The organism is Candidatus Methylomicrobium oryzae, assembly GCF_016745425.1.
GTDB lineage: Bacteria > Pseudomonadota > Gammaproteobacteria > Methylococcales > Methylomonadaceae > Methylomicrobium > Methylomicrobium oryzae.
Genome location: NZ_JAERVK010000001.1, coordinates 225,394 through 280,139, shown reverse-complemented (window position 1 = coordinate 280,139; position 54,746 = coordinate 225,394). Strand labels below are relative to the sequence as shown.

At 57.6% G+C, this 54,746-nt stretch carries 60 protein-coding genes (2 of these 60 only partly in view); 36 read left to right on the top strand and 24 right to left on the bottom strand.

Annotation, left to right across the window (positions count from 1 at the left end):
• Positions 1-554, top strand: partial view of a DUF2238 domain-containing protein gene (locus JJL52_RS01405; protein WP_236993968.1) — the 3' portion only. Its footprint begins 94 nt before the window's first position; 554 of the gene's 648 nt are visible here — the last part of the coding sequence; the start codon falls outside the window, past its left edge; it ends in the stop codon at positions 552-554.
• A 67-nt stretch (positions 555-621) separates the two neighbouring features.
• A complete protein-coding gene (locus tag JJL52_RS01400; protein ID WP_202050590.1) occupies positions 622-1,212 on the top strand; it encodes an LOG family protein in 591 nt (196 codons plus the stop codon).
• Positions 1,213-1,269: 57 nt separating this feature from the next.
• Here JJL52_RS01400 and JJL52_RS01395 read toward each other — a convergent pair whose 3' ends face one another.
• The 3 genes from JJL52_RS01395 to dksA form a co-directional block, all read right to left on the bottom strand.
• A complete protein-coding gene (locus JJL52_RS01395) occupies positions 1,270-2,049 on the bottom strand; it encodes a hypothetical protein (protein WP_202050589.1) in 780 nt (259 codons plus the stop codon).
• Positions 2,050-2,194: 145 nt separating this feature from the next.
• A complete protein-coding gene (gene gluQRS, locus JJL52_RS01390) occupies positions 2,195-3,115 on the bottom strand; it encodes a tRNA glutamyl-Q(34) synthetase GluQRS (protein WP_202050588.1) in 921 nt (306 codons plus the stop codon).
• Between the two features lie 14 nt (positions 3,116-3,129).
• Positions 3,130-3,564, bottom strand: coding sequence for an RNA polymerase-binding protein DksA (dksA, locus tag JJL52_RS01385; RefSeq protein WP_202050587.1), 435 nt, complete (start codon positions 3,562-3,564; stop codon positions 3,130-3,132).
• A 111-nt stretch (positions 3,565-3,675) separates the two neighbouring features.
• On the opposite strand from dksA, the gene JJL52_RS01380 reads away from it, so the two are divergent.
• Together JJL52_RS01380 and JJL52_RS01375 are read left to right on the top strand one after the other, a co-directional pair.
• Positions 3,676-4,842 carry a pyridoxal phosphate-dependent aminotransferase gene (locus JJL52_RS01380; protein ID WP_202050586.1) on the top strand — a complete coding sequence of 389 codons (1,167 nt, stop codon included), beginning with the start codon at positions 3,676-3,678 and terminating at the stop codon, positions 4,840-4,842.
• A 3-nt stretch (positions 4,843-4,845) separates the two neighbouring features.
• The gene (locus JJL52_RS01375; protein WP_202050585.1) at positions 4,846-5,169 is read left to right on the top strand and encodes a rhodanese-like domain-containing protein; all 324 of its coding nucleotides are present in this window, start codon (positions 4,846-4,848) and stop codon (positions 5,167-5,169) included.
• A gap of 56 nt (positions 5,170-5,225) precedes the next feature.
• On the opposite strand, the gene JJL52_RS01370 is transcribed toward JJL52_RS01375, so the two are convergent.
• Positions 5,226-7,175 carry a hypothetical protein gene (locus JJL52_RS01370; RefSeq protein ID WP_202050584.1) on the bottom strand — a complete coding sequence of 650 codons (1,950 nt, stop codon included), beginning with the start codon at positions 7,173-7,175 and terminating at the stop codon, positions 5,226-5,228.
• A 309-nt stretch (positions 7,176-7,484) separates the two neighbouring features.
• Here JJL52_RS01370 and rpsF point away from each other — a divergent pair, with 309 nt between their 5' ends.
• The 4 genes from rpsF to rplI are packed head-to-tail and all read left to right on the top strand — an operon-like array spanning position 7,485 to position 9,590.
• Positions 7,485-7,928 (top strand): 30S ribosomal protein S6, encoded by a 444-nt coding sequence (gene rpsF, locus JJL52_RS01365; RefSeq protein ID WP_202050583.1) that lies wholly within the window; start codon positions 7,485-7,487, stop codon positions 7,926-7,928.
• Between the two features lie 31 nt (positions 7,929-7,959).
• Positions 7,960-8,184 carry a 30S ribosomal protein S18 gene (rpsR, locus tag JJL52_RS01360; RefSeq protein ID WP_005370319.1) on the top strand — a complete coding sequence of 75 codons (225 nt, stop codon included), beginning with the start codon at positions 7,960-7,962 and terminating at the stop codon, positions 8,182-8,184.
• An 18-nt stretch (positions 8,185-8,202) separates the two neighbouring features.
• Positions 8,203-9,099 (top strand): DUF2232 domain-containing protein, encoded by an 897-nt coding sequence (locus JJL52_RS01355; protein ID WP_336885025.1) that lies wholly within the window; start codon positions 8,203-8,205, stop codon positions 9,097-9,099.
• 44 nt (positions 9,100-9,143) lie between these two features.
• On the top strand, positions 9,144-9,590 hold the full coding sequence (rplI, locus tag JJL52_RS01350) for a 50S ribosomal protein L9 (RefSeq protein ID WP_202050582.1): 447 nt from the start codon (positions 9,144-9,146) through the stop codon (positions 9,588-9,590).
• A 154-nt stretch (positions 9,591-9,744) separates the two neighbouring features.
• On the opposite strand, the gene JJL52_RS01345 is transcribed toward rplI, so the two are convergent.
• Complete coding sequence (locus JJL52_RS01345) at positions 9,745-10,653, bottom strand: NAD(P)-dependent methylenetetrahydromethanopterin dehydrogenase (protein WP_202050581.1); 909 nt, start codon at positions 10,651-10,653, stop codon at positions 9,745-9,747.
• A gap of 207 nt (positions 10,654-10,860) precedes the next feature.
• Positions 10,861-11,769, bottom strand: a complete 909-nt coding sequence (locus JJL52_RS01340) for an NADP-dependent methylenetetrahydromethanopterin/methylenetetrahydrofolate dehydrogenase (protein ID WP_202050580.1) — start codon at positions 11,767-11,769, stop codon at positions 10,861-10,863.
• Between the two features lie 133 nt (positions 11,770-11,902).
• Here JJL52_RS01340 and JJL52_RS01335 point away from each other — a divergent pair, with 133 nt between their 5' ends.
• The 8 genes from JJL52_RS01335 (at position 11,903) to JJL52_RS01300 (ending at position 18,627) form a co-directional block, all read left to right on the top strand.
• Entirely contained in the window at positions 11,903-12,511 is a 609-nt protein-coding gene (locus tag JJL52_RS01335) for a 5-formyltetrahydrofolate cyclo-ligase (protein ID WP_202050579.1), read from the top strand.
• A complete protein-coding gene (locus tag JJL52_RS01330; RefSeq protein WP_202050578.1) occupies positions 12,508-13,695 on the top strand; it encodes a type III PLP-dependent enzyme domain-containing protein in 1,188 nt (395 codons plus the stop codon). Before JJL52_RS01335 ends, JJL52_RS01330 begins: the two co-directional genes overlap by 4 nt.
• Positions 13,696-13,723: 28 nt before the next feature.
• On the top strand, positions 13,724-14,719 hold the full coding sequence (locus tag JJL52_RS01325; RefSeq protein ID WP_202050577.1) for a zinc-dependent alcohol dehydrogenase family protein: 996 nt from the start codon (positions 13,724-13,726) through the stop codon (positions 14,717-14,719).
• A gap of 331 nt (positions 14,720-15,050) precedes the next feature.
• Positions 15,051-15,320 carry a hypothetical protein gene (locus tag JJL52_RS01320; RefSeq protein ID WP_202050576.1) on the top strand — a complete coding sequence of 90 codons (270 nt, stop codon included), beginning with the start codon at positions 15,051-15,053 and terminating at the stop codon, positions 15,318-15,320.
• Between the two features lie 213 nt (positions 15,321-15,533).
• On the top strand, positions 15,534-16,637 hold the full coding sequence (locus tag JJL52_RS01315) for a Do family serine endopeptidase (RefSeq protein WP_202050575.1): 1,104 nt from the start codon (positions 15,534-15,536) through the stop codon (positions 16,635-16,637).
• An 89-nt stretch (positions 16,638-16,726) separates the two neighbouring features.
• Positions 16,727-17,002 (top strand): Rho-binding antiterminator, encoded by a 276-nt coding sequence (locus tag JJL52_RS01310; protein ID WP_202050574.1) that lies wholly within the window; start codon positions 16,727-16,729, stop codon positions 17,000-17,002.
• Positions 17,003-17,171: 169 nt separating this feature from the next.
• On the top strand, positions 17,172-17,771 hold the full coding sequence (locus tag JJL52_RS01305; RefSeq protein ID WP_202050573.1) for a GNAT family N-acetyltransferase: 600 nt from the start codon (positions 17,172-17,174) through the stop codon (positions 17,769-17,771).
• Positions 17,761-18,627 carry a carbon-nitrogen hydrolase family protein gene (locus JJL52_RS01300; protein WP_202050572.1) on the top strand — a complete coding sequence of 289 codons (867 nt, stop codon included), beginning with the start codon at positions 17,761-17,763 and terminating at the stop codon, positions 18,625-18,627. The genes JJL52_RS01305 and JJL52_RS01300 overlap by 11 nt, the downstream gene beginning before the upstream one ends.
• A gap of 104 nt (positions 18,628-18,731) precedes the next feature.
• Here the strand turns inward: JJL52_RS01300 and JJL52_RS01295 are convergent, their stop codons facing one another.
• Genes JJL52_RS01295 through JJL52_RS01280 form a run of 4 tightly spaced genes read right to left on the bottom strand, consistent with a single transcriptional unit; the run spans position 18,732 to position 23,226 of the window.
• Positions 18,732-19,268 (bottom strand): M23 family metallopeptidase, encoded by a 537-nt coding sequence (locus tag JJL52_RS01295; protein WP_202050571.1) that lies wholly within the window; start codon positions 19,266-19,268, stop codon positions 18,732-18,734.
• Positions 19,269-19,309: 41 nt separating this feature from the next.
• Complete coding sequence (locus JJL52_RS01290; RefSeq protein WP_336885024.1) at positions 19,310-21,769, bottom strand: spermine/spermidine synthase domain-containing protein; 2,460 nt, start codon at positions 21,767-21,769, stop codon at positions 19,310-19,312.
• The gene (locus tag JJL52_RS01285; protein WP_202050570.1) at positions 21,766-22,503 is read right to left on the bottom strand and encodes a protein-L-isoaspartate(D-aspartate) O-methyltransferase; all 738 of its coding nucleotides are present in this window, start codon (positions 22,501-22,503) and stop codon (positions 21,766-21,768) included. Before JJL52_RS01285 ends, JJL52_RS01290 begins: the two co-directional genes overlap by 4 nt.
• 51 nt (positions 22,504-22,554) lie before the next feature.
• Entirely contained in the window at positions 22,555-23,226 is a 672-nt protein-coding gene (locus JJL52_RS01280; RefSeq protein WP_202050569.1) for a protein-L-isoaspartate(D-aspartate) O-methyltransferase, read from the bottom strand.
• 270 nt (positions 23,227-23,496) lie between these two features.
• Between JJL52_RS01280 and gcvH the strand changes: the two genes are divergently transcribed.
• From gcvH to JJL52_RS01245, 7 genes are all read left to right on the top strand, one after another.
• Positions 23,497-23,883, top strand: a complete 387-nt coding sequence (gene gcvH, locus JJL52_RS01275) for a glycine cleavage system protein GcvH (protein ID WP_202050568.1) — start codon at positions 23,497-23,499, stop codon at positions 23,881-23,883.
• A 50-nt stretch (positions 23,884-23,933) separates the two neighbouring features.
• Entirely contained in the window at positions 23,934-24,305 is a 372-nt protein-coding gene (locus JJL52_RS01270) for a diacylglycerol kinase (protein WP_202050567.1), read from the top strand.
• Positions 24,302-25,237, top strand: a complete 936-nt coding sequence (locus JJL52_RS01265) for a carbohydrate kinase family protein (RefSeq protein ID WP_202050566.1) — start codon at positions 24,302-24,304, stop codon at positions 25,235-25,237. The genes JJL52_RS01270 and JJL52_RS01265 overlap by 4 nt, the downstream gene beginning before the upstream one ends.
• A 5-nt stretch (positions 25,238-25,242) precedes the next feature.
• Positions 25,243-26,049 (top strand): nucleoside triphosphate pyrophosphohydrolase, encoded by an 807-nt coding sequence (gene mazG / locus JJL52_RS01260; protein WP_202050565.1) that lies wholly within the window; start codon positions 25,243-25,245, stop codon positions 26,047-26,049.
• A gap of 145 nt (positions 26,050-26,194) precedes the next feature.
• Complete coding sequence (locus JJL52_RS01255) at positions 26,195-27,217, top strand: glycoside hydrolase family 17 protein (protein ID WP_202050564.1); 1,023 nt, start codon at positions 26,195-26,197, stop codon at positions 27,215-27,217.
• A gap of 298 nt (positions 27,218-27,515) precedes the next feature.
• Complete coding sequence (locus JJL52_RS01250) at positions 27,516-28,697, top strand: D-alanyl-D-alanine carboxypeptidase family protein (protein WP_202050563.1); 1,182 nt, start codon at positions 27,516-27,518, stop codon at positions 28,695-28,697.
• A 298-nt stretch (positions 28,698-28,995) separates the two neighbouring features.
• Positions 28,996-30,345, top strand: a complete 1,350-nt coding sequence (locus JJL52_RS01245; RefSeq protein ID WP_202050562.1) for a glycoside hydrolase family 30 protein — start codon at positions 28,996-28,998, stop codon at positions 30,343-30,345.
• An 18-nt stretch (positions 30,346-30,363) separates the two neighbouring features.
• Here the strand turns inward: JJL52_RS01245 and JJL52_RS01240 are convergent, their stop codons facing one another.
• The 3 genes from JJL52_RS01240 to JJL52_RS01230 form a co-directional block, all read right to left on the bottom strand.
• Complete coding sequence (locus JJL52_RS01240) at positions 30,364-33,534, bottom strand: hypothetical protein (protein WP_202050561.1); 3,171 nt, start codon at positions 33,532-33,534, stop codon at positions 30,364-30,366.
• A gap of 82 nt (positions 33,535-33,616) precedes the next feature.
• Positions 33,617-34,975: a glycoside hydrolase family 30 protein gene (locus JJL52_RS01235; protein WP_202050560.1), complete on the bottom strand. Its 1,359-nt coding sequence runs from the start codon at positions 34,973-34,975 to the stop codon at positions 33,617-33,619.
• 42 nt (positions 34,976-35,017) lie between these two features.
• Entirely contained in the window at positions 35,018-35,194 is a 177-nt protein-coding gene (locus JJL52_RS01230; protein ID WP_202050559.1) for a hypothetical protein, read from the bottom strand.
• Between the two features lie 155 nt (positions 35,195-35,349).
• On the opposite strand from JJL52_RS01230, the gene JJL52_RS01225 reads away from it, so the two are divergent.
• The 4 genes from JJL52_RS01225 (at position 35,350) to JJL52_RS01210 (ending at position 37,745) form a co-directional block, all read left to right on the top strand.
• A complete protein-coding gene (locus JJL52_RS01225; protein ID WP_202050558.1) occupies positions 35,350-35,748 on the top strand; it encodes a group II truncated hemoglobin in 399 nt (132 codons plus the stop codon).
• Positions 35,749-35,811: 63 nt separating this feature from the next.
• The gene (locus JJL52_RS01220; protein ID WP_202050557.1) at positions 35,812-36,123 is read left to right on the top strand and encodes an Mpo1-like protein; all 312 of its coding nucleotides are present in this window, start codon (positions 35,812-35,814) and stop codon (positions 36,121-36,123) included.
• A 184-nt stretch (positions 36,124-36,307) separates the two neighbouring features.
• Complete coding sequence (locus tag JJL52_RS01215) at positions 36,308-37,042, top strand: TSUP family transporter (RefSeq protein ID WP_202050556.1); 735 nt, start codon at positions 36,308-36,310, stop codon at positions 37,040-37,042.
• Positions 37,043-37,205: 163 nt separating this feature from the next.
• The gene (locus tag JJL52_RS01210; RefSeq protein WP_202050555.1) at positions 37,206-37,745 is read left to right on the top strand and encodes a hypothetical protein; all 540 of its coding nucleotides are present in this window, start codon (positions 37,206-37,208) and stop codon (positions 37,743-37,745) included.
• A 21-nt stretch (positions 37,746-37,766) separates the two neighbouring features.
• Here JJL52_RS01210 and JJL52_RS01205 read toward each other — a convergent pair whose 3' ends face one another.
• The 4 genes from JJL52_RS01205 to JJL52_RS01190 form a co-directional block, all read right to left on the bottom strand.
• Positions 37,767-38,198 (bottom strand): YqaA family protein, encoded by a 432-nt coding sequence (locus tag JJL52_RS01205; protein WP_202050554.1) that lies wholly within the window; start codon positions 38,196-38,198, stop codon positions 37,767-37,769.
• Positions 38,195-38,860: a gamma-glutamyl-gamma-aminobutyrate hydrolase family protein gene (locus JJL52_RS01200; RefSeq protein WP_236993967.1), complete on the bottom strand. Its 666-nt coding sequence runs from the start codon at positions 38,858-38,860 to the stop codon at positions 38,195-38,197. Before JJL52_RS01200 ends, JJL52_RS01205 begins: the two co-directional genes overlap by 4 nt.
• Positions 38,833-39,846, bottom strand: a complete 1,014-nt coding sequence (locus JJL52_RS01195) for an amidoligase family protein (RefSeq protein WP_202050553.1) — start codon at positions 39,844-39,846, stop codon at positions 38,833-38,835. Before JJL52_RS01195 ends, JJL52_RS01200 begins: the two co-directional genes overlap by 28 nt.
• Before the next feature lie 180 nt (positions 39,847-40,026).
• The gene (locus JJL52_RS01190; protein ID WP_202050552.1) at positions 40,027-40,431 is read right to left on the bottom strand and encodes a hypothetical protein; all 405 of its coding nucleotides are present in this window, start codon (positions 40,429-40,431) and stop codon (positions 40,027-40,029) included.
• A 258-nt stretch (positions 40,432-40,689) separates the two neighbouring features.
• Here JJL52_RS01190 and JJL52_RS01185 point away from each other — a divergent pair, with 258 nt between their 5' ends.
• A complete protein-coding gene (locus tag JJL52_RS01185) occupies positions 40,690-41,211 on the top strand; it encodes a copper resistance protein NlpE (protein ID WP_202050551.1) in 522 nt (173 codons plus the stop codon).
• 117 nt (positions 41,212-41,328) lie between these two features.
• Here JJL52_RS01185 and JJL52_RS01180 read toward each other — a convergent pair whose 3' ends face one another.
• The 3 genes from JJL52_RS01180 to mobB all read right to left on the bottom strand — a co-directional run bounded on the left by JJL52_RS01180 (position 41,329) and on the right by mobB (position 43,922).
• The gene (locus JJL52_RS01180) at positions 41,329-41,850 is read right to left on the bottom strand and encodes a hypothetical protein (protein ID WP_202050550.1); all 522 of its coding nucleotides are present in this window, start codon (positions 41,848-41,850) and stop codon (positions 41,329-41,331) included.
• 309 nt (positions 41,851-42,159) lie between these two features.
• Positions 42,160-43,401 carry a molybdopterin molybdotransferase MoeA gene (gene moeA / locus JJL52_RS01175; protein WP_336885023.1) on the bottom strand — a complete coding sequence of 414 codons (1,242 nt, stop codon included), beginning with the start codon at positions 43,399-43,401 and terminating at the stop codon, positions 42,160-42,162.
• Complete coding sequence (gene mobB / locus JJL52_RS01170; RefSeq protein WP_202050549.1) at positions 43,398-43,922, bottom strand: molybdopterin-guanine dinucleotide biosynthesis protein B; 525 nt, start codon at positions 43,920-43,922, stop codon at positions 43,398-43,400. The genes moeA and mobB overlap by 4 nt, the downstream gene beginning before the upstream one ends.
• 155 nt (positions 43,923-44,077) lie before the next feature.
• On the opposite strand from mobB, the gene JJL52_RS01165 reads away from it, so the two are divergent.
• The 6 genes from JJL52_RS01165 to JJL52_RS01140 all read left to right on the top strand — a co-directional run bounded on the left by JJL52_RS01165 (position 44,078) and on the right by JJL52_RS01140 (position 49,416).
• A complete protein-coding gene (locus JJL52_RS01165) occupies positions 44,078-44,581 on the top strand; it encodes a DnaJ domain-containing protein (RefSeq protein WP_202050548.1) in 504 nt (167 codons plus the stop codon).
• Between the two features lie 36 nt (positions 44,582-44,617).
• Positions 44,618-45,418, top strand: coding sequence for a peptidoglycan DD-metalloendopeptidase family protein (locus JJL52_RS01160; RefSeq protein WP_236993966.1), 801 nt, complete (start codon positions 44,618-44,620; stop codon positions 45,416-45,418).
• 46 nt (positions 45,419-45,464) lie between these two features.
• The gene (rpoS, locus tag JJL52_RS01155; RefSeq protein ID WP_202050547.1) at positions 45,465-46,457 is read left to right on the top strand and encodes an RNA polymerase sigma factor RpoS; all 993 of its coding nucleotides are present in this window, start codon (positions 45,465-45,467) and stop codon (positions 46,455-46,457) included.
• A 382-nt stretch (positions 46,458-46,839) separates the two neighbouring features.
• Positions 46,840-48,057, top strand: a complete 1,218-nt coding sequence (gene hxlAB, locus JJL52_RS01150) for a bifunctional 3-hexulose-6-phosphate synthase/6-phospho-3-hexuloisomerase (protein ID WP_202050546.1) — start codon at positions 46,840-46,842, stop codon at positions 48,055-48,057.
• A gap of 134 nt (positions 48,058-48,191) precedes the next feature.
• The gene (locus tag JJL52_RS01145) at positions 48,192-49,205 is read left to right on the top strand and encodes a Gfo/Idh/MocA family protein (RefSeq protein WP_202050545.1); all 1,014 of its coding nucleotides are present in this window, start codon (positions 48,192-48,194) and stop codon (positions 49,203-49,205) included.
• 40 nt (positions 49,206-49,245) lie between these two features.
• Positions 49,246-49,416, top strand: coding sequence for a rubredoxin (locus JJL52_RS01140; RefSeq protein ID WP_005373704.1), 171 nt, complete (start codon positions 49,246-49,248; stop codon positions 49,414-49,416).
• On the opposite strand, the gene JJL52_RS01135 is transcribed toward JJL52_RS01140, so the two are convergent.
• Positions 49,400-50,170 (bottom strand): ceramidase domain-containing protein, encoded by a 771-nt coding sequence (locus tag JJL52_RS01135; RefSeq protein ID WP_202050544.1) that lies wholly within the window; start codon positions 50,168-50,170, stop codon positions 49,400-49,402. The two genes, JJL52_RS01140 and JJL52_RS01135, sit on opposite strands and share 17 nt — an antisense overlap.
• A gap of 73 nt (positions 50,171-50,243) precedes the next feature.
• Positions 50,244-50,897 (bottom strand): SOS response-associated peptidase, encoded by a 654-nt coding sequence (locus tag JJL52_RS01130; RefSeq protein WP_202050543.1) that lies wholly within the window; start codon positions 50,895-50,897, stop codon positions 50,244-50,246.
• 119 nt (positions 50,898-51,016) lie between these two features.
• Here JJL52_RS01130 and JJL52_RS01125 point away from each other — a divergent pair, with 119 nt between their 5' ends.
• Positions 51,017-51,427: a ketosteroid isomerase-related protein gene (locus JJL52_RS01125; RefSeq protein WP_202050542.1), complete on the top strand. Its 411-nt coding sequence runs from the start codon at positions 51,017-51,019 to the stop codon at positions 51,425-51,427.
• A 98-nt stretch (positions 51,428-51,525) separates the two neighbouring features.
• Here JJL52_RS01125 and JJL52_RS01120 read toward each other — a convergent pair whose 3' ends face one another.
• Entirely contained in the window at positions 51,526-52,314 is a 789-nt protein-coding gene (locus JJL52_RS01120) for a GlcG/HbpS family heme-binding protein (protein ID WP_236993965.1), read from the bottom strand.
• A gap of 288 nt (positions 52,315-52,602) precedes the next feature.
• Here JJL52_RS01120 and JJL52_RS01115 point away from each other — a divergent pair, with 288 nt between their 5' ends.
• Positions 52,603-53,157, top strand: a complete 555-nt coding sequence (locus JJL52_RS01115) for a HEAT repeat domain-containing protein (protein ID WP_202050541.1) — start codon at positions 52,603-52,605, stop codon at positions 53,155-53,157.
• A 41-nt stretch (positions 53,158-53,198) separates the two neighbouring features.
• Here JJL52_RS01115 and JJL52_RS01110 read toward each other — a convergent pair whose 3' ends face one another.
• Positions 53,199-54,746 carry the 3' portion of a DmsC/YnfH family molybdoenzyme membrane anchor subunit gene (locus tag JJL52_RS01110; RefSeq protein WP_202050540.1) on the bottom strand. 351 nt of this gene lie beyond the right edge of the window, so 1,548 of the gene's 1,899 nt are visible here — the last part of the coding sequence; its start codon lies beyond the right edge, outside the window — the gene reads right to left on this strand; it ends in the stop codon at positions 53,199-53,201.

Below are 54,746 nucleotides of genomic sequence, written 5' to 3'. Positions count from 1 at the left end.
CATGGATTCTCGAAACCCTGCCCGCCTTCATCGGGATCGTCATCGTTATCACGACTCGCCGGCGCTTTCCGCTGACCTCGCTGGCTTACTGGCTGATCATCGCGCACAGCGTGATCCTGATGATCGGCGGCCATTACACTTACGCGGAAGTCCCGCTGTTCGACACGCTTAAAGACATTTTCGGCTTCGAGCGCAACAATTACGACAAACTCGGCCATTTCATGCAAGGCTTCAACCCGGCGATCGTCGCGCGGGAAATCCTGATCCGCAACCGGGTTTTCCGTAAGCCATCGTGGATGAACTTCATGATCGTCTGCTTCTGCCTGGCGCTTGCCGCCTTTTACGAAATGATCGAGTGGTGGACGGCGCTGCTCAGCGAAGACGCCGCCGAAGCCTTTCTCGGCACGCAAGGCTATGTTTGGGATACACAATCGGATATGGCATGGGCATTGCTGGGCGCCATGCTGGCATTGATCGGTCTGCACCGGCTGCACGACCGGCAATTGGCCGCACTTGCGGGCGGGCGCCCGGATTCGGAAGCAAATAAAATCTGATGAAGACCGGCCACCGCTGCAACAGCGCCGCAACACATCCTTCTCCCGATCGGACGGCTTCGGACATATGAAACAGCTCAAAAATATCTGCGTCTATTGTGGCTCAAGCCCCGGAAGCCGGGAGGCGTATGCCGAGAAGGCCCGTGCGCTTGCCGAAACGCTGGTTAACCGCGATATCGGCCTCGTCTACGGCGGCGCGAGTATCGGCCTGATGGGCGCAGTGGCGGACCATGTGCTGCGGCTCGGCGGCAGGGCGGTCGGCGTGATTCCGGAAGCCTTGATGCGCAAGGAAGTCGCGCATTATCAATTAACGGAACTGCATGTCACCCACTCGATGCACGAACGCAAGATGCGCATGGCGGAACTGGCCGACGGCTTTATCGCCCTGCCCGGCGGTCTCGGCACTCTGGAGGAACTTTTCGAGATCTGGACCTGGGCCCAGCTCGGCTTTCACGGCAAACCGTGCGGTTTGCTCAATACGGAAGGCTACTACGATCCGCTGATCGAATTTCTGGACCATGCCGTAACGGAACAATTCGTCCGTCCGTCGCACCGTTCGATGCTGATCGTGGAAGGCGAACCCGAAAAGCTGCTGGACCGCTTTGCGGATTACCGGGCCCCAGCCGTAAAAATCTGGGTAGAGAAGGATGAAACGTGAGGTAGCCGGAATACGTCCCGGCGCTCTGAACAAACTCAGGGAATAAACACCAAACGGTTACCGCAGCAAATAGCTCGCCACCTCGTCCCACGCGGAGGTCGTTGCCAATTGGATAATCCCGACATTGGCGGCGACAAGCCCGGCATAACCCAGCGCAAACGGCCTGCTGAACGAACGGGTCAGCCCCCATTTGATCATAAACAAAAGCGCCCCGATCGCCAGCGTGGAGAAAAAGGGCCCGAACAGGGGCTCCCACACCGTTCCGCGGTAAAGGTCGCTGATCGCATCGATCCGGCTGACCGCTGCCGACATGGCGGCCAGCGAAGCCAGCAGCATCATCGGCCGATGCACTTCCGGTCGCCGCCGCTGCCATACGCCAATGCCCACGAAACCGGCGAAGATCAGAATGCTGACGATAGGGACGACCATGAATTGTTTGGGAGACAATCCCCATATTCTCACTTCGGGCGGACTGATCAGCGTCGCCTCGATCCCGAGCCGAAAGCCGAGTATCACAATACACGCCGCCAGCCCTGCCCCGATGCGCCCCAGCATCCGGTGAATACGGCGGTTGCCGGTCACGATCAACAGCGACTGGAACAGGAACAACAGCATCCACGCCGACATGCCGATGCCGTGCAGAATGAGCAAGTTACGTATCGGCGGCGCGAGCTCGCGGCCCGGATAAGCCTTGCCGTGCAGATAAAAGTGCTGGAAGCCGAGGATCATCAGCATTAGCAGTAAGGCCGCCGCGGCCGTGTAGAAAAGACGGGCGGGACTGCGCGAAACGGAATTTTTAGACCGGTCAGCGGATAACGAAATTTGACGGGAGTTCATACCGGATGGATCCTTATTTAAACTTCGATAGGAGACAATTGTGAAACTTATGGTCCTTAACGTAAAGCTTATTCACCAGTCGTAGCTCCGATTAGCGTCAGCGTAATCGGAGGAAATAGGGAGCGCGTACGACGATTACGCTACGCTAATCGTACCTACGAGCTTCCGCCATTTCCTGCTGAATCGCCTGGGTTTTTATTAACGGTTCAGGGTTCCAGTTTTGCACGACCCACTCCAGCATTTCCGAACAAGCAGCCTCCTTAAGCCCAACTGGCGGCTCTTGCTTCAATAACTCCAGCAACCGAAACATCACGGCAGACCTATTTTGCATCGTGACAGCCTCGGCCAGCGTCTGCTTGCTCAGCTTGTAGCCGTGGCTGTCGATGATGAGCGGCACGTGCAGGTAGGAAGGGGTCGGCAGGCCGAGCAGTTGCTGCAGGTAAATCTGTTTGGGGGTCGAATCGACGAGGTCGAAGCCTCTGACCACATGGGTGACGCCTTGCAGGTGGTCGTCGATCACGCAAGCGAGCTGGTAGGATACGATCCCTTCCTTGCGCTTCAGGATGAAGTCGCCATGCTCCTCGGCAAGGCTTTGGCGAATGCTTCCCTGCAGGCGGTCATCGAAGCCAATGTCGCGGCCGTCGCTTTTGACGCGCAAGGCGTAAGGGCGATCGGTTGGAAAAGCGGTGCGGCTTCGGCAAATGCCGGGGTAGATGTCGTGCCTGCCGGCCCGTTCGGCGAGCGTTTTGCGGCTGCAGGTACAGGGATAGAGAAGGCCCGCCCGTTGCAGTGCGGAAAGCGCCTGTTCGTAGTCGGCCGAATGTTGGCTTTCGTAGTAAACAAGCCCGTCCCAATGCAGGCCGTAGGCATCCAGGGTGGCCAATATGCTGTCGGCCGCGCCGGGCACATTGCGCGGGGTATCGATGTCGTCGATGCGCAGCAGCCAGAGGCCCCGGCGGGTGCGCGCATCGAGATAGCTCGCAAGCGCGGTATAGAGGGATCCAAGGTGCAACGGACCGGTCGGCGACGGCGCAAACCGGCCGACGTAGGGCTTAGCGCCCGCCACGGCGGGGCAAAGGCTCAGCCCATTTGTTTTTCGCGGATCTCATCCAGAGTCTTGCAATCGATGCACAAGGTTGCGGTAGGACGCGCTTCCAAGCGACGGATGCCGATTTCGATGCCGCAGGATTCGCAATAGCCGTAACCGCCGGATTCGATTTCCTTCAGCGCTTCGTCGATTTTCTTGATCAATCGGCGTTCGCGGTCGCGAGTCCTGAGTTCGAGGCTGAATTCGGATTCCTGTGTCGCCCGGTCGTTCGGATCGGGAAAATTGGCCGCGTCGTCCTGCATGTGGTGCACGGTGCGGTCCACTTCCCTCATCAATTCGGCTTTCCAGTTTCTCAGAATGCTCTCAAAATGCTTTAATTGAGCGTCACTCATGTATTCTTCGCCTTCTTTCTCGACATAGGGCGTAAAACTGAACGGTGATGCGCCAACTTTAGAACTTTCGATCATCCACTAACTCCCAAGGGATAGGCTAAGTAAATCCTACATTTTTAGCAGAATAGTTACGGATTGGCAAGATTTATTGGTATCATTCCAAATTTTGGAACGAGCGGCGACAGCATGAGCTTACGTGTAGCGGAGCGGATTTCGGGCATACAACCTTTTTATGTGATGGAACTTTTACGGCGGGCCAAGGAACTGGAAGCCGACGGCAGGGATGTCATCCATATGGAGATCGGCGAGCCGGACTTCACCACACCGAAAACGATTCTGAAGGCGGCGCTTGCGCACACCGCAACCGGCGATGTGAAATATACGCCGGCGGCCGGTTTGACCCAGCTCCGGCAAAAGATCGCCGCGTTTTACCGGCGCAGTTACGGCGTGGACATTCCCGAACAGCGCGTCTTCGTGACGCCGGGCGCGACCGGCGCCTTCCTTTTAGCCTTGGGCGCCAGTTTGAATCCGGGCGAGGAAGTCCTGATGGCCGACCCGTGCTATCCCTGCAACAGCAATTTCGTGCAGCTTTACGACGGCAAAACGCGTACCGTCCCGGTCGATGCGGACAGCCATTACCAGTTGACCGCCGAACTGATCGAACGCCACTGGTCGGCCGCAACGAAAGGAGCCCTAATCGCCTCGCCTTCCAATCCGACCGGGACGCTGATCCCGCGCGCCGAATTGCAAAAAGCGATCGAGGCAACTCAGAGCCTCGGCGGCTGTTTTTATTCGGACGAGATTTACCACGGTCTGATCTATGGCGAGAAAGCCGCAACCGCGCTCGAATTCAGCGGCGACGTTTTCGTGATCAACAGTTTTTCGAAATATTTCGGAATGACCGGCTGGCGGATCGGCTGGTTGATCGTACCGGAAATGTTTATCGAAGCGGCCGAGAAATTGTCCCAGAACATCTTCATTTCGACGTCGAGCGACGCGCAGCATGCCGCATTGGCCGCCTTCGACGAATCCACGCTCGCCGAGCTTGAAGGCCGGCGCCGGGAATTCGAAAAACGGCGCGACTTCCTGTACGATGCCCTGGTACGGCTGGGCTTCGAAATCCCTATCAAGCCGGAAGGCGCTTTTTATATCTACGCGCGCTGTGCGAAGTTTACCGACGACAGCTTCCAATTCGCGCTGGACCTGCTCGAAAACGAAGGCGTCGCGGTCACGCCGGGCAAGGATTTCGGGCTGCACGAAGCCCATCACGCCCTGCGCTTCGCCTATACGACATCGCTGGACAGACTGGCGGAAGCTGTGCGGCGCCTCGAACGGTTTCTCAACACAAGGTAATTTATGGCAATCACGACACTATCGGCTACCGAACTAAAAGAGCGTCTGGCGCAAGGCGACGACCTCTTTCTGCTCGACGTCAGGGAACCCCAGGAATACCGCTATGCGAACATCGCCGGCAGCACACTGATTCCGCTGCAGCAGATTCCCGCCCGAATCGGCGAACTCGATCCGGAGCGGCATATCGTGGTGATCTGCCATCACGGCATGCGCAGTATGCAGGCCGCGAATTATTTGGCCCACCAAGGCTTTCAGAATATTGCGAATCTGTCCGGCGGGATCGATGCCTGGTCGCTCCAATGCGACACTTCGGTCCCGCGTTATTGAATTGCTTCAGCCAATAAAAGACCGGGGCGGCGGACACCGCCCCGAGCCCTCGAACGTCAGGATTTCAATCCGTAGACCTTCAACTGGCTGCCGATGACCCGGTCCGTACCGGGCTCCAGGCGGTAGATCATCACATACACCCGCCCGTTCGCCACGACCGGCGGAATCATTTTGCCCATCAGCCCGAGCCCGCCCCGATGGTCATCACCCGTTCTGAACAGCCGGCGCAATTTGCCGCCGGGCAGGATCGTGGCGGCGTCATATGCGATCAACTGGCTATCGGCAAAGCTCTTGTTGCCGTCTCCGTATTTGGCATAAACGCCCCAAACGATCGCACTGTCGAAATCGAGCGCGTCCGGCTGCCCCGGCACGCTTCCGGGCCGGCCGGAAACCGCGAGCAGGCCGCCGGGCATTCCGCCGGGAGAGCGCAAATTGTCCGAAGCGATCTCCGTTCCCTGCGCGCGAAAAGTCGGCAATTTATCCGGCTGCGTGAAAAAATTGTAACTTTTCAACTGCGCATTCTCGCCCCACACGTAGACGATGCCGCGCCCTGCATCACGCTTCGCGAATGCCAGCGCATGAATGTGGTGCATCCGGTTGTTTTCCGGGCGTAGATCGCTGCACGGCAGGAACCAATTGCGGGTACCGTCATCGACATCGCCGGAGCCCGGGCACGGGATGCTGGCATTCAATTTGTTCGCCCGAGCCCAGTTTTCGTTCACGTCACCGCCGAAATAGGAGGCGACCAGCGGCGGCCTGAACATCAGTTTGTTGAAACGATCGTTCTGGCCAAGATCGTTTTTATTCAATGCATAGATGATGCCGTCTTTGGTGCCTTGCAGCAGCATACTCGAGCCCGGAACCAGCATCGGGCTGGTCGAGCCGAAGTCCCAGTCCGATCCGGCCTTGTCCACCCCTGCCCGGCCGCAGGAAACCTCGGCAGCGTTATCCTGCCAGAGGCAGCCCGGGCCGGAAGTCCGCTCGTCGAGAAATGCCTTGTACCAGTCGATCTTCTGCAGCAACGGCCGGCTGCCGCCGGAGCTCGGCACGAAACTCAGCTTGACCATGCTTTCGGCCAGATCGACGCCACCGTTGTTCGAAGTGCCGTTCGAGGTGGCGACATAGATCATGTCGCCTTCGGTGACCGGCGCGCCGCCCGCCTGCCAGATGCCCGCACCCCAACCGCCGAAAGAAGTCGCACAAAATATTCCCGGCTCGCGCGAAAAACCGGCCTGCCCCAGCAGGCCGCGCGTATCGTAGGCCACTACGAAGCCGTGCGGATTTTTGCGTCCGCCCTGAAACATTTCCCCGTTGGCCGCGAACGCCAGCACTAGCCCGTTATTGCCGGTCAACGCCAGCCCTGCGCGCAATTTGGGATAGACGTATTGCTCGGTGCGGCCGTTTTCGGTGAACACCGCGTCCGCATCGTTGAACCAGCAGCCGTTGCCTTCCTGAGACTGGCCGAAGATCCGCACGGGCGGCGCCTTTTGCATGCCGTTCATCGGATTCAGCGCGAAGACTTTATAGTCGCGAAACCGGTTATCGTTCGCGTTTTTGCGTACCAGGGCCGCTACATATAAAGTATTGGTGGCCGGATCGACGACCGGCGTAGCGGCAATTCCCCAAGTCGGCGTATGCCCCCAGACATCCATGTCGGCCGAATCGGCCTCGCGTCCCAGATCGACCTCATAGAGCCGCTGGTTGGTGCGTGCGCTGATCCCGATCACCTGATTCTTCATCGTGGCCACGATAATCAGGTCGTCCGCACCCGCTCCGCCCTGGATCACCAAAGGCTGAGCCTCGACCTTCGCGTCGAAATCGTGCGTACGCAGCAGGCCGAATTGATCGGCGTTCACATTCTGTTTGTTCAGAACGAACTCCTGATTATTGGCGGCCGTGCGAAAAGAATTGCCCGCGCGTTCCAGAATGCTGACTGCGGATGCGCTTCCCGCCCAGACTCCCGCCAACGCGGCAAATAAAACAAATACCGTCGACCTTAACTGCATGACGCCTCCTTATCAATGGGAAAGAATGGACCGGCTTCACGATGAAGTATGCGCCGCCGTTTGTCAATAGCCTGACAGTAAATGCTAATAATTAATTTTATTATATTTTTATAATGGCAAATTGAGATCGTCAGAACCGCTTTTTTTTCCGTTCTCTATGTTTGAGCATTTCACAAACGATTGAAATTAAAGCTTTTCCTAAAGCCAAAAACCTTATATAATGGCAAGTTTTACCGGGGCTTTGGCCTCATCCTTGCTTTACTGTCCCGCTCAGGTGGGGTGGAAGGCTTCAACCGTAAGGAAAAAACCATGCGACATTATGAAATCGTCTTTTTAGTCCATCCTGACCAAAGCGCTCAGGTACCGGCGATGATCGACCGTTACAAAGCGATCATCGAAGGCGCTTCCGGCGCGATCCACCGCCTGGAAGACTGGGGCCGCAGACATCTGGCCTACCCGATCAACAAAATCCACAAAGCGCATTACGTGCTGATGAACATCGAGTGCGACCAGCCGACGCTGGCGGAACTGGAAAGCAGCTTCCGCTTCAACGACGCGATCCTGCGCAGCATGACTCTGGTGCAAAAACAGGCGGTCACCGCGGCTTCCCCGATCGCAACCCAGGCGGCTGAAGAGAGCAAGAACGCCGAAGCCAAAGCCAAAGAAGCCGCCGCACGCGCCGCTGCAGCTGAAGAAGCCGATGCCGAGGAGATCGAATCAGACTTCGAAGGCGACGAACTGGCTTCCGAATAACCCATCAACTTGACAGGATACGAGAATACTCATGGCACGTAACGCAAGACGTAAAGCAAAAGGCTTGGGCGCCGGCAATGGCGTTGAAATCGATTACAAAGACCTGAACCTGCTGGGCGACTATGTCACCGAAACCGGCAAAATCGTCCCCAGCCGCATCACCGGCGTCAGCGCCAAATACCAAAGACAGTTGTGCACCGCGATCAAACGCGCACGCTACATTGCACTGCTGCCGTATTGCGACGCTCATAAATAATCGAGCCAGGGTAAGACGGTGAAAATTTTGGCGGATTACATCATGCGCGGGCGGACGCAGGCCATTATCGTGGCCTCGACGCTGGCGCTGCTGTCGCTGAAATTTCCACCGGTCAGCGTTCTCAGCTCGGCCTCTGTCGCCCTGGTCACATTGCGGCACGGCACGCTCGAAGGGATGTACATTCTGTTCGGCGCCGGCATCGCTGCCGCGCTGCTCGGCTTTTTCGCGATCGACAATTACCAGTTTGCCTTGTTCTATGCATTGCTGCTGTGGCTGCCGGTCTGGATGATCTCGATCATCCTCAGAGAAGGCCGCCAGTTGTCCCTCGCAGTCGAAATTGCGGTGTTCATCGGCATTTTGGGCGTTGCGGGTTTTTATCTGTACGAACCCGATCCCGCCGCCATGTGGGCAGGTCTACTCGAACAGATGATTCAGCAAACCCAGGCGCCGATCAAGGACACCAGAATCTGGATCGACAATTTTGCCCATTACATGACCGGCCTGTTTGCCGCCGGCACCGTGTTCAGCCTGCTGTTCGGGTTGTTCCTGGGCCGCTGGTGGCAATCGCTGCTGTTCAATCCGGGCGGATTCAAACAAGAATACCTGGCGCTCGGCGCCGGCCCGAAACTGGCAATCAGCAGCCTAGCCGTCCTGGCAGCCGCCTTCTTTACCACGGGAACGCTGTCGGAAATCGCCTGGAATATGGCCATTTTGCTGTTTACGCTCTATACCGTGATCGGTACTTCGGTGCTGCATGTGGTATTTTCGAAAACCAAAATGAGCCGTTTTGCGGTGCCGCTGTTCTATGTGACGCTGATCCTGGTTCCCCAGGTCTTACCGCCGGTCGCGATCGTCGGACTGATCGACGCGTGGCTTAACATACGTAAAAAAAATTCGAATCAATCAGGCGCCTGAAGGCGCCATTTATCGGCTAAACGTCCGAATAAGAGGATTAAAAGATGGAAGTTATTTTGCTTGAAAAAATAGCGAACTTGGGCAGCCTGGGTGACAAAGTCACGATCAAGGCCGGCTACGGCAGAAATTACCTGATACCGTCAGGCAAGGCGGTCGCGGCGACCCCGCAAAAAATTGCCGAGTTTGAAGCGCGCCGCGCGGAACTCGAAAAAACCGCCGCCGAAAAACTGGCTGCCGCACGAGCGCGCGCCGAAGCACTCGGCAAACTGCAAATCGTGATCACCCATAAAGCGGGCGATGAAGGCAGATTGTTCGGTTCGGTCGGCACTCACAACATTGCAGAAGCGATTACCGCTGCAGGCGTTGCGGTCGAAAAGTCCGAAGTTCGCCTGCCGCACGGCGCGATCCGCCATGTCGGCGAATTTTCGATCGACATCAACCTGCATTCCGATGTCGTGGTAACGCTGCCGATCACCATCGCTGCGGAATAAAAAAACGGTTTTACCGCTTCTTTCCGGGCGCCGTTCAGCGCCCGGTTCCTACCCAAACCTCCGTGGCAGGTTCTATCGCAAAACCCTTGCCCTTTCTTCGAGCGCAGATTCCGTCCGCGCCCGCTTTCCCTCGCCAGCCTTACGGGATTGATGCTTAAACGAATTCCCGCGCCTTGGCAAACGCGTCCCTGAAGTCCAGATACCACGGCTGCTGCTCGGTATCCAGCAATAACTTCAATAGTTTGTTTTGCAGTTTGTATTTGACATCGCCCACCGCCAACGCGCCGATGCCGACCGCGCCCTGAGCCTGCTCCGCCTCCACCAGCGGCTCCCCCATATAATTGCGCTTGACCCCCTCGATACCGAGCGGCGGCACCGCATTGATATCGGCGGCGACTTTCAGGTTTCTCGCCGCTTTCAATACGCCGGCATTCAACACCTGCACACCGGCTTTCGCAGTGCAGAAAATTACATCGACATCGGCGATCAATTCGGCTTTTTCCGCATCGGAACTCGCAAACGCGCCTTTGATATGGCAGCCGAAGCGGCGGCTATAAGCCGCAGCGATTTCGTTCGCGGTATCGATCGACAAATGATCGACAATCGCAACATCGAGCCCCGCCTGGGAGGCGATCACTCCGGTCGTGATGCCGATCGCGCCGGTGCCGCCGAAAACCAGCGCCTTGCACTCCTTGAACGACTTGCCGTGCTTAACGGCCAATTCTTTCTCGACGCAGGCAACCAGCGCGGCCGCGGTCGTAAAAGCGCCGCTCGGATCGGCCAGCACCGAAATTTCGAACGGCGGCACCATCGCACGCCTACAGGCGGCCAGCATGTCGATCGCCAACCCGATGTCGCGTCCACCGATAAATATCGCGGTGCGCTTGACGCCGGCCGGCCCCCGCGAAAAAATCGCATCCTGAGTCAACCCATTGACATTGTCCAGTTTCACGTTGCTGTACGGTATCAACACATCAAAGCCGGCATCCACAGCCATGTTGATATCGAACGGACTGTTATTGGGCATCGGGTCGAGCATGTGAAGTATGCTGCGTTTTTCCATCGGGAGATCCTTGTCTTGTTGCGGATAAGCTTAATATAGAAGGGAACGGTTAAAATATAAAGAGAACATCTTGATCGGCAGGAAAAGCCGATGCAACAAATTGCCTAGGCATAGCCGGCAATGCTGCCCCGGATCGCGCAGATCAATCCGGCCCGAACATTCTGGAAACCGGATATTCTCCGGAACGGCCGGCTTCCAGCAAGAAAATTAAGGATTAGCCTTGATATATTCCCGCGCCACTTCGAAAGCATGTTCGAAATGCAGATAGACCGGCTTTTCGGAGTTAAGCATTTTTTTCAGCAGCAAGTTCTGTGCCTGATATTTGACATTCCCGATCGCCAGTGCGCCGATACCGACCGCACCGCTGATCGAACCGGCGATCGGCGTGCCGTTATGGAATGCGTCGACGCCGGCAATACCGGCCGGAGGCACCGCATTCACGTCCGCCGCAACTTTCAGTTGCGGCGCCGAGGCGATCAATTGCGCGCTCAGCAGTTCGATGCCGGCCGCCCCGGTCGCGAACACTACATCGGCGGTTTTGATGTATTCGGCCTTATCCGCATCGGCGCCCGCGGAGATGGTGATTTTACCTTCGCCGAATTCATTGCTGCACAAATCGGCCACGCTTTGCGCTCTCTCGAGCTGGCGTCCGATAATTCTGACATTGGCGCCTGCGCGGGCGGCAATCACCGCTGCAGCCTGTCCGACCGGCCCCGTCCCGCCGAGCGCCAGAATGCTTTTACCTTCCAGCGTGGTATTGAATTTGGCGATCAGTTCGCGCTCGACCGCCGCCACCATGCCCGCGGCAGTCGTGAAAGCGCCGCTCGGGTCCGCAAACACGGAGACTTCGAAAGGCGGAACCATCGACCGTTTGGCGATCTTGAGCATGTCCATCGCCTGCTTGGTGTCCCGTCCGCCGATAAAAATTCCGGTGCGCTTCAGATTTTTGGCGCTTCGCGAGAAAATCGCGTCCTGAACCAGTCCCTGCACTTCGCTCGGCTCGACGTTGATATAAGGGACAGCCGAAACCCAGCCCGCATCCATCGCCATATTGACGTCGAACGGGCTCAAATTTTTGGCGGTCGTTAACATGTGTAGAATAAACGGTTTTTCCATGATATCCCCTTGGCTAAAATAACCGGAGAGTATAAAAGAATTTCGCCGGTAAAAATAGCCGAGGCCGCGATACGGTTCAAAATAACCCCGAATTTGTGTATGATCGCTCGTTTTCGCAACGAAATTGTGGCTCATGCCTACCCGTAAAGCTCAACAGCGCCGCGCCGCTCATCAGGCCCGCGACCGGCAGACCGACAAGGACACGCTCAGCATCGAAATCTGCGCCCGCCTGATCGCTCGGCCCGAGTATCGGACGGCTTCCACTGCGATGTGGTACATCGGCTGCAAATCCGAGGTCGGAACGCTGGCGGCCCTGCGCAGCGAACTGGCCGGCCGCAAACGCATCGCGATTCCCTACTGCACCGTGGACGAACACGGACGGCGCAAGCTCGGCCTATGGCATCTTGAGGACCTCTCCGAACTGACGCCCGGCACCTGGAACATTCCGGAGCCCCCTCAGTCGCGCCGGGGTGAAGCGGAAAAAGAAGTGCCGCCTGCCGAACTCGATGTCATCGTCGTTCCGGGCGTTGCGTTCGACCGTAACGGCGGACGCCTCGGCAACGGAGCCGGTTATTACGACCGCCTGCTGGCAGAGGTCCGGGAAGATGCGGTGTTATTCGGCGTCTGCTTCGAGTCGCAGCTTCTGGATCGGATCGAAACGGAACCGCATGATGTCCCGATGGATTTCGTGGCCACCGAGAAAGGCCTTTACGCCGGCAAAGGCCGGAGAGCGGCGCGATGAACTTGCGCGCGATCAAGGCCGCGCTGCCCTCCTCGCCCGCGTTCGTGATCGACAGGGATGCGCTGCTCGCAAACCTGCTCGCGCTGGCGGAGCTGAAAAAACACAGCGGCGTCCGGGTTCTTTATTCGATCAAATCGCTACCCCTGTCGCGGGTATTGCAGGAGGCAAAACCCTACGTCGACGGTTTTTCGGTCAGCTCGCTGTTCGAAGCCCGGCTCGCGCGGGAAGTGCTGCCGAAACCGGGCGGCATCCATTTGACGACGCCGGGCCTGCGGCCCGACGAGATAGAGGCCCTGGGCGCCCATTGCACCCATATCGGTTTCAATTCGCTGAGCCAGTTTCGGCGCTTCGCGCCGGTGCTGGACGGAAAGGTTTCAACCGGCTTGCGGGTCAACCCGAAATTATCCAGGCTGAACGATGTCCGCTTCGACCCCTGCCGGCGGCATTCGAAACTCGGCGTTCCGATCGAAGATCTCGCCAGCCTCGAATCCTGGCAGGGCATTGCCGGCCTGCATCTGCATAACAGCTTTTCGGCGACCGGCTACACGACATTGACCGAAACCCTGCAGAAAATCGAAGACTGCCTGGGCGATAGACTGGAGCAGCTGGAGTGGATCAACCTCGGAGGCGGCTATTTATACGGCGGAATCGCCGACCAGCGGCCGTTCATCGATGCGGTCCGAAGACTCCGAAGCCGCTATGGCGTATCTGCTTATATCGAGCCGGGCAAAGCGGTGGTCGGAAATGCGGGCCACCTGATCGCGACGGTGCTGGATGTTTTCGAAAGCGACGGTAAGACCGTCGCGGTTCTGGACACCAGCGTCAACCATCATCCGGAAGTATTCGAATACCAGCGCCGGCCCGATCTGGCCGAAGCAGCGCCGAACGGCGGCTACCCGGCAATTTTGGCCGGCTGCACCTGTCTGGCCGGCGATCTTTTCGGCGAATACCGATTCGCTGCACCGCTCGCGATCGGCGACAAAGTCGTATTCAAGCATGTCGGCGCCTACAGCTTGATCAAGGCGAACCGCTTCAACGGCTGCAATCTGCCCGATATCTATATCGCCGGCAACGATGGACTGGAATGCGTGAAGCAGTTCAGCTATGAAGAATTCCGCAATCAATGGCGCTGCGGCCGGGATTTACCCGAAGACGCGAAAAAAGACGCCGCCGTGACGGTCTAACATCACTCACTTATCCGGAGGAACAGCCATGAAAGCCATCCTGATGACCGCCGTCGGCGGCCCCGAAGTCTTGTCCCTGCAAGAAATCGCCGAACCGCAGATCACCTCGCCGACCGAAATCAAGGTCAAACTGCATGCGGCCGGCGTCAATCCGATCGACACGAAAGTTCGCCGCCGGGGCGTGTTCTTTCCGAACCCGCTGCCGGCGGTGTTGGGCTGCGACGGTGCCGGCGAAGTGGTCGCGGTCGGTTCGGCGGTGGACCGTTTCAAACCCGGCGACAAGGTCTGGTTCTGCCACGGCGGGCTCGGCCGCGAGCAAGGCAACTATGCCGAATATACGGTGCTGGACCAGCGCTGGGCCGCCCCGATGCCGGTGGCCTTGTCGTATGCCGAAGCGGCTGCCGCCCCGCTGGTGCTGATCACTGCCTGGGGCGCGCTCTTTGACCGCGGCGGCCTCGAAGCGGGCCAGACCGTGCTGGTCCATGCCGGCGCGGGCGGCGTAGGCCATGTCGCGATTCAATTGGCGAAACTGAAAGGCGCGCGCGTGATCACTACGATCAGTTCGGCGCAAAAGGCCGAGTTCGCTAAAGCGCTGGGCGCGGACCATACGGTCGATTACAAAACCGAGGGCGGTTTTGCCGAGGCGGTCAATCGCCTGACCGACGGCAAAGGCTGCGACCTGGTCTTCGATACGGTAGGCCCGTCCGTTTTCGAAGAGAGCATCCCGGCCACCGCGCATTTCGGGCGCCTCGTCACGATTCTCGAGCCCGGCGCACTCAATTGGGGCGAAGCCAGAATCCGAAATCTGCTGATCGGTTTCGAACTGATGCTGACGCCGATGCTGCGGGATTTGCATACGGCCCGGGACAAACAGATCGCGATGCTGAATCAGTGCGCTGAATGGGTCGATCAAGGGCGGCTAAAGATCCATCTCAGCCATCGGATGGCGCTCGAAGATGCCGCTCAGGCGCATGAACTCATCGAAGCCGGCCACACGCAAGGGAAAATCGTATTGACCATGTGACAGGGAAAATCGTATTGACCATGTGACGTAAACCGGCAGCCGGTGCCGATAAAAAAAGGCGCTTAACCTGGTCGATTAAGCGCCCATATCCATAACAACATTGGAGTGAGGAGGAGAAAATAATCACTCTGTCCATAGAGTACGTAATCTATTAAGCATCTTTAATGCCAATATCCCTCATTTCCCCTTCACCACCCACAAAGTCAGTGCCCGGAAGATGAAGCCCTCACCTGCCCTGCCGGCACAGGATCGGGCAACGTTAACCCGATCAAGGCCGCGGCTTAAACCCATGACATTAGGTTAAGCCGTCATCCGGGCAGGGTCCGCCGGAATGACGCATCCCTTCCCCTCACTTGATGGCATCGAGCTTGAATCCATAAGCTGCATCGCTGACGCAAAGCGCCCCGAGCCCATCGGTTTCCTCGATTTACTTGTCGATTTTGCCCAATTGTGGTGCATTTATCACATTTTTGAGGCGGATTTAATATACAGCTTTGCATCGAATCCCTTCAAACAAGGATGCCCGATTAGTCCGCCCCCTCTTCGTCTGCCGGCTGCCGCAGAATTTTTGAACTGTTATAAAACTGGGTTGTTTATTTAAGATGAAAGCGACTTCGCGAAATTGTAATCGGTTGAATCCGAAAGGCAAGTCGGCGGCTGAGCTAGAACCGGCTATCGATAATCCGTTTCGGTAAATCCCGGGGATTCAAGGTTAAGTCGGTTTTCCGAGTTTTCTTTAAAAAACTCAGGATAGGCGGAGACGGTTCGAGTGGATCCCCCCGGCATCGGTAAGAACCTTAATCAGGAGCGAAATATGAAAACGAAAATGATCCGTTTTTTCCAGGCCATGGCGCTATTACCGATGTTCGCAATAGGCTTGCCCCGGGCCGAAGCGGCGGCCGTTCTCCCTTTGGCGAATAATCCCTTGCCTGAGATGCTCAAAAAAGTCGTTCCCGGCGTGGTAAATATTTCGACCCGGACGCGCATCCGTTTCGAAGAAAATCCACTGTTCAGGGACCCGTTTTTCCGCCAGTTTTTCGATATCCCGAACATGCCCCTGGAACGGGAGCAGCAAAGCCTGGGCTCGGGAGTGATTATCGACGCCGGCAAAGGTTATATCCTTACCAACAACCACGTGATCGACAAAGCGGACAAGATCACCGTCACCCTCCAGGACGGCCAGAACGTGGACGCGAAGCTGGTCGGCAGCGACCCGACGACCGACATTGCCTTGATCCAGATCAAAACCGGCAATCTGGTCGAATTGCCCAAAGGCAATTCCGAGCAGTTGCGGGTAGGCGATTTCGTGGTCGCAATCGGCAGCCCTTTCGGCCTGGGCCAGACCGTCACGTCCGGCATCGTCAGCGCCCTGGGCCGTACCAGCCTGGGTATCGAAGGTTACGAAGACTTCATTCAGACCGACGCATCGATCAATCCCGGCAACTCAGGGGGAGCCTTGGTCAACCTGAACGGCGAACTGGTCGGGATCAATACCGCGATCGTAGGCCCCAGCGGCGGCAACGTCGGCATCGGCTTCGCGATTCCGATCAATCTGGCCAATCAGGTGGCCAATCAGATCATCCATTTCGGCAAGATTCAACGTGGGCAACTGGGCGTCCAGATCCAGGACCTGACGCCGGCCCTGGCCAACGCATTCGGGATCCGCCAGCAGCACGGCGCAGTGATCGCCGGCATCGTTTCCGGTTCGGCGGCCGAGAAAGCGGGACTGGAGCGCGGCGATGTAGTAACTGCCGTCAACGGCCAGCCGGTGGAATCGGCCACCAAGCTGCACAATCAAATCGCCTTGATGCAGGTCGGCGACCAGGTCAGCCTGGACATCCTGCGTAACGGAGAAGAACTGAACATCAAGGCGCGAATCGGCAAGACGGTCGCGGCAAAGCGGTTACAACCTTATTGATTCCAGCCGGAGCCCGCAGCCGGCAGATTCAGTTCTGGCTTGTTACAGCGGGCTCCACTTACCCATTAGATAATCGACGGAGTACAGCCATGACCGAACACATTATTTCCTGCGACCTTCACGACTATATCGAAGTGGCCTGCATGCATAACTACCGGGTCGAACTCGTCTTAAAAGGAGGCGAAGTGATCGAAGGCAAGGCGCTTGACGTACTGACCTCTCCCGAAAAACGGGAGTTCTTAGTGATCGACAACGGCGGGCAAAAGCAGCAGGTTGAGCTGACCGAGCTGCACAAAATGATTGCATTGACGCCGAATGCGTCGTTCAACGAAGTTGAGTTCAAAGCCCGATCTCAGGGCGGTTGATACAGTTGAAAAGAAAATGCCCGGTATCGCGTGGCCGAATGCCCTGTTGAGCGATTTGCGACTGGGAGCAAATCCCGTGTTTCGATAGGGCTAAATCGGACGGGGCTGCGCATTCGCGCCTAGGCTTTGGTAAAATATTGCCGTTTTTTCACATCGTTTTAAACCATTCATGTCTAACGCCATTCGCATCGAAAGATTTAGCGGCAAAGCCATCGAACCTTACATCAAGGAATTGGCCCGCCTCAGAATCCAAGTATTCCGTGAGTTCCCGTATCTGTACGACGGCACGTACGAATACGAAGAAAAATACCTGCAAACCTATCTGAACTGTCCGCAAAGCGTGATCGTGATCGCGTTCGACGGCGACAAAATCGTCGGCGCGTCGACCGCGATCCCGATGCAGTACGAAACCGAAGAAATGCAGCGGCCGTTTATCGAAAACGGCTATAACCTAAGCGAAATCTTTTACTGCAGCGAGTCGGTGCTGGACAAGAATTACCGCGGCCTCGGCATCGGCGTGCGCTTTTTCGAAGAACGCGAGGCGCATGCGCAGGAACTGGGCGGCTTCAAACACATCACCTTCTGCTGCGTCGAACGTCCGCTCGACCATCCGCGCCGGCCGGCCGATTACGTGCCGCTCGACAAGTTCTGGAACAAGCGCGGTTATGTGAAACATCCCGAACTGAAGACGACCTATCTCTGGAAAGACCTGGACGACGCCGTCGAAACCTTGAAACCGATGACCTTCTGGCTGAAACATGAAAGTTAAGATCGCCGCCGCCCAATACGACATCGGCTTCCTGGAAAACTGGGATGCCTACCGGCAGAAGATCGAGCGCTGGGTCGATGAGGCCGCCGCAGAGGGCGCGAAGATCCTGCTGTTTCCCGAATACGGCAGCATGGAGCTCGCCTCGCTGTTCGGCCGGGAAGTCTACTCCTCGCTGAGCAAGCAGCTGGCGGCGATGCAGTCTCAGCTGGACGGCTACATCGAACTGTACCGCGGGCTCGCTCAGCAATATGGCTGCTATATCCAATCCGGCACATTTCCGGTCCGGATCGAAGGCGAGGTTTACCGCAACCGCGCCTACCTGTTCATGCCGAACGGCGAGTTCGATTATCAGGACAAGGTAATGATGACCCGCTTCGAAAACGAGCAGTGGCTGATCAACAGAGGCCTCGAGCTGAAGTGCTTCGACACCGATTACGGCCGGATCGCGATCAACATCTGCTACGACAGCGAGTTCCCAATGCTGGCCCGGAAACAGGTCGAAGCGGGCGCGAATCTGATCCTGGTACCGAGCTGCACGGACACGCTGGCCGGCTATCACCGGGTCCGGATCGGCTGCCAGGCGCGCGCGCTCGAAAACCAGTGCTATGTGGTGCAGTCGCCGACGGTGGGCCTCGCGCCCTGGTCCGAAGCGGTGGACGTGAACATCGGCGCGGCGGCAGTCTATACGCCGGTCGACCGGGGTTTCCCGGACAACGGCACCCTCGCGATCGGCGAACTGAATGCGGCGCAGTGGGTGTTCGCGGAAATCGACATGGATCAGATCGCGGAAGTGCGCAAGAACGGCCAGGTGTTCAATTACCGGGATTGGCCGCTGCAGCATGCGGCAAGCCTTTAGCTGCGGCGTATCCGCAACCGGGAAATTCGCGGCCTATAAAGACCTGCCAGGTTTTAAAAACCCGGCAGGTCTCTCAGAACCGCTACCTTCACCTTTCTCATACCCTAACTCAGATAATCCGCAGGGTTGAGGAAAAACATCAGTTTCCATCCCTCCTCTCGGTCGGAGTAGCGGCCGAAGCGGGGAATTAAGCTGATAATCGAGTAATGCAGATGCGGCGGCCTGCCGCGGGCATTGCCGGTGTTCCCGACCTTGCCGACGACGTTTCCCTGGGATACCCATTTTCCGGCGCTGACTGCGGCCGAATCCAGATGCGCATAATAGTGCAGCCGCCATTTCGGATCGAGTATCGCCAGCGCCTTACCCCCCAGGTTCAATTCGCCCTGGAATACCACCAGCCCGGAAACCGCCGCCAGCACGTCCGTTCCGCGCGAAGCGAAAATATCGATCCCTTTATGGACGCCGGACGCTCCCCAATCGGGGTGCCAGAAAGACCTCGGGTTCCAGTCCCTGGAAGTTGCCCCTTTGACCGGAATAACGATGTCTTGCTCAAAAAAAAGGCCGATGCCGAGCGGAATGAAAATCAAGACCAGGAAGGCGAGTCCAATCCCGAGTTTGCCTCTTTTGAATCGAACAGCCATAAACGCGTACTCTCGGCCGGATAAACGAAAATCGGTTCGGGTTAATCCTTCCGGGTTAATTCTCCTCCGGAATCAATCACCGGTAAACAAACCACCGCAGTCAGGTAAAGACCAACCGCAACCAGAACCACCGCATTGAACCCGAAGTGTATCGCAATCAGCGTGGCAAAATTCGCGCTGATCACCGAGGCGAAGCCGTTGACGCCCCATGCCCAGGGAATCAGTCCGGGAGACAGCTGTGCAACGCGCTGCAGGCCGAGCGGAAACGGCATGCCCATCGCGAAGCCCAACGGCAGGATCAGCAGCACCGAAACCAAGATTTTGAGCGAGTCGGCCTGATGCAGAAATACGCCGGTCAGGTGGTTGAAAAACAGAATATAGCAGAGCGCCAGCAGCGCAATCCCTGCGATCGGGACGAACTGGCCATGGCGCTTGTCCGTCAACCGGCGCGATGCCGCACTTCCGAAGCTGGCCGCCACCAGAAAGGAGCACAGTACCACCGTGACCGAATAAACCGGATGGTGCAGAAACAGGATGAATTTCTGGATAAAGGCGATTTCGATGAACAAAAAAGCGTTGCCGAGCAGAAAAAAGTAGCCGATGCTGCGCCACAGACGGGTCGAATAGTCGGGCAGCCCAAGCCTGCGCCTGCACAGCCACATCGGCAGCCCGATGAAGAGAGCTGCCGCCAGCACCGCCTGCAGCGCGCCGGCAGCCAGAATGATATAGCCGGATTCGAGCAGCGAGAGGCCGCCCTGCCCGTACAGCGATAGGATTTCGGGCAAGGTGGTCCATTTGAAAAACTGGAAAAAATAAGGACGGTCGTCGGTGGCGGGCTCGATCGCAAACTTGTAACGCTCCAGGTAGGATTCGCGTTCCGGGCCGAGAATCCGGAGCGCACCCTGATAATAATAGGATTCCGGCAGCTGATTGAAACGGTTGGTTTCCGCTTCGGTGACGCCGGGGTAATAATCGATGTCGAAACTCCGGTCCTCGCAGAAAGTTTTGAGCGCTCCGATGTCCTGCATTGTGACCCTGCCGTTCTTGACCAGCAGGGTGCTGGTCTGCCAGCCGCGGATCAGGATCATTTGCCGGCCGGGCTCGGGGATGCCCGACAGCTCCAGCGCGATAGCAGCAGTCGCGAACAGCTTCAATGCGTCGCGGGGCGGCATTTTGGCCCAGCGGGTCAACGCCAGATAGCCGCCCGGCTGCAGATGGCGGATATATTCCTGAAGCGCCTCGACCGTATAAAGATAGTTTTCGCTCAACGCATACAGACCGGCCGAGGAAGCCCCGAAGGCATCCATCAAGGCGATCTGGATCAGGTCGAAGCGCTGCCGGGTGCCGGCGACGAATCCGCGCGCTTCGCCGATGTGCAGCCTGAGGCGCGCATTCGTGAAGGTGCCGCCGCTGAAGGCATCGAACCGGGTCTTGATGTAATCGATCAGTTGGCCGTTCAGTTCCACCGCGTCGACCGACGAAACGCCGAACCGTTCGGCCTGCAACAGATCGCCGCCGGTGCCGACGCCCAGGATCAGCAGGTGTCCGGGTTTGTTCAGGTGATAAGGCAGCGCGGACGTGGTCTGGTCCAGGTAAGAGATCGTAGCCGGATCACCGTTATAGCGGGTCAGCGCGGACATATTGCCGGCATCCGAAAAGACGGCATATTGCTGGGGCGGCTCGCGGTCCGCACCCAGGCTGAGGCCGGGTGCATAACGCAGCGGCGTGACGGTACTTTCGGCCACATCGGTAAAGGCGATCGGGTTCGAGAAACTGTCGATAATCCGCGTACCGGGAATGCGCAAGAATTGCCGCAGTTCCTTGTAAGGCGAAACGTGCAGTGTTTTCCAGTCCGAAGGCGCAAGCCACAGGAAGGCCAGCACGGCGGCAGAGGCGCCCCAAACCCATTCGGCCTTTTTCCAGACGATCGATACCAGAAAAAGCCCGGCAACGTTGATTACGGACAACGCGATCAGCGCCTGTCCGGGCGACAACCGAAGCAGCAGGCCGATAACGGCCAGACAGCCCAGCCCCGCGCCGGCCAGATCGGCCGCATAAATGGCGGGCACCCGTCCACGGAACCGGAATAACGTCAGACCGATCGCCGAGGCGGCAAAAAAGAACGGCAAAGACAGCAAGAGATACAGCGTCAACAAGTACAACGGCTGCAGGGGCGACCAGAAAAGCTCGGCCGGATTGAACGGCAGCCGCTGGCCGATCCAGAAACAGCCCGGCGCCGCGAGACTGAACAGCAAAATGCATCCCGGAAAAATCCGTTCGAAACGGGCGTTCAGCCAGCCTTTGCAAAATCCCAGAAAAACCCCGCTGACGCCGTAACCCAGCAAGGCCAGGCTGATGATCATGTAAGCGAAATGATGCCACTGAATGATCGAAAACAGCCGCATCAGCAAAATTTCATAACCGACCGATGCACCCGAGACCAGTGCGATCAACAGCGGCAGACCGCGGAAACCGTTTATCGCGCCGGCAGCCCGACTCACTGATGGGTCCCGGTCAGCGGCACGAAAGACACCGGCAGCAATTGTCGGGTCTTGACCTTCTGATCCGGGTCTTTTTCGACCAACACCAGCTGCTGCACATTGAAGCGGTCGCCGACCGGGATCAGCATGCGTCCCCCGGGCTTCAGCTGCTTGATCAGGGGCGGAGGAATATGGCTGGCGGCCGCGGTGACCAGCACCGCGTCGAACGGCGCCGCTTCGGGCCAGCCGTAGTAGCCGTCCCCGGTACGGGTGTGAATGTTCGCGAGCCCGAGCTTGGCGATCCGTTCGTGAGCGGCGGCGGCCAGAGGTTCGACGATTTCGATGGTGAACACTTCGGCGCCGATCGCGCCGAGCACCGCGGCCTGATAGGCCGAACCGGTGCCGATTTCGAGCACTTTGTCGCCGGGCTTCGCATCGAGCAATTCGGTCATCACCGCGACGATATACGGCTGCGAAATGGTCTGGCCGTGGCCGATCGGCAAAGGGCGGTTCTGATAGGCATACGGCTGCATTTCCTCCTCGACAAACTGGTGCCGCGGCACGGTGCGCAAGGCGTCCGCTACCTCTGCGGACAAGCCTTTGCGCCCTAAAAGTCCGGCGGTCTGCGCCATATTCGCTTCGATCTCGGCCACCATCGCCGCGCGCTGCCGCGCGTAGGCATCGGTTTCGGCGCGGGCGAAACCCGCGAAGAAGAACAGCAATATCGCAGTCCGCACACAGGTTGGATAGATCATGGCGAAGCGCTCCTTCCTTCGGATTTAGCTATGCGACCTTTGCGCTTGCGATTAGTGCCATCTTTTCGAATGGTCCTGATCCACCAACGGGACAAAGGCGACATCGAGGATTTTGCTGAGCTTGTTGGCGCCATGCTCCTGTTTTTCCACCATGATCAACTCCTGGTGTTCGAAAGGCCGGCCGACCGGAATCACCAGCCGGCCGCCCGCTTTCAACTGCCCGATTAGCGGCTCGGGAATATAAGGTGCGGCGGCGGTGACGATCACGCCGTCGTACGGGGCCTCCTCCGGCCAGCCGTCATAGCCGTTGCCGGTCTTCACGTGAATATTCCGATAGCCGAGCTTTTCGAAACGGGCTGCGGCTTCGACGCTCAAGTCCTCTATCACCTCGACCGTATAAACCTGCTCCGCCAGGAACGACAGGATTGCGGACTGGTAACCCGAACCGGTGCCGATCTCCAGGATCCTGTCGGTCCGTTTGGCACCGAGCAGATCGGTCATCAGCGCAACGATAAACGGCTGAGAGATGGTCTGTCCGTAGCCGATCGGCAAGGGGCCGTTGTCGAACGCCATCGGTTCCATCTCGGGCGCGACAAACTGCTCGCGCGGCACCTTTCCCATCGCCGCCATCACCTCCGGCGAAAGCGCTTTGCGGCCGGTCAAAAAGGCAGTGGACAGCGTTTCCTGTTTGATGTCTTCCAGCATGCGATGAATATTTTTCATAGGACAGTGACCCGAAAAATTGACATAGGCTTAGACCTCGGCGTCCAACAATATACTCGCTTCAAGATTACGGCCGGTTAAATCTTCGCGCCATCAGACAAGTGGCAGGTTTCGGGAGGCGGTCTTGCAGCGGAGCGGAGCTGCCCCGCTAACGTTTGCCCCGGCTTGGTAGAGAAAGCTCGCGTTTAAATGGTATGATGGGCACAAAGCGAACGTCTGGCGCAGGCTTGCGCAGCTTAAAGATTTTATAAATGATCAGGAGAGGACGAGATGAGTGATTTGCCGAACAGTCTGAAATATGCCGCGACCCACGAATGGGCCAAGCTGGAAAACGGCAACGTGGTGCGCGTCGGCATTACCGATTTCGCGCAGCAGGAGCTGGGTGATCTGGTATACGTCGAGCTGCCCGAGGTGGGCCGCCAGGTGAAAGCCAAGGAACAATGCGCGGTGGTCGAATCGGTCAAGACCGCCTCCGACCTGTACAGCCCGGTCACGGGAGAGATTGTCGAGGTCAATGAGTCTTTGTCCGACAGTCCCGAACAAATCAATGACACACCCTACGAAACCTGGATTTTTTGCGTAAAAACCGCAGAGGCTTCCGAACTGAACAACTTAATGGATGCCGATGCCTATCAAGCGATGATCGAGGCCGAATAAGCGCCCCCGGACTCGTCGATCCGTTTCAAAACAATTTTTTATGGTAATGCATGGCGTATCAAACTGAAAAAGGGTTTAAGCGCATCCTCAATGCGTGCAGCTTTTCGGCGGCCGGATTCAAGGCCGTCTGGACACATGAAGAAGCCTTCAGGCAGGAAGTATTGATATTCCTGGTCACCACGCCGCTGGCGATCTGGCTGGGCCAAACGCCGATCGAAAAATTGCTGCTGATCGGCAGCGTGGTACTGGTCTTGCTGGTCGAGCTGTTGAATTCGGCGATCGAAGCGACCGTCGACCGGGTCGGGCTGGAACGCCACGAGTTGTCGGGCCGGGCCAAAGACATCGGTTCCGCCGCCGTGATGCTATCGCTGGTCTGGGCAGCCATCACTTGGACTTACATACTAATAGGAGTTAAATCATGAGCGCACTGATCTGCGGTTCGATGGCCTACGACACGATCATGGTCTTCCATGACCGCTTCAAAAATCACATCCTGCCGGACAAGGTGCACATCCTGAACGTGTCGTTCCTGGTGCCGGTGATGCGCCGCGAATTCGGCGGCTGCGCGGGCAATATCGCCTACAACCTGGGCCTGCTCGACGAAGATCCCTTGATCATGGCGACCGTCGGCCACGATTTCGAGCCCTACATGCAATGGCTCTGCCAGAACGGTCTGTCGCGGGAATTCATCCGGATTCTCGACAACCATTACACCGGACAGGCTTATATCACTACCGACGAAGACGACAACCAGATCACCGCGTTCCATCCGGGCGCGATGAGCGAATCGCATCTGAATTCGGTACCGACCAATCGGGACGATATTACGATCGGCATCGTATCGCCGGACGGCAGAGACGGAATGGTGCTGCATGCGGCGCAGTTCAAGGAACTCGATATTCCGTTCATTTTCGATCCGGGCCAGGGCATTCCGATGTTCGACGGCGAAGAACTCCTGACCTTCCTCGACCAGGCAACGTGGGCGGTAGTCAACGATTACGAGTCCGAACTCCTGCAACAGCGCACCGGTCTGACGCTTGCGGAACTGGCCGGGCGCGTCGAAGCGTTGATCGTGACGCTGGGCGCCCAAGGCTCGAAAATTTATACCCGCGGCCGCTGCATCGAAATTCCCTCCGCCCAGCCGAAACAATTGCTCGACCCGACCGGCTGCGGCGACGCCTACCGCGCAGGACTCCTGTACGGCCTGATGAACGAATTCGACTGGGAAGTGACCGGCCGGATCGCATCCTTGATGGGCGCAATCAAGATCGAACACAACGGCACGCAGAACCACAGTTTCGACATGGAAATCTTCAAGCAGCGCTACCGTGAGAGCTTCGGCGCCGAGTTCTGACCGACATGCTGAAAAATACCCAACACCTGCTGGACATCATGGCGCGCCTGCGCGATCCCGAACAGGGCTGCCCCTGGGACCTCAAGCAGGATTTCGCGACGCTGATCCCTTACCTGATCGAAGAAGCCTACGAAGTCGTCGACGCAATCGAGCGCAACGACATGGACGATCTGCGCGCCGAACTCGGCGATCTTCTGCTGCAGGTCGTCTTTCATGCGCAGCTTGCGAAGGAAGGCGGCCTGTTCGATTTCGAGCAGGTTTCCGCCGGCATCTGCGACAAACTGATCCGTCGGCATCCGCATGTGTTTGCCGACGCGGTCTTCGAAACCGATGCGGAGCGCCAGCGGGCTTGGGAACAGGCCAAGGACGAAGAACGCAAGGCGAAAGCGAAACCGGAGGAGCCGGCCAGTGTGCTGGCGGGCGTCGCGGCCAGCCTCCCCGCCCTGCTCGAATGCGAAAAGATTCAGGACCGGGCCGCCCGGCACGGCTTCGACTGGCCTGATACGCCGCCGGTGTTCGACAAGGTGATGGAGGAACTCGAAGAAGTCAGGGAGGCCTGGAAGTCGGGTGACCCCCATCACATCCGCGAGGAAATCGGCGATCTGCTGTTGGTGGTTGTGAACCTGGCGAGGCATCTCGATGTAAATCCGGAACTGGCCTTGAAGGAAAGCACCAAGAAGTTCACACGCCGCTTCCATTATATTGAACGGCAGGTCGCCGCCTCGGGGCGCAGTTTGACCGATTGCGACCTGTACGAACTCGACGCCTTTTGGCATCAGGCGAAACAGGCGCTCAAACGCAAGGCCGATTGACGGGCAACTCATTCGGGAATATACCCAATCGGACGGTCAGGTAGGGTACGCTGCGCGTACCTTTGAACTTCTTCCCACGAAAACCGTAAAAGGTACGCGCAGCGTACCCTACAAAACACGCTCGGCGACTCGATCATAGGTTCTTATGAAACAAGTTTTCTTCCTTTTAGCGCTGTCATTGCTGCTGATAACCTTCCGGTCTGCCGCGGCGCGCGAAAATCCGGGAGCGCCCCAGACGCCGCCCCAATCGGAAGCGCTCCAGTGCGTCGCCTTTAGCCCCTACGTGAAAGGGCTGAATCCCGATTACGGTCCTCATCCCTCGAAGGTCCAGATCGAACAACTGCTCGACGTACTGGTCGAAAAAACCCCTTTCCGCTGCATCATGACCTACGGCGTCCTGAACGGCCTCGATGCGACGTTTGCGGCGGCCGAGGCCCGTGGAATCAAAGTAATCGCAATCCTCTGGCTCGACGACGACAGCGCCGTCAACTCGGCATCGATCTCGCACGGCATCGCGCTCGCCCGGACTTATCCGAACACGATCGTCAAGCTCAGTTGCGGCTCCGAAGTCCGGACCCGCCACGGCAATGCGCTGGACAGCGAGATCATCCGCTGCCTTGACGCGCTGCGCGAAGCGAAGATTGCCCAGCCCATTACCACGATCGACACCTGGTGGGAATGGTGCAATCGCGCCATGCCATGCCAAAAGACCCTTTTCGCCAACCGGGTCGACTGGATCGGCACCAATATCTTTCCCTGGTGGGAAAACAAGCATGCGGGCGTGCATTCGTGTACCCCCGCCGAGAAGGCCGCCGACTTCCATGTCCAGCGCCTGAATGAGATCAGCCGCACTTACCCCGGCGTCGAGGTGATCATGACCGAATTCGGCTGGCCTTATGCGCCCGAAGGCGGGACCGAAGTGAACGTGCGCACCGGCGAGCATTGCGGTATCGCCGGGCGCCGGAACCAGGCGCAGGTGATCAGCTCCACCCTGGAAAAAATGGCCGAAAACCGATGGTCTTCGGTTATTTTCGAAGCCTTCTCGGAACCCTGGAAATCCAAAAACGAGGGCTTATTCGGAGACTCCTGGGGGATCTGTTCGGGAGAGCCTCCGTACGATTGTCTAACCGATTTGATTTCGCCGCCGAAGAACGGCAAGCGGAATTGATTTTTGCGATTAACAAGCAGTTTGAGTGGAATTTCACAGCCGATACAAATAGATTTCTACCTTTTTCAGTCTTTGCTAAAATAAGCAGGATGGGTTTCTGCTTAAGTCAGATTTAGGGATCGAGCTGCCAGGATGCAAAACTTTTGTCTCCTTGTCGCAGAGTTTACGCGGCATACCGCTTAAATCGCCTGATTTCTCCGGAGATCATTGCGGTCGACTTGCCTTACTCTATATCAGTCAGCCCCTCCTTGCACCCCAGCCTGTTCTGGATCGCTCAGAGTCTTCGAGATTTTTTTCAATGCGTAAAGTAAAGTCGTTTATTATTGTCCTGCTGACGTTCGGCGCGCTGCTGACGGCCGGTACCGCCGATGCGCGTTATGCCGCGATCCTGATCGACGCCGAAAACGGCAATGTACTGCATGAGATCGATGCGACGCATCCTTGGTATCCCGCTTCGCTGACCAAGGTGATGACGCTGTACATGGCCTTTGAAGCGCTGGCCCAGGGGCGTATCGGACTGCACGACGGCATGAGCGCCTCCTACCACGCTTCCCGGCAGCCGCAAAGCAAGCTGGGACTCCGCGCAGGCGAAACCCTGACCGTCGAAGAAGCCATCCTGGCGGTGATTACCCGCTCGGCGAACGACGCGGCGGTCGTGCTCGGCGAGCATCTGGGCGGCACCGAAGAGGCTTTCGCAGGGCAAATGACCGCCAAAGCACGCCAGCTGGGCATGTACAATACCCGCTTCATGAACGCGACCGGCCTGCCGAATAATCTGCAGGTCACCACCTCCCGCGATCTGGCTATCCTGGCCTGGAAAATCATGAAAAATTTTCCGAACTATTATCCCTATTTCGCCAGCCACGGCTTTTCCTTCAAAGGACGCGAACTGCGCGGCATCAATAAGTTCACCGCTCGCTATCCCGGCGCGGAAGGGATGAAAACCGGTTTTACCTGCGGCTCGGGCTTTAACCTGATGAGTTCCGCATTGCAAAACGGCAAACGGTTGATCGGAATCATCCTGGGCGGTTCGACCAGCGCCGAGCGCTACCAGTTGATGATGAACATGATGGATGCGGGCTTCTCCAACCGTTACGGCGACGGCTCCTACCGCAACATCGACATGATGACCGCCAGCGCCGCGGGCGAGCCGCCCTATCAGCTCGACTGCGGTAACCACCATGGCATCCAGGTCGCTTCCGCGGCCGGCGACGGCAACTATCACCGCGTCGTAAACAGTCGGCCCGCCGCCAAGCATTACCGTGCGCACAAGCGGCTTCGGGCAGCTTCAGGCTATCATCGCCTGACTGCCGCCCAAAAAGCCGCCGCCAAGCGCGGCTCGCCGAGCCGGGCCAAGGCCGCCCAAAGCAAACGCGGCAGCGTAACGCGGACCGCCCAGAAAACCGCCGCCGCAAAGAAAAAAGCCGTGAAGCCTGCCGCCAGCCGAAAAACGGTCAAGAAAACCAAAAAATCCAAGTAAATCCTTTTTCGCAGAGCGCTTCTCGTGATACACCCTTTCCAAGGGGTGCTCCTGAGCGGGACGGGAGTTATAACCCCGTTCCCAAGATTTGGAAATTCTCCGCAAACGCAAAATCATCCTCCCTCCTCCGTGCGACTTTAAACGTTACGGGCGGGATAAATATCCCGGCATGCGTCGAAAAGGTACGCACAGCGTACCCTACAGATGAAAACAGTGACGCCGACACGTTGACGCGACTTCCCGATGACTTGCTCCCGAGCATTCCCCATGCCTGTACAAACCCGTTTTTCCCTACGCCATGTTTACTGCTGATGAACCGGCCGTCTGGCTGACCAGCGCCGACCGAAGCCGCTTGTTTCAACGGCAGGAAAAGAAGCCTGGACCTGCCGCCGGCAGCGGCCCCGGCCGGCCGGTGATCGGCATCGATGCCGAACGGCGGTATCAGCGCATGGAAGGGTTCGGCTTTGCGTTGACCGGGGGCAGCGCGATGCTGATCGGACGCCTGCCGGCTGCCGAACGGGCTGCGCTGTTAAGGGAGCTGTTCCTGCCTGACGGCGACGGCATCGGGGTCAGTTTTCTGCGCCTCGGCATCGGCGCGTCGGATCTGAGCGAGCAGTGCTTTTCGTATGACGACAGGCCGGACGGAGCATCCGATTTCGCACTCGCGCATTTCGATATCGAGGCGGGAGACAACGAAGTAATCTCCCTGTTGCGGGAAATTCTTGCCGTCAATCCCGTGCTCAGTCTCATCGCGACGCCGTGGTCGGCGCCGCCCTGGATGAAGACCAACCGGAGTTTCATCGGCGGCAAATTGCGAAGGGATTGCTATTCCGTTTATGCCGCTTATCTAGTCCGCTACCTGCAAGCGATGCGGCAGCGGGGCATCATAATTCATGCGATTACCCCGCAGAACGAACCCTTGAACGACCGAAACGAGCCCAGCATGGTGATGGTGGCCGGCGAGCAGGCCGAGTTCATCAAAAATTATTTGGGGCCTGCGCTGCAGGAGGCAAGCTTAACTGATGTGGAACTGTTTTGCTGGGACCACAATTGCGATGTGAAGGCCTATCCTTTGGCAGTTTTTGCCGATCCGGATGCGCGCCGCTACCTGAGCGGATCGGCCTGGCATCTGTATGCGGGGGATATTTCGGCCCTGTCCGAAGTGCATCGGGCCTACCCCGAGATGAAACTGTATTTCACCGAGCAATGGGTAGGGACGGACGGCCAGTTCGGGGCAGACTTGCTCTGGCATATCCGGAACGTGCTGATCGGATCGGTAAACCACTGGAGCCGGGCGGTACTGGAATGGAATCTGGCTTCCGACCCCCTCTGCCGTCCCCATACGCCCGGCGGCGCGCCCAACTGCGTCGGCGCGTTGACGATCGGCGAACGGATTACGCGGAACGTCGCCTATTATGTAATCGCCCATGCCGCGAAGTTCGTGCGTCCAGGATCCTTCAGGATTCATTCCGAAGCCGATATAAATCTGCCCCATGCGGTTTTTCTGACGCCTGCCGGTTCGATCGTGCTGATCGTGCTGAATGACCGGGCCGAACCGCAGTCATTGAGGGTTCGCTGCCGTAGTAAAGAAGCGGCCGTGATGCTCCCCGCGCGCACGGTGGCGACCTGCGTCTGGCGGCCGGAGTAAAAGCCGGCTGCCGGCCGGTCATTCCAGCTCGATCTCGACGCGCCGGAATACCCCCTGCCGTAGCGACGCCGCCGCCTGGCCTTCCAGTTCTCCGCCTTCCACCACTTGCGTGCTGCCGTCCCGTCCGTACAATCGGTAACGGCACGGCATCGCCGCAGCAGGACCGAAAGTATCCTGCCGCTTGGGATTGCGATAGACCAGCAAGGTCGATCCGAACAAGGCGCAGGCCGCACTGCCGGCCGGCAATTTCTCTTCCGCGCCGAAAGGGCGAACGCATTGCGCCTCGGCGGTGAAAAATGACTTCGACAGGAGCGGCGCGGGACGGAACCGCAACGCCCCCTGCTCGACGACGAAAGGCGCCGACCCGAGGAAAAGGTGAAGCCACAGGTGCAATAGCTCGACCGTCGATCCCGACAAGCGCGCGACGCAGCCGCGCCCGTGCTGGCGCGGATCGACGGAGAAACCGCTGCTGACCAGGAAGCTGGAGCTTTCGGCCGGGTTGCGCCCGTATTCGACGGGATCGTGAAACGCCACCAGCAATTTGTCGATCCGGCTGTAGAATTCCTCGACCAGCCCGGCCCGAACCATTTCCAGCACGAATTTGTAATGCATGTGCAGAAAGATCGAACCGTTCTCCAGCCAGCCGTAGTTGAAAATGCCGATCCGGCCCAGGTCCAGGGCGTTCTCCCCAAGCGGGGCGTTCAGCCGGTACATGCCCAGCTTGTTATCGAACAGTTCGGAATGACTCACCGCCTCGTACAAGGCGCGGGCCTCTTGCGGTTTCGCGATGCGCAGCGCATGCACGAAACCCTCCAGAAACAGCGGCAGCGGTTTTTGACGGAAGCGTATCACTTCCGCCCGGCCCGGCCCGACTTCCCGATACTGCGCCGCTTCATAGGCAAAATAGGTGATGATCCCTTCCGGGTTGCGCGCTTTGGCGATCGCCGCGTCCAGATGAGCCGAAACCGTCTTCAAAAAAGCCCACAGGCCGGCAACCGAACACGATTGTTCGGTACCCTCGAAGCCCATGAACACCTTGTCCCGATAGGCTTCCTTCAAAGCCCCGCCGTCCCGCCAGAAGGCCTCGGCGGTCAGGTTCGGACGCGGCAGCAGCGCTTCCAGGCCGGCCATGAAATCGGCCAGTTCCGCCGGCAGCGAAAATTCGCCTTGCAGATCGGTCAGCGCTTGCACAGTGAAGTCGATCAGGCGCTTGAGCTCGATCGTCTCGTTCACGGACGAGCCGAACAGTCCGGGCAGGCCGTTCAACGCGTCGCACCAGCCCGGCCGGTCGGCCTCCATTTCGATTCCTACGCCGTACGGATCCAGGGAGGCCAGTTTATTCACCACGAGCGTCAGGATTTTACCGAGCAGCGTGGTATAGACGATTTCGCCTTGCCCCCGTTGAGAGCGGACCTGATAGCGTCGCCGGGTTCGCGACCCGATCAAGGCGATCTTGTCCGGACGCGCCTGCACCGCGCCGAATTGGCGCACGCCTCGGGCGGTCACTACGTATTTTTCGGCGCGCGGCAGGACCGCATGGGTCGGATCGAAAAAGGTGTAAGTCTTTTCCAGAAACAGGCCCTGCAGGCGGTCCGGATAAACGGCCTGATAGCCGATCAGCAAGTCCGCCAGATAGGTCCAGTGGTCGCTCCAATAGCCCCGGTCGAATTCGGCATCCTCGACTTCCTGCGCCTGCGCCAGAATGGCCTGCAAAATCGCCGGCCGCTCGCCCGCGGCTGGTTCGAGCGCTGTCCAGAGCTCCGCATATTTGAACTCGCGGTCAAGCAACTTTTCCAGCGCCGGAAAGCGGGAGAAATAAGACGCAAAGGCCTGCGGCGACTCGACAGCGAAACGCGAATTCCTGAGCGAACAGGGATTGTAGCCGTCCGGCTGGATCAGGCTGAAGAAGTAGCGGATGTTTTTGGCATCCAGGGCCGGATCGAAGAAAAGGTCCAGGCGGCGGTTTTGCAGCACATCGCGAAAATCGCCGTTGCCTTCCGAAAACGGCGTATCCCGGAGCAGAAAGTCGTTGTAATCCCGCTCTAAATCGCCATGCTTGCGTCCGAACAGATACAGGCGCGCGCCTCCCGGCACGGCCATCGGAAAACCGCCGCGCAAACCGTTGTCCAGATAGCACTGACGGACGTGCGCATCGAAAAGCGGATTAGCGGTTGCGGTAAAGGCAGGTTGAGTGATTTCTTCCAGCAAGCGGCGGTTGACCGCCCGTTTCGCCTCGAAAAAGCGCTCCGCATCGATCCCGGCCAGAAATTGGTCCAACTCCGGCAGCGAAGGCGCATGGCCGTACAGGCCGTAAAATACCCGGCCCTCCCCCGGCCGGAGTTCGAGGGTCATTGCCTGGAAAGCCGAGGGCGTCCGGTTGGCCGTGACCTGGGCGGAAAAATCCGGCCGATCTTCGGAGAAAAATCGTTCCGGCCTGGATAAATCGCCCGCCAGGCCGAAAACCTGCTCGGCATCCACCACCGCACGGTTACGCTCGCCGTTCAAAAAACCCACGAAAAAATTGCCCGGTATCACCGGTTCGACCTCCGGGGTGTCGGACGGCCAGACTTTCAGGCGATAAAAAGGCCGGTTTTGCTCTACCCCTTCGACCCGCATGAAGGCTTCCGAGGTTCGGCTCATGAATTTGACGCCCCATTGATTGAGTCCGTAAGGCAGGACTTGCGGCAAACCGTCGACGATCTCAAGGGTGCGGGACTGCGCGGAAAGGTTCACGATCTCGACCCGTCTGACCAGGCCCGCGACGGACGCTTCCGGCACGGTGAACATATCGGCCCGGATACGGATCCCCACGCCGGGATTGATCTCTTCGACCCCGACTTCGTGGGCTGTCACGTAGAGGCGCTGAATGACATCCGGCCCTGCACCGCGCTGGAAAGGCTCGTGGGCGATCATTCGATCACGATCGGCAATCTTCAGAAACGTCCGGAAGCCGCGGGACGGGGTAAGTTGATACGCCTTGTCGGCCGGATAAAACTCCAAAAAAGCCCCGTCCTTGTTGCGTACGCCGAAACTCGCGACGGCTTGGCCGCGATTGACGTAAAAAGCCCAGGCGGGACGCCCCCGGATACCGGCAATCCCCGGCAAAAAACCGGCGAAAGGAGGCAGTTCGTTGTACCGCTCGATCGCGAAGCAGCGGTAATTGTCCTTGAAAGCATAGGTTCGGTTCATATGGCAGTTTTAAAAAAGTCCGATCCGGCGCAACCGGCGAAATCATTCAAGGCGGGAATTCCGGCAAAGCGTTCCGGCGAGTTCATTGCCGATCCTCGAAAAGATAAGTTTTGATCCCGCGAGCGGGAATGGCAGTCTTGGCCTGTAATCCCGGAATCTTCAGATCAAAGTCGATCGTCTCGCCGGAGCGGTTCAATACGACGGCGGCCACCGTGCCGTCGGCGTTCAAAAACGCGGTCGATTCGAGCGCATCCGAAGTACTTGCGCAAACGACCCGGCGGGCGCCGGGACGGATGAAGCGCGAGAAATGCCCGATGTAATAATAGGAACTTTGATAGCGAACCTCCCCGGCTTGCGTGTCGGCAATGATCGGCGCGCTGCAGAAATTGTTCACGTGATTGGGCCCGCCGTTCTCGTCCAGAGCCAGATTCCAGTCCACCCAGGCCACCGTCCAACGGTTAAGGTCCTGAATGATCGAGCGGGCGTAACGCTCGCCGGGCTCCCAGGCGCCGAGATGCGGCCCGCCTTCCTGGCAGCCCTCGGTAAAAATCAGGTGTTTGTCGGGGTAGGCATCGTGCGTCAATTGGACATTGTCGAAATGATCGCCGCAATACCAATGGAAACCGATCCCCCAGACGTAGCGCGCGGCGTCCGGATCGTCCAGGACGATTTTGGCCCGTTCATACATCCGGTCGCGGTTGTGGTCCCAAATGATCAGTTTGACATCGCCGAGCCCGGCGCGATGCAGGGCCGGACCGAGGTAATCCCTGACGAAATCGCGCTCTTCCTCGCCGGTATAGAGGCACGAATCCCAGGTTTGCAAGGCCTCCGGCTCGTTTTGCACGGTCAAGCCCCAGATCGGGATGCTTGCTTTCCCGTATTCCCGAATGTAGCGGATGTAATAATCGGCCCAGGCCTGACGGTACTCGGGTTTCAGCCGGCCGCCGCCGTTCATCTGCCGGTTCGTCTTCATCCAGGCCGGCGGGCTCCACGGCGAAGCGAACAGCCTGAGCTTTCCGCCGGACAATTCGATCGCATCGCATATCATCGGTATTAAGGTTCGCCTGTCCCGGTCGACGCTGAAGTGTTTCAATCCGACGTCGCCCTCGACCTCCGTATAGGCATAGTTGCCGAGCGAGAAATCGCAGCTGTTGATATGGGTTCTGCATAGAGTATAACCGTGGCCTTGCTTCGGTGAAAAATAAGCCGCCAGTATTTCCTGGCGCAACGAGGCGGGCATCCTGTCCAGCGTCGCCGCGGCCGCTTCGGTGAAGGCGCCGCCGAATCCCAGAAATTCCTGATATTTGACCTGGGTGTCGATGAAAACGGCAGGCCCTTTGGGCTCCGAGGCCGGCACGAATTCGATCGGCGCCCGTTCCGCAAGCCGGTCGGCCGTGTCGCGGGCGGTACAGAATTGCCTTACAAGCCGCTGCGCTGTCATCCGGTTTTCTCCAAAGTCGTTTGATAATAGGCAGGTGCCGGTTCAACCCGGCAAAAATTCGGCTCGACGAAGGCCGGAAGGCGGCTTCGGAGCCCATTTCATTTTGAAAATGATAGCGAATCTTTGGCGCGGCTCATGAAATTTTTCAGCCATTATTTTCCAGGCGGCAGCCGAGAAAGCAAAATACTGATAAAATTCTCGCAGTTTTGCAGCCGGCATTCATTCGCTGTCTTGAAACCCCTCCGATCCGGGCTGCGCTTGTCGCGCGTTACGCATCCGGTGGAGAATCACTGCCCCTGACTGCCCGCAGAAGCGGGCTATACGGCCCAGGCATAAACCATACAACCCCCGTATCTCAAAGAGCACAATCCGTCATGACAACCCTCACGCCTTACGCGGCCATCGGAGGCGAACAGGCCATCCGCAGTTTGGTCGACCGGTTTTACTTCTATATGGACATCCTGCCCGAAGCGCAAGGCATTCGCGCGATGCATCAGCCCAACCTGGCCTCCGCCAAGGACAAGCTGTTCAAATTCATGTCCGGCTGGCTGGGAGGCCCCAATTTGTACATCGAAGAATTCGGCCATCCGATGCTGCGCGCCCGCCATTTCCCGTTCGCGATCGGCGAAGCGGAGCGCGACCAGTGGATGCTGTGCATGAATAAAGCCCTGGCGGAAATGACCCTGGATCCGCAACTGAGAACCAATATGCAGGAAGCGTTGCAGCACCTTGCCACGCACATGATCAATCAGGAGCCGGAGCGGCTGCCGTAAACCGCACGTCCCGGCAAATCGATGATCTAAAAAAGGAACTCGCACTCAACCGAGGCTATTGCCGTGAATGAGCCCCCGCATTACCGCACGCTCAAAGAGTTTTATCCGTTTTACCTCAGCGAGCACGCCAACCGCGTCTCGCGCCGGCTGCATTTTGCCGGCACCTCGATAGCCTTGGCGCTGCTGGTCGCCGCTTTCGCGGTGCCGGCAGGGTGGCTGGTTGCGGTCGCGCTGGTGCAAGGCTACGCTCTGGCCTGGAGCGGGCATTTCTTCTTCGAGCATAACAGGCCTGCCACCTTCAGATATCCCTGGCTCAGCTTCCTGTGCGACTGGCGAATGTGGTGGGACATGTTGACCGGCAAGCTTCCATTTTAAGAAAATCCGCCTCCCCGCCCAGATGGGCAGTCCTCTGCTGCCTTAATCTTCATCCGGCGAAAACAGCTCGCGTAGGGCGGAATAGCACAACGTATTCCGCCGAATGTAGGCCTCCATGCGGCGCAATACGGCTTCGCCTATTGCGCCCTACAGTCAATACCTCAAACGATGACTCAATAAAAATATGTTGACCGATTTTTCTCTTTACCAGATTTTGTGCATTGCGCTGGTTTTCGTCTGGACCGGCTTTGTCCGGACCGGGCTGGGTTTCGGCGGCGCCGCCCTGGGCTTGCCGCTGATGTTGTTCATCCGCGATACGCCGCTGTTCTGGTTGCCGATCATCGGAGTGCATCTGCTGTTTTTTTCCGGCCTGACGCTGCTGAACCGGCTGCATAATGTCGACTGGCGCTATCTGCTGTGCTCTTCGCTTTACATCATTCCGCCCGCCATCGCCGGCGTCTTCGGACTGGTCAAACTGCCGGTCTTATGGCTGAACGGTTTCATTTATTCGATTACCTTGTTTTACGGCTTCATCTGGCTCTTCAACCGGGGCATCGAAAGCCGCCATCGCTGGGCGGACAGAGGGCTGCTCGTTTTGGGAGGCTATGTTGCAGGGATATCCCTATCCGGGGCGCCGTTAATGGTGGCCGTTTTCATGAATAACGTCGGCAAACACCAATTGCGCGACACGTTGTTCGTCTTATGGTTTATTCTGGTCAGCATCAAGATGACTACGTTTGTGGCCCTGTCCGTGGATCTGCATTTGACCGAAGCGCTGACGCTGCTGCCGATAGCAGCTATCGGGCATCTGCTGGGCCTCAAAGCACATGACGCGATCATGCGCAACGACAGGCTTTTCAAGCGGTGGATCGGCGGCGGCCTGATCGCGGTCAGCGCGCTCGGATTATGGCACTTGTAGCGCGGCTCGGGTTAGGTATTCATACGGATTGCGTATTTGCCTGAAGCGGTTACAGTGACCGAACACTGTTCGGATTTGGCTTCTTCAATCTGGGTGATTACAGCGCCCGTTCCCCTAAAACGGTCGAAAACGCTGTTTACCTCTACCATCGAGGCGAAGTGTCATGTTTAAACATACCAAAATTTCGTCCGCTCTGATTCTGCTGGAACTGATATGGATCGTTTACGTATTTCTGCCGCAAACAGCCGCAGCGGCTTTTTCGCCATCCGTCGAGCCTGGGGACTTGATCGCATCCGCCTGCACTACCGGACCGGCGTCTTATCCGGCGCTGTCAGCATTGAAGGACCGCATCGCCGCCGCCGATACGCTGAATCAGGCCCGTACGCTGGCGCTCGCGCCGGCGGACGGGGCCCTTGACGCGCTCCGGAACACCCGCGCTCTGATGCCGTTCAGCAACGATCTGCGGGACGCCGAAGGCCGACTGCGCGAATTCCGATCACGCATTCTGACGGCCTCCACCCCGGCACAGGTCGCCGATGAATTTTCGGGCATGGTGCTCGCCGGCCTGGACGACGACAGTGTGGCCGACGTGAACGTCGGCAAGGTGGGATGCAATTACTCGACCGGCGAGGTAATCGCGATCGTGATCGGCCTGATCCTGGGGATCATTCCGGGTTTGATATTGCTGGTCGTTCTTTGTTAGCGGTTAAGACTTCAGGCCGAGTCACTGCCACAACCGGGCAGTCAGATAGACCAGTACGATATAGCGCAGTGCTTTCCCTAGCCCGACCAATAACAGAAACAGCGGCAGCCTGACTTTCATGATGCCGGCGATCAGGGTCAGCGCATCGCCGCCCACCGGCATCCAGGCGAAAAGCAGCGACCAGAAACCGTACCGCTGATACCAGGCCTGCGCTTTCTCGATCTGGGCCTTGCTGAAATAGAACCAGCGCCGGTCCTGGAAATCCAGCAGATAAAGCCCCAGGAACCAGTTAACGACCGCGCCCAATGTATTGCCGACCGCCGCAATGGTGACCAGCACATAAGGATCTCCCCCTTCGCTCAACAGCGCGAATAACGTCACTTCCGAATAGAACGGAAAAAAGGTCGCGGCAAGAAAAGCGGAACTGAATAATAAGAGATAAGAAGCTATCATTCCTTATTCTCTAATAGCCACTTGAAAATAGCGAATTGCGACGGCAGATACAGCAGATACTCGGGATGCCACTGAACGCCGAGAATTCGGGCGTTGGGGCAGGCTTCCACCGCCTGGACGATCCGGTCAAGGTCCCACCCCACGATTCTCAGTCCGGCTCCGATGCTTTTGATCGCCTGATGATGCAAACTGTTGACTCGAAAAGTCGTTTTGCCGCAGATTTCGGCCAATCTTGAATCCGCTTCCAGGCGGACCTGCTTGGTCGGCAACAGCCCCGGCCGATTATGGGTATGAACGCGCAGCGGCCGAATGTCCTGGTACAGATTGCCGCCAAGCACCACGTTGATCAACTGGGCGCCGCGGCAGATGCCCAGCAGCGGAATTCTTTTCTTCAGCGCCTGATGAATCCATTCGATCTCCAGCAGGTCGCGCGCCAGATCATGTCTGACCTTGGCATTGATGTCGCCGTTGTAATGTTCCGGGCTGATATCGTTGCCGCCGCCGATAATCAGCGCGTCCAAAGGTTCGCCGCTGGGCGCATGCTGAACGCTGATCCGTTCGGGCACGGCGCCGGCCATGCGCAAAGCCAATGCCGTACACCACCAGCCGGGCGCCCAGCGCCGGTCGTTTCCGGTTACACCAACCCGTTGTCTCTCAGCCATTGGTCCATGTACTCCACCCAATCGCGACGGCTGATGCCGATCAAGGGGCGCTCGGCGATCAGGAAGTCCAAACCGAGTTTTTCAAGATCGGCCGGACGGTGCGCCAATTGTTCGACCACCCACCATTTATTCCAGGCTTCCGCTAACGACCAGTCTTCCCGATCGATCCGGCAATTCGGCAAGCGGTAATGGAATGTTGGCCGGGCCTGGATTCTAGGATCGTCGACCACCTTCTGTACGACTTCCTTATTCCAGCAGGCCAGCATCGGCAACAGATCCAGTGCCCGGTTGCGGGTCGGATTATACGCGAGATAATCGGCCGTAATTTGGGCCATCGAAGGTTGCGGCTGGGACAGCAATTTTCTAAGGTACGCTTCCGGATAAAGATCGATGTAAGGACTGATTTTGCGGCTCACATCGACCTGATGTGCATCCACCAACCACCACTGAAGCAGCGCAAACGCTTTCAGGTAAGGGAACAGCGTTGCGGAATTCAGACTGTAAATCTCCGTATTGATATGCACGCCGTAAGCGGCTAACAGCGATTCTTCGGTGCCTATGGCCCCTGCTTTGCGCAAGGACGCTACCATCGGCAACAGCACTTCGAGACCGGTGACTGCGACCGGAGGACAGGCAATTTCGACAGGCACCAGCAGCGCCGAAGCCTGCGCCAACAGATCGACCCATGTTTGAGTAAACAGATCCGGCTGCTTTCCGTATTGGGCCTCTTCGGCATTTTCTTCCGCCTTGCATTTCAGGTAATGCCAGTCGAGTTCAATCTTGAAGTCGCCCAGCGCCTCCACATGAACCGTCCACTCGACTCTATTCTTCTTTTCCAGCCGACCTCCCAGCGCTGCCTGAAGCGCATCGGCCGTTTGGCCGAGACTCAGGCCGGAAAACTCCAATTCGAACCCCACCCGCTTAGGAGTGCCGTCGATCTTGCGCGTAATGGGCGGAAGCTTGAAACAAACATTTTGATTGATCATAAGAGAAACTTTGGGCCTGTTGCCGGCGCAGCCGGACCGATCCCTCACAGCGATCCAAGATCAGAAGAGCGCTTCGAGACGGTTTTTCGTAATGGCAAGGCTCGACTTGTCAAGCCGGCAACTCTCGCCGGCTCGTCCCGTTCCCCGCCAAAACCGGACAATAGCGGCTAAAGCGAGACATCATTTCAAGATCCCGGTCTGCCTCGCACACTGCCAATCCGCACTGTTGAAGTCGACTTGTTCGAGCGCTTTTTTATCCATGCACAGCCAATACGCGGCCGGTTTCAGCTCTTCCTGGCACGCCGTCGACAGCGATGTGACCTCGGTTTTCTCGTTGCCTTTGGCTTTCTCCTGTTCATCGAAGCGCTGAGTCGCGCGCATGCAAATGGCGTAGGCATCGCCTTGCGTGCCCGCGGAACCGGCATTCTTGCCTTCCGAAGCGCGGGGTGGATGGGGGCCGGCAGGCCCAGTTTCCGGAGAAGGCTCCAGCACGTTCCGCGGACGTTCAACACCTGTAGATGTCTGGGCCGTGCCGACCGCAGGCAGAATCACGATCAGAATAAATCCCGCTATTAAGTTACGCATGTTGGAACTCCTCCGGAAACGGGTGTCAAGGAAAATGAGGGCGTGGTACGATCCGATACCGTCTATATAAGCCCTCCCGCTTCGAAAGGTCGGTACGTTTCCGTACATACGGCGCGGCGGAAGATGGGTTCGTCAAAACATTGCAGCGCGGCGGCGAAGCGGTAAGTTCGAAATTAGAGAAGCTCTTTTTCGGTAAATCTGGTAAATTTCCCGCTCCGTTCATCAGCACAACCCGCGTTACTTTTGTGGAAAGTCATCATGCGAGCATTAACAAAACCATTACAGCACAATCTGGCCTTGTTCCTTTTCAGCAGCCTGCTTGCGGCGATGCCGGCAATGGCGGTATCCGATCTCGAAGCGCAAGAAGGCTTCGCCAGGGCACGGTCGAAAAACCTTCACCCAGGAATGGATCACTCGGCGCATCAGAACCCTGCCGACAAGAGCCAGGAGTTTCGCGGCGTTTTTTACGGCTATCTGCCCTGCAGCGATTGCGACGGTGTTAAAACGACGCTGTCTTTACAGCAGAAGAACAACTATCTGATCGTAATCCAGCCGGCTAAACAATCTTCACGGGAGTATTTTGAAAGAGGCAAATACGACTGGAATGTAGAAACCCGCACCGTGGTTTTGACGCCGACCAAGGGAGGAACAAAAACGCGCCGCTACCATATCGAAGACGAAGGCACACTGATCCAGCTCAATGAAGATGGAATCAAGATGGAGGATTACGAACTGCAAAGAAGCGATACGTACAAGTCGCGGGAAGTGCATATCCACTAACCCAAGCGATCCGAACACCCGGGAAGGCATATCGCGTCCTGCCGGTCCGCCTGAGATAAACCGCCTTTCGCTCATCGCCGGGGCGGTTTTTTACTTACCGAAACAGGGAAATACCGATCAGCTTCTGCCGCCCTTTCGGCTGTTCCGCTCGACGCAGCAGTCCAGCGCAAACCGCAACAGCAACAACGTGACCGCTATCGGAAAGACCAGATAATGGTCCAGCAATTCCAGACTCCCGAGCGTCCCCAGCATAACCACCCAGGGCTGCAGGGCTTTGTGCTCGACAAGCCGGCGCATGTAGCCGACGGTTTCATTATCGAGGCGCTCGCAGGGACCGATGAAGGCGAGCGAGATGAAGGCGGCCATCGCCGCGAAATAGACCGGAAAGAAAAAAAACATCGGCGAATCGTCGTTGAATCGGGTTTTCCAGTAGGCGAACCAGGCCAGCAAGACACTCGATGCAAACAGGTCGTACCAGACCGGGAAATACTTTTTCCTGAACAGCATGCCGGAGGCCGCCAGCAAGGCGCCGCCGATGCCGAGATAGAGCGCCAGCGGCGATACCAAGTGGCTGAGCAGCGGATTGGAAGTTTGAACGAAATAGCCGAGGGCAAGGCTGAGCAGAATGAAAACCAACATGCATCTTTCCGTTAGAGGTGTTTCAAGAGGAATCCCATCGAATTTAAGGGGGTCGCGTTTCATGTTATGCACATTGTCCCGAATGTCCGGAGCGCCGCGATTTTCGCAGCCCAAACTCTGGCGAAACCCGATCAACACCAATAAATTATTGATATTAAATAATTATTCTGTTTCGTATAAAATGTTTACAATTTAACCGCAAGGCAGGCGCTATCGGGTCCCCGAGCGGTTATCGAGAGTCTTTCCACAAAGTTATCCACAGAAATTGTGGATAAGATGTTCCAGGCTTCCGGCCGCGCCTTTTCGATTTCATAACGCTACCCCGAAAGGTTCCACCCAGACGGCTTCGTTGGCCCGCACGCCGCCGCAATCGGCCGGCAGAACGATGTAACAGTTGCTCCGCGCCATCGCACCCAAGAGGTGCGATCCCTGTCCGCCTCCTGCGGCGACGAAAAATTCGCCCTGCGCGTTCTGGGTCAGAACGCCGCGTTGAAATTCGAGGCGGCCCGGTTCTTTTTTGAGAGGAACCGTACAAATGGCCCGGATGCGCAGCGGGTGGGCGGGCGCCTGCCCCGCCAGCCGCTTCAGCGCCGGCTCGACCATCTGCCGAAACGTAACGGCCACCGCAACCGGATTGCCGGGCAGGCCGAAGAAGAACGCCTTGCCGATTTTGCCGAAAGCCAGAGGCTTTCCGGGCTTCATCGCAATCTTCCAGAGATGAATTTCGCCGAGCCGTCCGAGAACCTCGGCGATAAAATCGGCCTCGCCAACCGAGGCGCCGCCGGTCGTAATGATCACGTCGTGATTCTGGGCTGCCCGTTTCAACGCTGCCTCCAGCTGCTCCCTGTTATCGCCGATCACCCCCAGATCGGCGGCGCGGTAACAAGGATCGATCAATAAACTGCCGAGCATGTAGCGATTGCTGTCGTATATTCTGCCCGCCGACAAGGCCTGCCCGATCCCGATCAGCTCATCCCCGGTCGAGAAAAATGCGATATTGACCGGTCTTTTAACCGCCACATCATAAACGCCTGCCGAAGCCAGCAAACCGAGATCGGCCGCGGTCAGCTTTTTGCCCTCTCCACACAGAAGTTCGCCCTGCTGAAGATCTTCGCCGATTTCGCGCACGAAGCGGCGCAATTCTACAGCGGCCGGCAGCACGATCTCGTCGCCGTCTGCTGCCGCAAACTCCTGCATGACGACCGAATCGGCCTGATCCGGGACAGCCGCGCCGGTGAAAATCCGAATGCATTCGCCTCGGTTCAGCCGTCCCCGAAACGGGTGGCCGGCCCAGGAAGCGCCGGCCACCCGCAGACGAACCGGCCGGTTCCGCTCAAATTCGATACTGCCGAAGGCATAGCCGTCGACCGCCGCGTTCCGGTAATGCGGAATAGGGAGCGGCGCACGCACCGGTTCGGCCGCCACCCGTCCCAGCGCATGTTTCAGCGCCGATCTTTCCGCGCCGGAAACCGGCTGTACCGCGGACACGATCCTGTCCAGCGCGGCCTCGGCGGACAGCATCGGTTCGAGGCTGCACGGATCGGCCATCATTTGAATTCCCGGTAGTGGTCCAGAATGTAGCGCGCGATCAGATGGGGACGGTTCAGGTCCAGCCTGACCAGCCGGTCCGGCACCTCGACCGGCGCGTCGCTCGCGATCGCGATGATGTCCGGATCCTGCGGGAACAAGAGCGGCCTTTGCAGCGATGGCCGGTGCAGTTCGATTTTGGAGAATTTTTCGGCCTTGAAACCCTCGACCAGGATCAGATCCAGGCCCGACTGGTCCAACACCTTGAGCTGCTCATCCAGGCTCGGCTCCCTGGGCGTTTCGAACTCGTGGATGATCGCATAGCGGTATTGGGAAACCAGCATGACCGGAGAGGCGCCGGCCATCCGCAGCCGGTAACTGTCCTTGCCGGGATGGTCGATATCGAAGCTGTGATGGCTGTGCTTGACCAAACCGACCCGGAGGCCCTGCTGCTTCAGCAGCGGAATCAGTTGCGTCAGGAGCGTGGTCTTGCCGGTGCCGCTGGCGGCGGCAAAGCCGAGGATCGGCTTTTGTGCATTCTGCATGGGATTGAATCGTTGGATTAGAATCGATAATCGCGATATTCTAAGGCATTATTAAGCCCGGCACTACGGTAACGGCGGCACCGCTGTTATCCTCTCCCGCCGTCCCGCGCCGTTGAAATTTTAAAGCAGAACCCGAGTTTTCCCCGGAGCCGACATTGATTCGCATTGCGTTCGTTTTACTGCTGATTTGGCTTGTGTTTTTTGCGCTGCGTAAATTGCGGAAAGCCCCTGCCGACGTGAAGGCGCGTGTGCTTCGTTACGGACTGATCGCCGGCGGCCTGGCGGCACTGATTTACATGGCAAAAGCCGGCTGGCTCGGCGGAGTGTTTGCCCTGCTCGGGCTCGCGGCGGCATTTTTGCTCCGGTTATTGCCGGCATTGCTGCGCAATGCCCCTTATCTGCATCAAATCTGGGTCGCGTGGCAACGCGCGAAACAGGGACAGGCCGGTCCCCGGCAGGAGCAGCACGATCGCCCGGCTTCCGGTAAAATGACCGCCGCGGAAGCTTACGAAGTACTGGGGCTGAAAATGGGCGCCTCCGACAAGGAAATTGTTGAAGCGCATCGCCGGCTGATGCAGAAAATCCATCCGGACCGGGGCGGGTCCGATTATTTGGCCGCGAAGATCAACCTAGCCAAAAAAACGCTGCTGAAAAAATAAATGCCGATGTGCCCTCTTTCCCGGACTGTTGCAGTGATGCTAACCGCGATTCTGACGGTCGTGATGTTCGGCTGCACCGAACGCACGGACCTGGCGCCGGTATGGACCGGCTATCAGAATTTGAATGAAGTGCTTCCGCAGGAGCCTTCCGCGTCTCCCGTCCCGCCAGGGCCTGTGTCTCCGGCGCCCCGGCGGCAAGCGCTTCCTCCCGTCCCCCCTAACCGGTATGCGCCCCCGGCACAGGCAAAACCCCGTCCGGTGCAGCGGCAGGCGCCCTCCCCGATCGCCCGTCCCCGCAGCGCCGTCCGGACGGCAAAGAACGAAAACAAGATCAAGCCGGCCCTGATCGCTTCGGCACAGCCGGTTCCCGAAAAGAAAAAACCGGAATCCGGACCTGTCAAGCCTGCCCGCCAAAAGCCTGCGGCTAAAAAAAGTATTGCCGTTCCCGCCGGGATGGAAAAAGACAATACCCCGTTACACTTCGGCTGGCCGTTAGCGGGCAATCTTTTGAAGAATTACGCCCAGACCGGCAGAAAGGGCATCAAGATCGCCGGCAAAAAAGGCCAGGCAGTTAGGGCCGCCGAGCGAGGAAAAGTAGTCTATAGCGGACAAGGATTGATCGGATATGGTAATCTGCTTATCATAAAGCATAACGATCAATATTTGACCGCTTATGCGAATAACAATGCCTTATTGGCCAAAGAGGGTGACGCAGTCAAAAAAGGCCAGGAGATCGCTACAGTGGGCGTCGGCGCTTCCCGCAAGGCCATGCTGCACTTTGAAATCCGCAAACAGGGCAAGTCGGTCAATCCATTGGCATTATTACCGAAGTTATGAAGATGCTGTTGAGCACCCAAGCGAAAAGTCAGGGGGGGGGAATAAGATGAAAGAAAACATAGTAGAGCCCGCTGATGAGGAAATCGGCCTGCATTTTGAAGAAGAAGACGAGGATATTTTTTTCGAGGAAGAATTCGAGGATATAGACGGTTCTCTCGAAGACCTGGAGGTCGAGAATGAAGTCCAGGCACTGAAAGTCCGCGATGACGGTTTCGATGCGACGCGGGTTTATCTGAACGATCTCGGCCGCTCGAAACTGCTATCGGCCGAACAGGAAAAATATTACGGCGGCAAGGCGCTGCGGGGAGATTCCGAATCCCGCAAGGTGATGATCGAAAGCAATCTGCGTCTGGTCGTCAAAATTTCCCGCCGCTACCTGAACCGCGGGCTGCCGCTTTTGGACCTGATCGAAGAAGGCAATCTGGGACTGATCCGCGCCGTCGAAAAATTCGATCCGGACCGCGGCTTCCGTTTTTCGACTTACGCAACCTGGTGGATACGGCAAACGATCGAGCGCGCGATCATGAACCAGACCCGCACCATTCGTCTGCCGATCCATATCGTCAAGGAGATGAACTCCTATCTGAAGGCACAGCGCCACCTGCAACAGTCACTCGACCACGATCCGAGCGCCGAGGAAATCGCGCAATTCATGGACAAACCGGTCTACAAAGTCGAAAAAATGCTCAAATTGAACGAACGGGTCACCTCGATCGACGTGCCGTGCAGCAAGGATATCGACAAACCAATGGTCGAAACGATTTCCGACGACGAGAGCCCATCGGCCGCCGACCAGATTCAGGAGGACGGCATCCGGCAAAGCATTTCCGGCTGGGTTTTTCAACTGCCCGAAAAACAGCGCGAAGTGATCTGCCGCCGCTATGGGCTTTGCGGCTACGAAGCCGAAACCCTTGAACAGGTCGCGCTCGAATTGAACGTGACCCGCGAGCGGGTGCGGCAGATTCAGATGGACGGTTTGAAACGGCTGAAAGAAATCCTGCATACGAACGGTTATTCGTTCGAAACGATTTTCAATTAAACCGGCGGGCCAAGGCTTCTTTAACGGGAGAGCGGGAATTTCTCCCGCCTGCCGGTCCTCGGCGCCTGCAACATCCTTCGTCACTGTTTTCAGCTGTAGGGTACGCTGTGCGTACCTTTTCACCCTAATAGTACGCACAGCGTACCCTACAGCGACTTGTACTCTTTGGGTGTAACCCAAGCCGGGCAAAGGTTGTATCACGATGAGCGCCCGGCGGAGGAAACTGGGGACACACCGTTTTTCTCCGGACGCCTCCCTGCCGGACGCCCTAAAGCCGGGCAACCCCGCCGCTGCCGCCAATACGCAATTGACATCGCCTCCCCTCCTGATTTAGAGTTTCCCGCTGATACATGACAATAACTATAAGTAGTTGGAGCGCACAATGGCAAAACCATTAATACAATTGGCACTGGATTCTCTGGATTTCGACCAAACCGTCAGTCTGGCCGAGAAAACGGCGCCTTACGTCGATATCTTCGAGATCGGTACCCCTTGCATCAAACACAACGGCATTGAACTGGTCAAAGCATTACGGGAAAAATTCCCCGACAAACTGATTCTGGTCGACCTGAAGACGATGGATGCCGGCGAATATGAAGCGGCGCCTTTTTATGCAGCCGGCGCAGACATCTGCACTGTGCTCGGCGTATCCGGGCTGCCGACGATCAGCGGCGTGATCAAGGCGGCGAATGCGCACGGCGGCGAAGCGCAGATCGACCTGATCAACGTGGAAGACAAAGTCGCCTGCGCGCGTGCCGCGGCGGAACTCGGTGCACAGATCATCGGCGTACACACCGGCCTGGACGCGCAAGCCGCCGGCCAGACTCCCTTCGCTGACCTGCAGGCGATCGCGGATCTGGGCCTGGACGTCAGAATTTCGGTCGCGGGCGGCATCAAGCCTGCCACCGTTGACCAGGTCGTCAAGGCCGGCGCGGACATCATCGTGGTCGGCGCAGCCATCTACGGTGCGCCTTGTCCTGCAACCGCCGCGAAAGAAATCCGCGACCTCGTCGACGGTAAAGCCGCGGCGCCGGACAGCAGCCCCGCTGCCAGCACCGTCGGCACTCCGCACCAAACGCTGATCATCAATAAAATCCATTCGATTCTGGAAGCGACCGGCGACGATTTACCGGTCAAACTGACCGGCATGCTCGACAACGCTAAACGGGTCTACATCTCCGGCGCCGGACGTTCGGGCCTGGTCGGCCGTTTCTTCGCGATGCGGCTGATGCACAGCGGCTATGATGTCAGCGTCGTCGGCGAAATCGTGACCCCCAGCATCAAGACGGGCGACCTCTTGATCGTGATCTCCGGCTCCGGCGAAACCGAGCAGTTGATCGCGTTTACCAAAAAAGCCCGCGAAGTCGGCGCCCAAATCTGCCTGATCACTGCGAAGAGCGGTTCGACTATCGGCGACATGGCCGACGAGGTCATTTTGATCGGCAAGCCGGACCAATACAGCAAGGTGGTCGGGATGCCGATGGGCACCGTATTCGAACTGTCGACACTGTCATTCCTGGAAGCGCTGGTATCGCACCTGATCCATGAAAAAGGCATCGCCGAAGAAGTGATGCGGTACCGGCACGCGAACCTCGAATAAGCGCTTCGGGCCGACCTGAGGCCTCTTGCCCAAGGCAGGGGAGGCAATGTCCCTTCCTCCCCGCTTCCCGCCTTTTTCAGGGAAACGGGTTCGAACCGCTTAAGAAAATTGCTAACAACAATAAGAGAGCAACGATGACGAATAAGACCCTTTTACGCTGGGGAATCCTCGGCGCGGCACGCGTGAACGAGCGCCTTTTGCCGGCGATCGTCGAAGCGGAAAACGCCGAGCTCGTTGCGATCGCCAGCCGCAGGCCCGGAGCCGCTGCGGAAACCTTGGTCAAATACGCCCCGGACCAAACCGAGGTGCGTATCTATGACGATCCCGAAACCCTGCTGAACGACGATGACGTCGATGCGGTATACCTGCCGCTGGCCAATCACGAGCATGCCTTATGGACCCTGCGTGCGATCGAACGCGGCAAGCACGTGCTCTGCGAAAAACCGATAGCCTTGTCGGTCGACGACATTTTGGCGATCGAAACCGCCGCACAGCGCTACCAGGTCAGAGTGATGGAAGGGTTCATGTACCGGTTCCATCCGCAGCATGCCCGAGTGCGGGAATTGCTCGATTCGGGCTTGTTCGGCGAAGTCCGCTCGGTACGTGCGACTTATTCGTTCATGATGCGCCCCGCGCGGATGTACCGGCTCGAACAGCCGGTCGAACGCGGCGGCGGCGCGCTGTGGGACATCGGCTGTTACGCGGTGCATTCGGCGCGGATGTTTTTCGAGGATACGCCGGTCTCGGTATCGGCTCTATCCAGCTATGTCGGCAGCGGCGCCGATATTTCGAGCAGCGGCGTAATCGACTTCGGCCGCGGGCGCTTCGCGCAATTCGACTTCAGCTTCGAACGCGCGCGCCGCTCCGAATACGAAGTGATCGGCACCAAAGGCGGCATCAAATGCCATACGGTCTGGCAACTGCCCGGCGATATCCCGGTCATTTCCTGGTGGACCGAAGACGGCCGCCAATGCGAGGAAAGACTGCCGCCGGCCAATCACTTCCGCCTGGAAGTCGAACATTTCAGCGATTGCGTACTCAACGGTAAAGAACCTGCGCTATCGCTGGAGGACGCGAAGGCCAACTGCCGGATTCTCGAAGCGGCGATGCAGTCCGCCGCCGAAGGCAGACTGATCAAACTGGATTGATCCGAATAATAAATTTCAACCACAGATAAGCAGGCAAAACATGACAGATTACAAGAAATACCACTGCATGGAATGCGAGCACATTTACGACGAAGCCAAAGGCGATCCGGACAGCGGCATCGCGCCCGGCACCCGCTGGGAAGACATTCCGGACGATTGGGAATGCCCGATCTGCGGCGCGCCGAAAAGCTTCTTCAAGCCGCTCGAATAATCCGTTCCCGATACCGTAGCGCCCGGTAGAAAATAAAGGGCGCTGCGGCCGCGATCAGATGCTTCAGCGTATGGCCGCTGACTCCGCCTAGTAACTCGTAAAACCCCGCATCGAAAAATTCCGCCGCTTTCGCCAGCGCATAAGCCGCAATCATACCCCAGTAGAAAGCGTTTCCCTGCAGATCCGACTTGAAGAGCCAGAGGATTACCGGTATCAGGATCATCGGCAGAAACTGCACCAACGCATAGGGACGCAAATCTCCTTGCCCCTCCAGCTCGGTGATATACCAGTAAAATACTGAAGCCACCCCGACAACCAATAACGGGAGGAAGAGCAAGCGCGCCGCCCGAATTGAGACATATTCGCCGACGATCGCGCCGAACAGCGCCATAAAGCCGATCGTGATCGGCAGCCTGTCCCAGACCAGGGTGCGATTGTCCGGATGCAGATGGTAATATGACGAACCGATGCCGGCCAGGAAAACGCCGGCAAAAAAAGCGAAATACATCCAGCGCAATTCGGCCAGACCGCCTGTCAGCGGTCCGCCGAAAACCCGGCCCATGCCGATCAGACCGATGATCAGAAACGGAAAATTCGAGACCACATTCCAGAAATTCGACAGGCCGGCCACCGTGCGCTGGTCGGCGAACCGGTGGTAGGCGGAATCTTGGGGAATTGGTGCGAAATTGAAAACCGCGATGACGGCAACCAGGGTAATGCCCGCCAGGATTCTGATTCGATGGTCGTGATGCATGCTAACCTCTCCAACGATGCTGCCCGTTGCCGGCAATTGTTTGCCCTAACCCGCCGTAAAACGTCTTACCGCTTTATGCCAAGCAATAGCGGTCGTCATGGCGCGGATTGTTGACCCGGTCACCGACCGGATACAGCGTCATTCCTTCATAGTCGGGAGCCGCCAGCAGCGCATCCAGACTTTGCCGCGTCTGCCGCGGATCCAGCCAAATTCGGTAATGTTTCGCGGCGATAATTACCGGCATACGATCATGGACCGGTTCCATCAACGCATTTGCCGGAGCAGTGACGAGGGTGCAGGAATACAGTTGTTCCCCGCCCTGCGCCCAGTGCTCCCACAAGCCGGCAAAGGCGAACATGCCTAGGCCTTCGCGGCAAACATGATAGGCCTGATTGCCACCTTCGCGCTTCTGCCATTCGTAAAACCCGGTCGCCGGAATCAAACAGCGCCTTTTACGGTAAGCGGCCTTGAACGACGGTTTATCGCCAAGCGTTTCGGCTCGGGCGTTGATCAACGAATGGCCGATTTTGCTGTCCCTGGCCCAGGAAGGCACCAATCCCCAGTCGAGGAAGACTGCCCTGAAATCGTTCGGCTCCGGCTGCACGATCCCGAGGATCTTTTGGCCGGGCGCAATGTTGTAACTGATTTTATAGCCCGACGCTTCGGCCAGACCGAACGCTTCGGCCAATTGCTCGGGCGTTGCCAGCATGTTGAAGCGTCCGCACATCCTGAATCTCCGTCGAAATAACCCTTTGCCGTCTGGAAACCGTCAAATTTATAAGATACATACAACGGCCGATTCGCGATAAAATAGCAAGCTTTACTTTTTTTCACCAGAGAATCTTTATGAACCAAGAGAGCATCAAGCTGATTCAAAACTATTATGACGCCTTCAACGCCGGCGATATGGATACTTTTTTGAACCTGTTGACCGATGACGTGATTCACGACATCAACCAGGGCAAACGCGAAATCGGCAAGGATGCGTTCAGGCAGTTTATGGGCGGCATGAACCGCAATTACAAGGAGCAACTGGCCGATATGGTGATCATCGCGACCGAAGATGGCAAACGCGCCGCAGCCGAATTCGTGGTGCTCGGCGAATACCTGCAAACCGATGAAGGCCTGCCCCCCGCAAACGGCCAGAAATACCGCCTGCCTGCCGGCGCCTTCTTCGAAATTCGCGACAACAAGGTCGCCCGGATTACGAATTACTACAATCTGAACGACTGGGTCGCTCAGGTCAGCGGTCAATAAGGGCTAAGGTTGAGCTCATGTTGGGTTGCCGAGCGGCAACCCAACGGTATTGCCATGCGGGTATATTCCAGCGAATAAGCCCGTAAAGGCATTTCAAGTTACGGCTGGAAACGCTGCGTCAGACCGACGATAGTACCTTCGTAGAAAGCCTTGGATCCGCCGTTGCCCGCACAGTCGGGATAAGGACCGGCTCCGTTAACGGTACCGGCATAATCGATATCCCATTCGCTCGTCGGCCCCTGGGCGATATGGTTTACAGCGAAATTATTTCTGACGCGTCTCGCAATGTTGTGGTCAGCGCACGAGGTGTCGCCACTGACGCCGACGGCGCCGACGACCTGATCATCCGCATCGACAAGCAGCAATCCGCCGCCGAAGACATTGATGCCGCCGATTCTACGCCCTACCAAAGGATCGTTCTGGGCGCCGAACTTGCTGCTGTTGCCGGCGTAAGCGGTTTGGGCATCGACAGGATTGCTGTGCTGTAAGCCGTACAAAGGACCGCCTTCCAGAACGGTTCCGTATAAGCTTGCCGTCGAAAAACCGAAAGCGCCGCCGGTACTGTGGCTCGATCCCTTGTTGTTGCTCAACGTTGCAGCCGTATAAGCCTTTTGAGCCGATATCACGCGACTGGCCAACCATTGGTCGTTCAAACTGTCGCCGGTTTTTGCTACCGCGCAGACTCTGCCGTCCTTATTGACGACCGTCCCCCACATGTCGAAACCCAACCCGCCGTTGTTTGCGGCCTGCGCTGCGTCCAAAGCGGCTTTCAGTTGTTCATAGCTCACCGGGCAATCCTTGGGCGGGCCGGCCAAGACTGCCGACGAAGCCAGAACCAAAAACGCCCCGGATACCATTTTTTTTAATACCATAACATCCTCGCTCATTAATTATTGTGGCAATAGGTTCAGTTCGGTCTGCGCGTATTTCTTCAAATACAGCGCTAAACTGAACCATTGGCTTGTATTTGTATTCTTATTTTACAAGCCGCCGCATTATAATTCACAGGATTGAAGGCTTCAATCGCCTAACGAAATTACTGTTTGCTCAATTTTCTCAATCGGATCCAAAACGTGAAATTTTCTAAAACCGGCTACTTTTTAATCTCCGTTTGCACACTGCTTACGGCCGTGGCGGCGCTTAACCACGAGCGTCTTTTCGCCTTGGCAAACGAAATGTACACATCGTTAATCGGTAACGAGGCATCATCCGAACCACCAAGTAAAATCCAGAACAATGCCAATCCTTCCCAAACCCCGGACCAGATAAAACAGCTGCTGCAACAAAAAGCCATGGAAGCGATGAATCCGCCGCCGCTGGCAACGGATAGCGAAGACCCTGAAGACTTGAAAACCATGGAAGAAGCCCTGAATGACTTCTATTCCTCCGAGGATGAGCAAGATCGGGAATCGGCCCTGATGATCCTGGGCGAATACCCCGATCCTAAAGCCAAGGAAGCGATTCTTTATGCGCTGAACGATCCGGAAGACGCCGTGCGGGAACAGGCGGTCAGCCAGATCGGCAACTGGGAAGACGAAAAAGAGCGCCAGCAGATGCTGTTGACAGCCCTGCAGAACGATCATCCCGACATCGTCGTCCTGGCGCTGGAATCGGTCGCCGAAATCGACGATCCGGCCTTGGCTCAAAAAATCAAGGAATTAAGCAACAATAAAAACGAAGACATCAGCGAAGCCGCGAAAGTCGCGCTGGATATGGCGGACTCGGACTGAACGGTTTTCCCGCCTACAGGGCGGAAGGCCATGTGAAGCCGTCATTTTCCGAAAATCCACTTCACATGCGCGAACATATCCCGGAGCGAGCTTTCCCGAATCGTCCGGATCAATGCTTTCAAATCGAACGCATGATGCCGTTCATAAACCACGCCATGCTGAGGCTTGTCGGCCAGCCCCGTCGCGCGGGCATGGTCGACAAAGCCGCTGTTTTTCCAGAAGAAGGCACCGGGCATCGTGGTCGGAATCACCAGCACGAAGAACAGCGAGCGGCCGAGCGCGCTGGCGGTCAGCATCGTCAGCGTTAAAACGGTGACGCTGACGATGCCGGCGGCACCTGCCGCGCCGGTCATGACTAACCCGCCGGCCAGCAGCATATTGAGGCCGAGCAGCACGTTCCTGAGGAGATACGGCTTGCCGTACAGGGTAACCTGTCGATAGTGGGAAGCCGCCCCTTCGTTGCCCAGCGCCTGCATGTCGCGGGCATGGACTGCCAGTCCCGCGCCTTCGAGCGCCAGGCCGGCCGCCATCGCCGCAAACAGCACGGGCAAGGCCGCCGCGCTTTCCGGCAGCGCGAACAGACCGGCGACAGCAACCATCAAGCTCCCCAGGCTCAGCATCGAACCCGCAAAAGAGGAGCCCGTCTGCCAATGATTCCAGAACGGCCGAGCGGGAATCCGATACAGTTTGTACATATAAAAGAGCCCGGCCGCACCGCTCAAAACCGCAACCAAAGCGCTCGCCTGCGCGAAAAACTGCAGCAAACCGTTGTCGAACCAGGACAATGCCGCATACCCCAAAAGTCCGCTGTAAAACAGCGATACGCCGGCGATTTCGCGACTGACCGGCGACAGCCTCAGGTTGTTGAAGCCGCGGTAGAAGCGGTGCGGTTTGCCGAGATGCATGTTCAGTTTGAACAGGCCGAACGTCGAAATCAGCACCATCAAAACCGTGAGCGGCAATTTAATACTGACGTTTTGTAAAGGCGCCAGCGCATCAATCCCGAACCAGCCGCTCAATGTCAGCATCATGAATGCGCCGACCGTTGCCTGCGTGCTCAGCGTGAAGATCACGTGCGCGCTTTCGTGGCTGGTCAGCAGCTGGCGCAGGTTCCAGTGTTTTTCGCTGCCCTGCTTCGGGTCGACGACCGGCTTGAATTTGCCTTCCCGATCGTCCTTGTGATACTTCAGCGGCATTGCGTCGGTCCGCGTCATTTCGCGGTGCGTCGTGCGGGTTTGTTGAAAACGGATGTTCGGATGTGTGATGTCGGTGGTCGGAAAGCCCGGAATCTCGGCTTTTGCCTGCACCCGCCCTTCCGGTATCGTTTCGATCACGCCGAAGTCGAGCGCGTTGCCGAGACAGGCCGCGACGCAGGCCGGTTTCAGGTTCACCTCGAGCCGGTCGACGCACATATTGCATTTGGAGACCTCGCCTTTGACCGGATCGAGCTGCGGCGCGTTGTATGGACAAACCCAGGTGCAGTAACCGCAGCCGAAACAGATATCCGGGTCCTGCAGCACCGCGCCGTATTCGGCGAATTTGGTGTAGGCGCGCGTCGGGCAGCCTTTCAGGCAGACCGGATCCTCGCA

What these genes read in the sequence shown, in the direction of transcription:
- JJL52_RS01400 (WP_202050590.1), top strand. Translation starts at nt 622, where the DNA reads ATGAAACAGCTCAAAAATATCTGCGTCTATTGTGGCTCAAGCCCCGGA.
- JJL52_RS01395 (WP_202050589.1), bottom strand. Translation starts at nt 2,049, where the DNA reads ATGAACTCCCGTCAAATTTCGTTATCCGCTGACCGGTCTAAAAATTCC.
- dksA (WP_202050587.1), bottom strand. Translation starts at nt 3,564, where the DNA reads ATGATCGAAAGTTCTAAAGTTGGCGCATCACCGTTCAGTTTTACGCCC.
- JJL52_RS01380 (WP_202050586.1), top strand. Translation starts at nt 3,676, where the DNA reads ATGAGCTTACGTGTAGCGGAGCGGATTTCGGGCATACAACCTTTTTAT.
- JJL52_RS01375 (WP_202050585.1), top strand. Translation starts at nt 4,846, where the DNA reads ATGGCAATCACGACACTATCGGCTACCGAACTAAAAGAGCGTCTGGCG.
- JJL52_RS01370 (WP_202050584.1), bottom strand. Translation starts at nt 7,175, where the DNA reads ATGCAGTTAAGGTCGACGGTATTTGTTTTATTTGCCGCGTTGGCGGGA.
- rpsF (WP_202050583.1), top strand. Translation starts at nt 7,485, where the DNA reads ATGCGACATTATGAAATCGTCTTTTTAGTCCATCCTGACCAAAGCGCT.
- rpsR (WP_005370319.1), top strand. Translation starts at nt 7,960, where the DNA reads ATGGCACGTAACGCAAGACGTAAAGCAAAAGGCTTGGGCGCCGGCAAT.
- rplI (WP_202050582.1), top strand. Translation starts at nt 9,144, where the DNA reads ATGGAAGTTATTTTGCTTGAAAAAATAGCGAACTTGGGCAGCCTGGGT.
- JJL52_RS01345 (WP_202050581.1), bottom strand. Translation starts at nt 10,653, where the DNA reads ATGGAAAAACGCAGCATACTTCACATGCTCGACCCGATGCCCAATAAC.
- JJL52_RS01340 (WP_202050580.1), bottom strand. Translation starts at nt 11,769, where the DNA reads ATGGAAAAACCGTTTATTCTACACATGTTAACGACCGCCAAAAATTTG.
- JJL52_RS01335 (WP_202050579.1), top strand. Translation starts at nt 11,903, where the DNA reads ATGCCTACCCGTAAAGCTCAACAGCGCCGCGCCGCTCATCAGGCCCGC.
- JJL52_RS01330 (WP_202050578.1), top strand. Translation starts at nt 12,508, where the DNA reads ATGAACTTGCGCGCGATCAAGGCCGCGCTGCCCTCCTCGCCCGCGTTC.
- JJL52_RS01325 (WP_202050577.1), top strand. Translation starts at nt 13,724, where the DNA reads ATGAAAGCCATCCTGATGACCGCCGTCGGCGGCCCCGAAGTCTTGTCC.
- JJL52_RS01320 (WP_202050576.1), top strand. Translation starts at nt 15,051, where the DNA reads ATGACGCATCCCTTCCCCTCACTTGATGGCATCGAGCTTGAATCCATA.
- JJL52_RS01315 (WP_202050575.1), top strand. Translation starts at nt 15,534, where the DNA reads ATGAAAACGAAAATGATCCGTTTTTTCCAGGCCATGGCGCTATTACCG.
- JJL52_RS01310 (WP_202050574.1), top strand. Translation starts at nt 16,727, where the DNA reads ATGACCGAACACATTATTTCCTGCGACCTTCACGACTATATCGAAGTG.
- JJL52_RS01305 (WP_202050573.1), top strand. Translation starts at nt 17,172, where the DNA reads ATGTCTAACGCCATTCGCATCGAAAGATTTAGCGGCAAAGCCATCGAA.
- JJL52_RS01300 (WP_202050572.1), top strand. Translation starts at nt 17,761, where the DNA reads ATGAAAGTTAAGATCGCCGCCGCCCAATACGACATCGGCTTCCTGGAA.
- JJL52_RS01295 (WP_202050571.1), bottom strand. Translation starts at nt 19,268, where the DNA reads ATGGCTGTTCGATTCAAAAGAGGCAAACTCGGGATTGGACTCGCCTTC.
- JJL52_RS01285 (WP_202050570.1), bottom strand. Translation starts at nt 22,503, where the DNA reads ATGATCTATCCAACCTGTGTGCGGACTGCGATATTGCTGTTCTTCTTC.
- JJL52_RS01280 (WP_202050569.1), bottom strand. Translation starts at nt 23,226, where the DNA reads ATGAAAAATATTCATCGCATGCTGGAAGACATCAAACAGGAAACGCTG.
- gcvH (WP_202050568.1), top strand. Translation starts at nt 23,497, where the DNA reads ATGAGTGATTTGCCGAACAGTCTGAAATATGCCGCGACCCACGAATGG.
- JJL52_RS01270 (WP_202050567.1), top strand. Translation starts at nt 23,934, where the DNA reads ATGGCGTATCAAACTGAAAAAGGGTTTAAGCGCATCCTCAATGCGTGC.
- JJL52_RS01265 (WP_202050566.1), top strand. Translation starts at nt 24,302, where the DNA reads ATGAGCGCACTGATCTGCGGTTCGATGGCCTACGACACGATCATGGTC.
- mazG (WP_202050565.1), top strand. Translation starts at nt 25,243, where the DNA reads ATGCTGAAAAATACCCAACACCTGCTGGACATCATGGCGCGCCTGCGC.
- JJL52_RS01255 (WP_202050564.1), top strand. Translation starts at nt 26,195, where the DNA reads ATGAAACAAGTTTTCTTCCTTTTAGCGCTGTCATTGCTGCTGATAACC.
- JJL52_RS01250 (WP_202050563.1), top strand. Translation starts at nt 27,516, where the DNA reads ATGCGTAAAGTAAAGTCGTTTATTATTGTCCTGCTGACGTTCGGCGCG.
- JJL52_RS01245 (WP_202050562.1), top strand. Translation starts at nt 28,996, where the DNA reads ATGTTTACTGCTGATGAACCGGCCGTCTGGCTGACCAGCGCCGACCGA.
- JJL52_RS01240 (WP_202050561.1), bottom strand. Translation starts at nt 33,534, where the DNA reads ATGAACCGAACCTATGCTTTCAAGGACAATTACCGCTGCTTCGCGATC.
- JJL52_RS01235 (WP_202050560.1), bottom strand. Translation starts at nt 34,975, where the DNA reads ATGACAGCGCAGCGGCTTGTAAGGCAATTCTGTACCGCCCGCGACACG.
- JJL52_RS01230 (WP_202050559.1), bottom strand. Translation starts at nt 35,194, where the DNA reads ATGCCGGCTGCAAAACTGCGAGAATTTTATCAGTATTTTGCTTTCTCG.
- JJL52_RS01225 (WP_202050558.1), top strand. Translation starts at nt 35,350, where the DNA reads ATGACAACCCTCACGCCTTACGCGGCCATCGGAGGCGAACAGGCCATC.
- JJL52_RS01215 (WP_202050556.1), top strand. Translation starts at nt 36,308, where the DNA reads ATGTTGACCGATTTTTCTCTTTACCAGATTTTGTGCATTGCGCTGGTT.
- JJL52_RS01210 (WP_202050555.1), top strand. Translation starts at nt 37,206, where the DNA reads ATGTTTAAACATACCAAAATTTCGTCCGCTCTGATTCTGCTGGAACTG.
- JJL52_RS01205 (WP_202050554.1), bottom strand. Translation starts at nt 38,198, where the DNA reads ATGATAGCTTCTTATCTCTTATTATTCAGTTCCGCTTTTCTTGCCGCG.
- JJL52_RS01200 (WP_236993967.1), bottom strand. Translation starts at nt 38,860, where the DNA reads ATGGCTGAGAGACAACGGGTTGGTGTAACCGGAAACGACCGGCGCTGG.
- JJL52_RS01195 (WP_202050553.1), bottom strand. Translation starts at nt 39,846, where the DNA reads ATGATCAATCAAAATGTTTGTTTCAAGCTTCCGCCCATTACGCGCAAG.
- JJL52_RS01190 (WP_202050552.1), bottom strand. Translation starts at nt 40,431, where the DNA reads ATGCGTAACTTAATAGCGGGATTTATTCTGATCGTGATTCTGCCTGCG.
- JJL52_RS01185 (WP_202050551.1), top strand. Translation starts at nt 40,690, where the DNA reads ATGCGAGCATTAACAAAACCATTACAGCACAATCTGGCCTTGTTCCTT.
- JJL52_RS01180 (WP_202050550.1), bottom strand. Translation starts at nt 41,850, where the DNA reads ATGTTGGTTTTCATTCTGCTCAGCCTTGCCCTCGGCTATTTCGTTCAA.
- moeA (WP_336885023.1), bottom strand. Translation starts at nt 43,401, where the DNA reads ATGATGGCCGATCCGTGCAGCCTCGAACCGATGCTGTCCGCCGAGGCC.
- mobB (WP_202050549.1), bottom strand. Translation starts at nt 43,922, where the DNA reads ATGCAGAATGCACAAAAGCCGATCCTCGGCTTTGCCGCCGCCAGCGGC.
- JJL52_RS01160 (WP_236993966.1), top strand. Translation starts at nt 44,618, where the DNA reads ATGCTAACCGCGATTCTGACGGTCGTGATGTTCGGCTGCACCGAACGC.
- rpoS (WP_202050547.1), top strand. Translation starts at nt 45,465, where the DNA reads ATGAAAGAAAACATAGTAGAGCCCGCTGATGAGGAAATCGGCCTGCAT.
- hxlAB (WP_202050546.1), top strand. Translation starts at nt 46,840, where the DNA reads ATGGCAAAACCATTAATACAATTGGCACTGGATTCTCTGGATTTCGAC.
- JJL52_RS01145 (WP_202050545.1), top strand. Translation starts at nt 48,192, where the DNA reads ATGACGAATAAGACCCTTTTACGCTGGGGAATCCTCGGCGCGGCACGC.
- JJL52_RS01140 (WP_005373704.1), top strand. Translation starts at nt 49,246, where the DNA reads ATGACAGATTACAAGAAATACCACTGCATGGAATGCGAGCACATTTAC.
- JJL52_RS01135 (WP_202050544.1), bottom strand. Translation starts at nt 50,170, where the DNA reads ATGCATCACGACCATCGAATCAGAATCCTGGCGGGCATTACCCTGGTT.
- JJL52_RS01130 (WP_202050543.1), bottom strand. Translation starts at nt 50,897, where the DNA reads ATGTGCGGACGCTTCAACATGCTGGCAACGCCCGAGCAATTGGCCGAA.
- JJL52_RS01125 (WP_202050542.1), top strand. Translation starts at nt 51,017, where the DNA reads ATGAACCAAGAGAGCATCAAGCTGATTCAAAACTATTATGACGCCTTC.
- JJL52_RS01120 (WP_236993965.1), bottom strand. Translation starts at nt 52,314, where the DNA reads ATGAGCGAGGATGTTATGGTATTAAAAAAAATGGTATCCGGGGCGTTT.
- JJL52_RS01115 (WP_202050541.1), top strand. Translation starts at nt 52,603, where the DNA reads ATGTACACATCGTTAATCGGTAACGAGGCATCATCCGAACCACCAAGT.